Here is a 57671-nt window from a genome sequence, read left to right as displayed (position 1 = left end):
CATCCAAAGACCCGGGCCTGGATCGCCAACTGCAAAAAGGCCAAAACGCAGCACCCATGCTACCATGCTCATCAGCATCACATTTTTTATCCCAAAACGCTTAAGGAAGAAGGGAATGGTAAGAATAAACAGTGTTTCGGAGATCTGTGAAATGGACATGATAATGGCAGGGTATTTTACGGCAACCAAATCAGCAAACTGGGGTAGTTTGGCAAAATCGTGAAGGAAGGTGTCGCCGTAGGCGTTTGTCAGCTGCAGCGATGCACCAAGCAACATGGCAAAAATAAAGAAAATGGCCATCTTGGTGCTCTTGAAAAGTTTAAACGCATTTAGTCCAAGCTCATCAACCAACGACTTCTTATGCCCACGACCCAAGGGCGGACATTGAGGTAAGGTAAAGGCGTATAGGCCTAAAATGAACGATGCCATGGAAGCAACGTAAAACTGGGTTGATGACGTTTCAAAGCCCATTAAGCTGATAAACCATAATGCCACAATAAAACCAATTGTTCCCCACACCCTTATTGGCGGATACTCTTTTATTATATCCATTCCCCTGCTTTTCATTGAGGAGTAGGCAACCGTGATGGAAAGAGCAATGGTTGGCATGTAAAACATCATGTTAACCAGCATAACCCAAAACATTGTTGTGGGGTTATTGACCATTGGGACTATAAATAGCATTACTCCACCAAGTATGTGGAAAATTCCGTAAAGCCTTTCGGCATTTATCCAACGGTCGGCAATGATACCTGCTATGGCAGGCATGAACAGCGATGCCAATCCCATTGTGGAAAAAATAGCGCCAAATTCTGTTCCGCTCCACTGCTTGGTTTGAAACCAGTAAGCCCCTATGGTAAGTAACCATGAACCCCAAATGAAAAACTGAAGGAAATTCATTAGGGTAAGTCGTAGTTTCAAATTCATAATGTTCAATTTAGTTGTTGATTTGGTCGGTAAAAATAGTATCGTTTTTTTGGTTATACTATATAGTCAACAATTTTTTAGATACTTAACCTAAACATTTGAGCTTTCCAAAGCATATTTTCTACCATTTTACAGAAATTAGGGAAATGTTGACTTGCTGAAACCAAAACATAGAGGTTCTGCAGAAACCATTTATTATCCTACTCTATAAACCCTAATGATGTTTTATTTACAGCCCTGAACCTACTTATTAACCCGGAGACATATTTCAGGACAGGCCATCCATTACCCTTTTTCTTTATCCTTTAACCTTTATCCTTTCCCCTTAACAATTGCCTCAATGGCACTTGCCACCTCCTGCATAAGCCAAAGTGGGGTTGAGGTTGCCCCGCTAATACCTACACTCTGGTAACCACTTAACCACTCAGGATTTAATTCAGCCGAATTAACAATCAAATGGCTATTGGGGTTTGCTTCCAGGCAGGCCTCAAAAAGCATCTTTCCGTTTGAGCTGTTGGTGCCACTAACAAAAATCATCACATCGTGTTTTTGTGCAAAAGCCTTAATGTGAGGCTTCCGGTTCGACACCTGTCCGCAAATGGTATTGTTAACCTTAAGTAGGGTTTCGGGCTGTGTGTTGTATATAGCTACCCGGCGCTTTATCTCCTCAACAATCTCCCTATAGTGCTCGGGTTCCTTTGTGGTTTGCGAGAAAATTTCGACAGGTTTACTGAAATCGATCCCGTCAAGATCGTTCAAATCCTGAACTACTACAGCCTGGTTGTTAGTTTGTCCGCATAGGCCGATAACCTCGGCGTGCCCCTTTTTACCAAAAATAATTACAGTTCCGCCAAGGGGTTGAAGGCGTTCCCAGGCCTTGCGGACACGTTCCTGTAGCTTAAGAACCACCGGACAGGTAGCATCAACCAGGTTGATGTTGTACTTTTTTGCTAACTCATAGGTTGATGGTGGTTCACCGTGAGCACGGATTAGTACACTCCTCCCTGCCAGTTCGGGCAGTTGATCGTGCTTTACGGTTTTCATGCCAATCCCTTTAAGACGATTATTCTCCATCTCGTTATGGACTATCTCGCCCAGACAGTTGATTTCAATTCCTTTGCTCAAATTCTCTTCGGCTGTCTTGATTGCATTTACTACACCAAAACAGAAACCAGCATTAGGATCAATCTCAATTCTCATTCAAATTCAGTATTATACTGCTAAACAGATAAGGTATAATTTGGTTTAAACGGTAAGGCGCTTAACCATTTCCTCCACCCACTCCATTTGCTCCTCAACTGTCATGTTAGTATTATCGAGAACCACGGCATCATCGGCTTTGCGGAGTGGAGCCACATCGCGATTCTGGTCAATGTAATCGCGCTCCTCAATATTTTTAAGTACCTCGTCTAAGGTAACATTCAAACCCTTTTCCTGCAACTCCTTTAACCTGCGCCGGGCACGAACAATAGGGTCGGCCGTCATGAATATTTTCAGCTCTGCATTGGGGAATACCACTGTACCAATATCGCGGCCATCCATTACAATTCCTTTTTTTTTGCCAAGTTCCCTTTGCAGCTCCACTAGTCGGGTTCGCACTGCCGGTATGGCGGCAACAAGGCTCACATGGTTAGCAACCTGCGGACTCCGAATTTCGTCCTCAACCACCTCGCCATTCAGGGTTGTAAGGTAAACCATTTTAACAGGATCGTATGAGAAGCCAATGTTTATCTCCTTTAAAATACTTTGAAGCATTGATGTATCCACCACGCCATCCTTAATAAGCCCCCGGCGGAGCAGTTCCAGCGTAACCACGCGATACATGGCTCCACTATCAATATATAGGTATCCTAAACGTTTTGCAATGGCCTTAGCAAATGTGCTTTTCCCACACGACGAGAATCCATCAATAGCAATAACTATTTTTTTATCCATTGGTTGTAAGATCATTTTTTGAACCCGCTAAGGTAATAAAAACTCCACTTGATGGGTGGCCTCTAAAGCCAGTTTTGAAGATTGGTGGTAATTGAAAAATGGTTGGTAGAGCCAGTTAAATGGTATGTTGCCCTACTATAGCTAACATCAAACTTCTTTATTCTAAGGCTTACTCCCCAGCTAAACCCAACAGTTGAAACTCGCTCCTGCACCTTAAGCTCATTCCGGCGCTGGTAGTTATACCCCAGACGTAAGGCAAAGCCTTTCACGGGTACAAACTCCACCCCTGCAATCAAATGGCTAATCAGCTCACGGCCTACCCGCTCAACCACATTGGGCGACGGTTTGTCATCTTCGCCAAGAATATCGGTGTTGTTAATGGGGGAACTGTAATACAAATCGTAACGTTCCAGGTGCTGCATGGTTACAACAAACCTGAAAGGTGCATGCGCCAGCTTCTTACTGAAACCGGCAACAGCCTCAAAAGGTAAGTTCTCGTAAGTATTGGCAGTGTAAGGTTTTACCATCACACCAACATTCCTAAGCGCAATACCCGCAGCAAAGAGTTTATTGCCCGAAAGGTAATGTACACCAAAATCGGTAGAAATCCCCAGGGAGTAATAACGCTCCAGGTGCGAGTAGATGGGCTTAACGCTTACCCCTACATTAAAACAGGAATCGATACGGTAGCTGTAGGTTACCGCCAAAGCAAAATCGTTGCCGCCAAAGGTGCCCGATATTGCTCCCGATTCATCGGCTTGGTCGAAACGGCCATAGTTAATTCCGAAAACTGAAAAGCCAAGCGTACTTCTGGAGTTCAATCGCTGGGCGTACGACACCGCTGCAAAATTAATGCTGGCGTAGTAGCTTGTGTAGAACAAGCTAACGGCATTATGCAGGGATGAATCGAGCATAGCCGGGTTTTGGTTCGTCAGGGAGATATCGGCCAAATCCGATGCTGCCATCTTACCACCAAATGCAGCAACGCGCGAAGAGTAAGGTAAATTCAGAAACTGGTAGGTAGATAAGCCCCCATTCTGACCATTAACCGAAATGGCCAAAATGAAACAAAGAATGATTGTTGGTACAACCCGCATGGTGGTTTTATGGGCTTAAATCTAATTGAATATCATTTTAAACGGATAGTATATGCCAAATATTGCTTAGCTGGCCGCTGGTTCAAGTAGTTGGGGCTGTTTCTTTGCGGTTAGCTTGGACTGGTTAAACTGCTCACCAACTATTACGGAGAGCGCCTGCTGCATAATAGAGAATTTAAGGGGAGTTTCACCAAGCGATTCGCCATCAACCTCAAGACCAACAGCTGGGATACTCATTATCTCAATGCTTTTCCCCCTCACGCCTAAAACACGTGAATGCTTTAGGATGGTTCCGTTGTAAAGCCTTGGCAGGTTGGCAACCACATTAAGCTTACTTATCTTTTTAATAATGGTAACATCAAACAGCCCATCGTCCGAAAGGGCAAAAGGAACCTGCATCATACCAGCGCCGTTAAAGCGGCAAATTCCAATGGTGAGGCTGAAAACTGTATCCTGAAAGTGCTTACCATCAACCTTAACGTTAATTCGGGTTGAGCGGTACCGGATAAGCGCCTTAATAAGGCTAAAAATGTATAGCAACGCGCCACGTTTCCCCAAATCCTTTAAACGGTTAGTCCGGCGAGCTACCTCGGCATCGAAACCCACGCCGGCGGCGTTAATGAAGTAACGGGTATGCCTAACACTCGATTCGTAGTACTCGGCCACACCTACATCCTGCTTGAATACCCTTTTATTCTTTATTGCCCTAACGCATTCCTCGTAGTTGTGTGGTATCTCATACATCCGAAACCAATCGTTTCCGGTACCAACACCTATTACCCCAACAGTAATTTCGCTGGGGCTTACGGTCTTTTGAATAAAAATCCCGTTAACCACCTCATTCAGGGTGCCATCGCCACCAACTGCAATAATATTTCGGTAACCCTTTACTATTGCCTGCACGGTGAGCTCAACCGCATGGTACTTATACTCCGTAAAGGCATGGGAATAGTGAATATCGTACTTGTTGAGCAAACGACTAATGATAGGCCAATCGACAACCGATTTACCCCCTCCAGCCCGCGGGTTTACCACTACAAACCAACTTGTTTCCAACGTATAGAAATTTAGTCATCGAATCCGATGCAAATATAACCATTCTGTTAAAATTCATTCACTTATCCGGAAAATGGTTTTTGTTTGATAAAAGAATTTCTATTTTTGCAGTTACCGTTTGCACAAACCGATTGTTAATAACTTGTTAATAACATCGGGGCAAATGTTCATATTCACATCCATGAGGGTGTGGAATGAAAAGGAAAGGAAACTTATTTTTGACCCTTGTAAAAAAACATAGTAATGGCAAAAGTAATTGCATTAGCTAACCAGAAAGGTGGTGTAGGTAAAACCACCACAGCTATTAACCTTGCAGCCAGCTTGGCGGTTCTTGAGAAAAAGGTACTCCTGATTGATGCCGACCCTCAGGCCAACGCCACATCGGGTACCGGTTTTGATTTGCGCAACATAAAGACCAGTATCTACGAGTGCCTTATAGATGATATCAACCCTAAGGATATCGTTCTCAACTCTGAAATTAAGGGGTTAGACCTTATCCCCTCGCACATCGACCTGGTTGGTGCCGAAATTGAAATGCTCAACATGCCCAATAGGGAAAAGATACTTAAAGGGGTAATTGAAAAGGTTAAGGATGATTACGACTTTGTTTTCATTGATTGCTCGCCCTCGTTGGGACTAATAACTGTAAACGCACTCACTGCTGCCGATTCGGTAATTATTCCTGTGCAGTGCGAGTACTTTGCACTCGAGGGGTTGGGCAAGCTGCTTAATACCGTAAAAATCATTCAAACCCGTTTGAACACCGAACTGCAAATTGAAGGATTCCTGCTAACCATGTACGATCCTAGGCTTCGCCTTTCGAACCAAGTAGTTGATGAGGTACGCAAGCACTTCCAGCAAATGGTGTTCGAGACTATCATCCAGCGCAACATTAAGCTGAGCGAAGCACCTAGCTACGGCAAACCAGTAATTCTGTACGATGCCGCATCTACCGGATCGTTAAACTACATGAACCTGGCCCGGGAGCTGCTGCAGAAAAACAACATGACCAGCATTGACAATAGTAGCAAGATAGAGGAATAAGAAGGAGGAAATATTTACCATGTCAAAAAAGATGGCTTTAGGCAAAGGGTTAGGTGCTCTTATTGACGATGCGGTTGACCCAACACGCAACCAGGATACTAAAACCGAAAAACAGGTTGTGAGCGAGCTGGTTAACGAGATTGAAATTGAAAAAATCGACGTTAACCCCTACCAACCCCGTACCCAGTTCGATGAGGAAGCGCTAAAGGAACTTGCGGAATCAATATCCAAGCTTGGTGTTATACAACCCCTCACAGTTCGTGCGGTTGATGGTCGCTTTCAGCTTATTTCGGGTGAGCGCCGCCTAAGGGCAGCAAAGCTTGCCGGGCTAAAAACAATCCCAGTATTCATTCGCACTGCCGACGACCAGGGTATGCTTGAAATGGCCCTGGTTGAAAATATCCAGCGTGAGGACCTTAACGCCATTGAGGTAGCCATTAGCTACCAGCGCCTGATTGAGGAGTGTAACCTTACCCAGGAGACCCTATCCGAGAGGGTTGGCAAGAAAAGGGCTACCATATCCAACTACTTGCGCCTGCTTAAACTCCCAGCCGAGATCCAACTTGGCATAAGCCAGGACCTAATTAGTATGGGGCATGCTCGCGCACTTATTACCATTGAAGATCCTAAGGTACAGCTCGATATTTACCACCAAACCATTGCCGAAGGGCTATCGGTTCGTAGGGTTGAAGAGTTAGCCCGCATGGCTAACGATCCAACTCCCGTAAGTCCTGCTAAAACTAAGGATGGAAAGGAAAAGTTAAGCCTTGGTGAACAGGAAATAGTCCTGAAGGATCATCTTACCAACCGCTTGGGACTCCGCGCCGATGTTAAGCCAGGTCCCAAGGGCGATGGCAAAATTGTTATTGCTTACAATAACCAGGCTGAACTGGAAGCCATTCTTGAAAAGTTTATCAAGATTGAGGAGTAGATACTAGTGTTGGAATCCATGCATGGCACTTGCTTTTTACTAAATGGCCGACAAGTCAATAAATGCCTGTCGGCCTTTGCAATTTTTTTTCTTTTATTTATCGCACCAAGGGTTTACTCGCAAACAAGCGATACCAAAACGCTAAAAAAGCGCGATTTAACCACCCAAATCTGGCTAGGATCGCATGTACTACCGGGTTACGGCCAAGCATACAATAAGCAGTACTGGAAAATTCCAATTTTTTACACCGGCATGGGAGCCATGGCTTACCAGGGTTACCAAATGAACTCTGACTATAAGAAATGGCGAAAGGAATACCTGGCACTGCCCGCCGATGACCCAAATCGCGAAACATTTAACATCAATGCCACGGAGTACCGACAGAAGAGGAATTTATTCTACGCAGCAGCCACTGCCTTTTACCTGGCCAGTGTTTCCGATGCAGTGCTGGTATATAACCGTGGCAAACACTCTCCTGCTGCTGCATCAATCCTATCAACTTTGGTGCCCGGCATGGGGCAGGCATACAATGGCGCATACTGGAAAATACCGGTTATTTATGGTGGGTTATCCACCTTCTACTTCATGATTGACTGGAATAACCGCGGTTACAAGCGCTTCAAAACCGCCCTATTCAACCTGATAGATGACGACCCCGACACACAGGATGAGTTCAACGGAACCCGGACTAAGGAAGAGCTAAGGTACTACATGGACAGCTACCGCCGCAATCGCGACCTGTCGGCACTGGGTTTTGCTGTGGTATATGTACTGAACATCATTGACGCCAACGTTGACGGCTACCTGTACGACTGGAACGTGGACGACAACTTAACGTTCCGGGTTGAGCCAGCCGTTTTTAACCCATCCCAGAATTTAACATACAGCACACCCGCCTTTGGGGTTTCGTGCAGGGTTACGTTCTAAGAATAAGCCAATACCTAAATACTTTTTAATTTAATATTTGCAAAATTTTATTAATTTTGTTTTACAAATAAATGCATGTTCGCATTAATATTTTGCAATCTCTAATTATACCAGATATAAAACAACTAAAATTATATACATATAAATAGGATGAAGAAATTTTTATTTTTATTTCTAATACCATTTGTGAGTAGCAATTTCGTAAATGCACAAATTGAAAATGAGATAAAATCATTTGTAGATAGCACAGAATTTGTGGTGAATAATGGAAGAAAACTTATTATTCAAAAATTAAACACTAAAGATTATGCAAAAATTAAGGAAATATACTATTTCCTAATCAATGAAACTTTAAATTCAAAATATAAAGCTTTTACATATACTGAAAAATTGTATATCAATACATTAACAAAGGATTGGAATGCCTTAGTTGATTTATTTATAAACTATAAGTCAGAAATTAGTTATTATGTTTACCCAAACTTATACCCAATATGGACCATTCTTTATGAGAATATAGCATCGCAAGCAGATTCCTTAACGATTTCGTTAAACAGTAGTACATTAAACACCGAAGATAAAGGACTAATCGAAATATATTTATATCTATTAAAATCAAGGGAAGTTGACGAAGAGTATAGTATGAAATTAAAAAAGTATTTGGAATCATTTAAAAATTCTAAATATGAAATGTTCATAAAAAACTATTTACCTAGGGCAAGAGTAAAAGGAGCAATGGCATTTTCATTTGGTTCAGGAATAATCCTCCCGACTGGAAAAATAAAATCAGACTATCGCACGAATGCAATGTTTAATATGTCCCTTGATTTTAATGTTGAAAGAATTTTTACCTCGCTATTTTTTGATGGAGGAGCCCTATTTTTAAAAAATCCCTTTCAAACCAAGTTAAATGGAGATTCTATTTATTTTAGTAAAAATGATAGGTTTAGCTATTTTAATGGAGGTTTAAAGGGTGGGTATTTTCTAATAAGAAACAAGCGTTTAAATATTTCACCATTTATTAGTATTTCAGGTCTTAAAATTGAAAGCACCTTATATAAAACTGAAAGAGAGGGAGATGAATATCAGGTTGTAAATTCATTTTGTTTTGGGGTAGGACTCCATTCAGAGCTTAAAATTAAAGAATTTAAGTATCCCAGTTTATATGGCCCGCCTATGAATTCATATATTAGTTTAAAATTAGAGGGTGGTTACAATATAATAGCAAAACATAGAAATAATTATAGCGGTAATGTTCCATACATAAATTTAGCATTAGTTTGGGGTCTGGGTGATTTCTAAAATTAATTGCAAATAATGGCTTTAAATACATTTAAACTTTAACCATTTAAATTACAAATAGTATGAAACGGATTCTCCTATTTATTTTGATTTGTATTTCAACAAATCTTTTTTCACAGGAACAACAGGCAGGTGAACAGGCAGAAAAACGAAACAGTGTTACAATTGGCATACTTCAAGGGGGAGGATCGCTGGTTGGTGCTGATTTTGAATTTCTACTTTCTGACCGATTTGGGTTTCAGCTTGGAGCTGGTCTAATTGGATTTGGAGGAGGATTGAACTATCATTTTAAACCTTCAATTAGGAGTTCATTTATTTCATTACAGTACTGGAACCAAGGGATTGGTAGTTCCTTTGCTCAAAATGCCATAGGGTCGACTTTCGTTTATAGGGGTAAAAAATGGTTTACCTTTCAGATTGGTTTAGGAGCACCCTTACAGAAAGGCCCCGCTATGCCTGACGATTACGAACTCCCTCCTGTTATGCTACTTTACTCTATTGGCGTTTATATTCCATTTTAATAATTAGCAAAACATTTATTTTAATCGCACGCGTCAGGTGATCGCGTGCGATTTTTCTTTAACTCCACTGGTGCATAGTTCCAACTTTCTTACGAATTACAAGTTAATGAGCTCCCAATAGTTTTTTATTTAATCCTCATTATAAAGCAAAAACATTAAAAGTTCATAGCATCTCAGGTAACATAACTAAATTTGTAGTACAAAATAAATAAGACATGAAGGGAGGGTTGAACTCAACAGTTTTTATTCTATTGCTGTCATCAACTATTCAAGCACAAAATTCACTACCGCAAGTAGCGAGTGGAACGATTGAGCGAGTTGAGAATTTCCCATCAAGGTTTATTAGTTCAAGAAATATCGATATTTGGCTACCCGTCAACTACTCTTCCTCAAAAAAGTATGCCGTACTTTACATGCATGATGGGCAAATGCTTTACGACTCAACCACTACCTGGAACAAGCAGGCTTGGGAAATTGATGATGTTGCATCGGTTTTGATGGCAGAATACAGAGTCAAAAATTTATCGTGGTAGGCATTTGGAATGGGGGCAAAACCCGACACCAGGACTATTTCCCACAAAAACCATTCGAAAAACTTTCGCAAGCTGAAAAAGACACCATTAATGCTCAGCTGAAAAGGGTAGGCAGAACAGAAGGATGTTTTCAGCCCCAATCCGATAATTACCTGAAATTTATTGTAAAAGAACTTAAACCCTACATTGATAAAAGATATTCTGTTTACACCAACAGGGAAAATACCTTTATTGCTGGAAGCAGTATGGGTGGACTAATTTCAATTTATGCCCTTTGCGAATACCCAAAAATTTTTGGGGGTGCAGCCTGCCTTTCTACCCATTGGGTTGGTTCTTTTACCACTGAAAATAATCCTTTCCCAAACTCAATGATCAGGTACCTGAACAAAAAATTACCTAATCCCAAAAACCATAAAGTTTATTTTGACTGTGGCAATCAAACCCTTGACGCCATGTACCCAGAGATTCAGAAAAGGATTGATAGTATTATGGTTAAAAAAGGGTTCAATAGTCATAGCTGGATTACCAAGTATTTTCCCGGTGAAAACCACAGCGAAAAGGCATGGAGTAAGCGTTTAGGTATCCCGTTGGAGTTTTTACTTAGCTCAACACCTCAACCTTAACTGCCGAAATCTTAAACGGAGCTATCCGGCTGTATGGGTCAAGCTCATCACGGGTTAAACGGTTGACCTGAGCCTCCGTGTAATGCCAGGGCATAAAAAGTTCTCCCTCAAGCACCTCATCGGCTATATGTACTTGGGTCTCTAGGGTTCCACGCGACGAGGTTATTCTTACCCTTTCTCCAGTTTTTACACCAAGTTTCGATGCATCGTTGGGGTGTATTATCACATAGGGGTGGTTAGTAAAGTTGGTAAGTGTCTTGTTCCTGCGGCTCATGGTTCCGGTATGGTAGTGGTAAAGTATTCTGCCCGAATTGAGAATAAATGGGTACTCAGGGGTAGCCCTTTCGGTTTGGTCAACATGCTCAACTGGGAAAAGTTTTGCCTTACCGGTAGGGGTGTTAAACCTGTCGGTATAGAGAGTTGAAGTCCCCGGATGTTCGGGTGTTGGACATGGCCACTGAATTCCATGCTCCTCGAGCCTTGCATGTGATATACCCGCAATAATAGGGGTTACCATTGCCAGCTCGTCGAATATCTCGGCCTCGTTGCGGTAGTTAGGCATGGGCTTGCCCATGCGGGCAGCTAGTTCGTGGATAATACGCCAATCCTCACGGGCATCGCCTGGACAATCGACCGCTTTGCGAACCCGCAACACACGTCTATCGCTGTTAACAAATGTTCCGTTCTTTTCCGCCCACGATGAAGCGGGCAGCACAACATGTGCAAAACGGGTAGTCTCAGTATGGAAAATATCCTGTACCACCAAAAAATCAAGCTTTTGAAGTGCCTCCTCGGTATGGTTAAGGTTGGGATCGCTAATCATGGGGTTTTCGCCCATAATGTAAAGCCCTTTTATCTTGCCATGGTAGGCGGCCTGAATGATTTCAACGGTTGTAAGGCCTGGCCTATCGGAAAGCCTTTCGAAAGGCACACCCCAAACCTGAGCCACCTTACGTCTATTTTCAACATCCGAAACCGGAATATACCCAGGATACATGGCAGGATGACATCCCACATCGGTAGCGCCCTGAACATTATTTTGCCCACGGGGTGGGTCAATCCCACATCGCTCCTTCCCAATCTTCCCGGTTACGAGTATCATGTTAAGCAAACTAAACACGTTATGAGTGCCTGTAACCTGCTGGCTCATGCCCATTCCCGTAGCAACCATTGCAGTTTTGGCAGTTGCGTATATTCGGGCGGCATCTTTGATTTTTTGAGCTGGAACGCCCGTAATTTTTTCGGTGACTTCAGGGGTATACTTTTCAACTAGCTCCTTTAGCTCAAGGAAGGCCTGCATCCCCCCTTCCACCCTGCTCTCAATAAAGCTGTGGTCAACCCAGTTGTTAGCAATAATCTCCCTGACCATTCCGTTGAGCAGAGCCACATCGGTTCCCAAACGGGGTTGTAGCCAGATGGTGGCATAGGCAACCAAGGGCGTCCATTTAGGGTCAATCACAATGATTTTCATCCCTTTTGCTGCTCCTCGTTTAACATAGGTTGCAGTAATGGGATGGGTTTCAATGATATTGTTGCCGGTTACAATCAGGCAATCGGTGGTTTCAAAATCTTCAATGGAATTGCTACCAGCGCCATCGCCAATGGACTTTAGCATTGCCGTTACTGTTGAAGCGTGGCAAAGCCTGGTACAGTAATCGATGTTGTTGGTTCCAAATACCGTTCTAATAAACTTTTGGAAGATATAGTTATCCTCATTGGTGCACTTGGCCGATGCATAGCCTGCCAGCGAATCGGGGCCATACTTTTCCTTTAACTCACTAAACTTTGTGGCAATCAGGGTTAGAGCTTCGTCCCAGGTTGCCTCAACAAGCTCACCGTTTTTACGGATAAGGGGTTTTGTGAGACGTTCGGGACTGTGAACAAACTCATACCCAAATCGGCCCTTTACGCAAAGCCGCCCATCGTTTGGTAGAACTCCCTCTACGCCATTGCTGCGAACTATCTTGCCATCCTGCACCAGCAGCTCAATTTGGCATCCAACACCGCAATATGGACAAGTGGTTCGAACCCTTTTCTCAACCTTTTCCAAATTTATGGTTTCCCTGTTGGGTTTTTCCACTATAGCTCCGGTAGGGCAAAGCTGGATACACTCACCACAGCCATCGCACTCGCTATCGCCCCAAACTCCGGTACCTGCAACTATAAAGGAATTCAACCCCCGCTCATAGAACGACAGCACATTTTTCCCCTGCACCTCGTCACAAGCCTTTATGCACCTAAAGCACTTTATGCACTTTGAAGGGTCATAGGTAAGCACGGGCGAGGAACTATCAACCCTAAACTCAACATGAGGTTTAACCGGTTTAAAGAATCGGTTTTCTGGCTTATCGAGCCCATACCTTAGCATTAGCTCCCTGAGCTCATCGGGATAGGTGCCATCGTATTGGGTGTTTTGCTCGCTTACCAAATAGTCCAAAAGGAAACGACGGGTTTCCTCCAGTTCCTGGTCAAAGGCAACAATATTCATTCCCTCTTTTACGGCAAGGGTGCACGATGCAACCATGCCCCGTTGTCCCTCAACCTTAACCAGACATAAACGGCAGGCCCCAGTAGGTGTTAATTTATGGTGATAGCATAGGCCGGGTATGTTGAAACCGTTAAGCCGTGCTTGGTGTAACAAGTTGGCACCCTCGGTTGCCAGCACCTCCTTACCATCAATATGTATCTTTACTTTAGCCATAGCTACTTATTTGCAGTTTGTTTTACCAGTATGTGTTCCCATAAACTTTTTAGGGGGAGAATTGGTGATTGGCCAAGCGGACAAAGCGATGTACGCGCAATCAGCTCGGCTTGCCTTATAAGTTCAGGGTAAACTTGGTTGTTGTTGAAGCTTTGCTGCGCCAAACTATCTTTAAGCGTGTTGTGGAGTTGAGTCGTTCCCACCCTACATGGAATACACTTGCCGCAGCTTTCATGCTTAAAGAATTTAAGTATTGATAGCATGGTTTGGTTTAGGTTGCGAGTGCCATCCATAACTATTACAGCACCCGAGCCAAGGGTTAGTCCAACCTCGCGAAGCTTATCGTAGCCCATGGGCACATCTAAGTGTTGCTCCGAAGCGAACGTGCCAGCAGCGCCGCCTATTAGCGCAGCCCCAAAAGGTTTTCCATTCCTAATGCCACCTGCCACATCGTAGATTAACTCCCTTAAAGTGATTCCCATTGGAAACTCATAGAATCCGGGCTTATTTACATCGCCGCTAATGGTAAAAATTTTAGTACCGGGCGAATTTTCGGTTCCAAGGGAGCGGTACCACTTTGCCCCATTCAGAATAATTGCTGGGAAGTTTGCAAGTGTTTCAACGTTGTTGATTAGGGTAGGTGAGCCCCAAAGCCCCTTCTCGGCAGGGTAAGGGGGCTTAATACGCGGGTAACCCCTTTTCCCCTCAACTGACTCAATCAGGGTTAGCTCCTCACCGCAAAGGTAGGAGCCTGCACCACGCCGAACTTCTAGGTCGAAATCGAATCCGCTGCCCAAAATATTCTTACCCAGAAACCCACGGCCATAGGCCTGCTCAATAGCATTCTGAACCCTTTGGATACTTAGCTCATACTCACCCCTGATATAAACGAACCCCTTGTGCGCGCCAATGCTGTAAGCAGCAATAACCAACCCTTCGATTAGCGAATGCGGGTCGGTTTCCATGATAATCCTATCCTTAAAGGTGCCAGGCTCGCCCTCATCGGCGTTGCAAATCACATACTTTTCGCAATCGGAGCAGATTACGGCAGCAGCTTTTTCCTTTGCCCCGGTAGGAAAACCCGCACCACCACGGCCACGCAACCCGGAATCGTAAATCTCCTCGTAAATTCCAAGGGGTTCACTTTTCAGGGCCTTACGTAAAGCCTGGTAGCCATCGGCTGCAATGAACTCATCGATACTTTCAGGGTTAATAAGCCCCGAATTCCGTAAGGCTATTCGGTATTCTTTGAGCATAACATTCGGTTTTATTTGGTTTGCCGGGAGTAGTGTTCCAGCAGGCTATCGATCATTTCCGGCGTAAGTTTACCGTACATTTCCTGATTTACCATCATGGCCGGTGCCGCAGCGCAGTTGCCTAAGCACTCCGATGTTTCAAGGGTAAAAAGTCCATCGGCTGAGGTTTCGCCCAGCTCAACACCAAGTTTTTGTTTAAGGTAATCCAAAAGGCTACAGCTACCCATCATGTTGCAGATTGGCGAGGCACATACACGAATAACATACCTTCCGCGCGGTTTAATGCTTAACATGGAGTAGTACCCAATAACCCCATAAACCTGTGCCTTTTTGATATTTAAATGCTCTGCAACCCTTTGAACAGCCTCCTCAGGAATGAAATTTTTGGTGCTATGGTTCTGGATATCGTGCAGGATTTCCAGTAGGTAATCCTTTCGTCTTGGATATTTGCTGAGTATCTTTTCAACCTCCATACTCAAGATTTTTGCCTTAAGTTAAGCCAAAAAGAAACTACAAGCAACAGCAAGGTGTAATTTAGAATTAGACTACTTGGCGGGAAGTGAATGAAGGGATGAAAAAAAATTAGGGAATCAATTTAACGAATTCGTGTTTTTGAATGAATTAGCGTGTTGTTTCTGCTTATTTCTGGCCCTGCGAAAATCGAAAAAAAGTCATAGTCTTTTAGTTAGGGAGATTTTTCATGTTGAGTCCCTATATATCCTGATAGATTCCACCGAAACATTATTAAACGATATATAAATAGATATCCTTTGCTACGCTCAGGATTACAGGTTAAGTTTATGCATGATTGTTGTTAGCTGACAGCAAATACAAACACAGATTTGTTTTAAATCAACCAAATACTAAAAGCCAAAACTACTGCTTACTGAATACCATAAAGGTAAACCTGCTTTCCGCTGGTTTAAAGGGTAAACGAAAAAAGGGTTGCTACGCAACCCTTTCTGTTTATGTATTTAATGGTTAGAGTTTTCGTTTAACCTCAACCTCCTGGAATCCCTCAACAATATCGCCAACCTTGATGTCGTTAAAGTTCTTGATATTTAATCCACACTCAAAGCCCGATGAAACCTCACGAACATCGTCCTTGAAGCGCTTGAGCGATTCAAGTTCGCCGGTGTAGATTACAATACCATCGCGGATAAGACGAACCTTATTGCTGCGCGAGATTTTTCCTTCACGAACAATACATCCGGCCACTGTTCCAACCTTGGTAATCTTGAATGTTTCAAGCACCTCGGCCGATCCGGTAATCTCCTCCTTAATCTCAGGGGCAAGCATACCCTCAATGGCATCCTTAATCTCGTTAATGGCATCGTAGATGATGGAGTACAGACGTATATCAATTTCCTCCTTCTCGGCTAGCTTACGGGCACCGGCCGATGGGCGAACCTGGAAGCCAATTACAATGGCGTTTGATGCTGCTGCAAGCAGGATATCCGATTCGGAAATCTGACCTACTGCCTTATGTATTACGTTAACCTGTACCTGCTCGGTTGAGAGCTTGATCAGGGAGTCGGATAGCGCTTCTATTGAACCGTCCACATCGCCCTTCACAACCAGGTTAAGTTCCTTGAAGTTACCAATGGCAATACGGCGACCAATCTCGTCGAGGGTGATGTGCTTCTTAGTTTTCATGCTTTGCATGCGCACCAGCTGCTCGCGCTTGTTTGCAATTTCGCGAGCCTCACGGTCGGAGTCGAGAATGTTAAAGTAATCGCCAGCCTGTGGGGCGCCGTTTAAACCAATCACCTGAACGGGAGTAGCTGGACCTGCTTCCTGTATTCGCTGACCGCGTTCGTTGAACATGGCTTTTACGTGACCATAGTATATTCCGGCCAGCATGATATCGCCCTGGTGTAGGGTTCCGTTCTGAACAAGAACGGTAGCAACATACCCCCTACCCTTATCGAGAGCTGACTCAATAACGGTTCCGGAAGCACGCCTGTTAGGGTTAGCCTTCAGGTCCTTAAGCTCCGCTTCAAGCAGCACCTTTTCCAGCAGTTTATCGACATTTAAGCCTTGTTTTGCCGAAATTTCCTGGCACTGGTATTTACCTCCCCAGTCCTCAACCAGGTAGTTCATGTTTGCCAGTTCCCCTTTAATACGCTCGGGGTCGGCAGTTGGCTTATCAATCTTGTTGATGGCAAAAACAATGGGAACACCGGCAGCACTGGCATGGTTTATTGCCTCAACGGTTTGGGGCATCACCGCATCGTCGGCGGCAACCACAATAATAGCAACGTCGGTAAGCTTTGCTCCACGGGCGCGCATGGCGGTGAATGCCTCGTGACCGGGAGTATCGAGGAATGTAATCTTACGTCCATCCTCAAGCTCAACGCTGTATGCACCAATATGCTGGGTAATACCACCAGCCTCACCGGCAATTACGTTTGTGTGTCTTATATAGTCGAGCAGCGATGTTTTACCATGGTCAACGTGACCCATTACGGTTACAATGGGTGGGCGTGGTTTCAAATCTTCAGGTTTGTCCTCTTCCTCCTCCTTGATAACCTCCTGAACATCAACGCTTACAAACTCAACCTTATAGCCAAATTCATCGGCAACCAGAGCCATGGTCTCGGCATCGAGGCGTTGGTTAATGGAAACCATCAGGCCCAGGTTCATGCACACATCAATAACATCGGTTACGGGAACGTTCATCATGGCAGATAGCTCATTGGCCGAAACAAACTCTGAAACCTTGAGCACCTGCTTTTCCTGCTCCTGGCGTTCAAGTTCCTCGCGCTGACGGGCGCTAAGTATCTCACGTTTCTCACGGCGATACTTGGAACTTTTGGTCTTCCCTTTGGTGGTTAACCTTGCAAGGGTTTCCTTAATTTGACGCTGAACCTCTTCCTCGTCAACCTCAGGTCTAATTATTTTCTTTTTATTCTTCTTTTTGAGCTTTTTGGCTTTAAAGTCGTCCTTGTTGGCTTCCTTATCAACCTTTACCTCCTGGGGTTGGTCAATGCCTACCTTATCGCCCTTTTTGATACGTTTCCGTTTTTTCTTCTTTCCCTCCTTATCGAAATCGGACGATGAGGCAACAGGTTTTTTCTTTACCTCAAAGCGGCTGAGGTCAATTTTACCCTTGATGGTTGGTCCTGAGAGTTTTTCAACCTCGGCCCTGTAAACCTCAGGCTCTGTTTCCTGAGTTCTGGCAGTAACCTCGGGTTCAGCTGGGGTTCCCTTTTCAGCCTCAACGGCAGGTTTCTTAATAACCTCCTTGGTGGGTTGTGGCTTTTCGTCCTTTTGATGAGGGCGATGCGCCTCCTTTGTATGGGTTTTTCCAGCCTTTTCGATATCAATTTTGCCAACTACCTTAGGGGCTTCAACCTTAACATTGGGTTTAATAACCTCATCCTGCTTTGGCTTAGCTTCTTTTTCCTCTTTTGGGGTCGAAGGTTGCTCCTTTACGGGCGTAGGCTTTTCCTCAGGCTTAGGCTCGGGTTTAGGCTCTTTAGGCTTTTTGCCTAAAGTATCGAGGTCAATCTTACCCTTTACCTTAAGGTCGATTTTAGGTTTTTCGACCTCTATGGTTGGGGTAGCCGTTTCAATTGTGTTTGTTTTAATGATTATCTCATCGTCCGATGGCTCATCGGAGAAATCATCCTCGTCCTTTTCAATATCGTCGATAGATATTGTTTTCTTTTTATCCCTTAAAGCCTTAAGGTTTTCCTTTTGTTGCTCAGTTTTTTTCTTAAGGTCTAGCTCGCTACCAAACTCTTTCTCAAGAATGGTGACAACATCCTGGTCAACCTTAGCGTTGGGATTGTTTTCCACATCGTAACCACGCTTGTGGAGAAACTCTACCAGTGTTCCCACGCCAACGTTAAACTCTTTTGCCAGCTTACTGAGCCTGATTTTTTTATCGCTTGTCATAAAGGCTTCTTCCCCTGATTTATTTATTACTTTGCAAAACTAAACTAATGGCAAAACTATTCAAACTCTGACTTCAAAATTCTTATGATTTCCTTAACGGTTTCCTCCTCGAGGTCAGTACGTTTTACAAGCTCATCGAATGGAATCTCAAGTACGCTCTTGGCTGTATCACAACCAATACCTTTCAGAACATCAATTATCCACTCGTCAATCTCGTCAACAAATTCATCGATGCTAACATCTTCCTCGTCCTCAGCAGCCGATTCGCGGTAAACATCAATCTCGTAACCGGTAAGCTGGCTTGCCAGCTTGATGTTGTATCCACCCTTACCAATGGCCAGCGATACTTCCGATGGTTTTAGGTAAACCTCGGCACGTTTGTTTTCCTCATCAATCTTAATGGACGTAATTTTAGCAGGGCTTAAGGCACGCTGTATAAACAGCTGGGTGTTTGTGGTGTAGTTTATTACATCGATGCTTTCGTTCCTTAGCTCACGAACAATTCCGTGTATTCGGCTACCCTTCATACCCACACAGGCACCAACGGGGTCGACACGCTCATCGTACGATTCTACGGCAACCTTTGCCCTTTCGCCCGGTATACGAACAATCTTTTTAATGGTGATCAAGCCATCGAAAATCTCGGGCACCTCAAGCTCAAATAGTCGTTCCAGAAAAGCATTAGCCGTTCTTGAAAGTATGATTTGAGGGGTGTTATTACGCATCTCTACCTTGTAAACCACTGCACGGATGCTATCGCCTTTGCGGTAGAAATCGGAAGGGATCTGCTCACTTTTAGGTAGAATTAGCTCGTTGCCCTCATCGTCAAGTACCAGGATTTCCTTTTTCCAAACCTGGTAAACCTCGCCGGTAATTATTTCGCCAATTCTATCCTTGTACTTACTGTAAAGGTTGTTGCGCTCCAGCTCCATGATTCGCGATGTAAGGTTTTGGCGAAGCGCCAGAATGGCCCTGCGTCCAAACTCTGAGAGCGAAACCTCCGAAGTAACCTCCTCGCCAACCTCGTAATCCTCGTCAATCTTGCGGGCGTCGGAAAGTGAAATCTGACGATTTGGGTCTTCTACCGCACCATCCTCAACCACCTCGCGGTTACGGTAAATCACAAAATCGCCCTTATCAATGTTGATAATTATATCAAAGTTATCGTCGGAACCGTAAAGCTTAACCAACATGCTGCGGAAAACATCCTCAAGCACACTCATCATGGTTGGCCTGTCAATATTCTTGAGTTCCTTAAACTCCAGAAACGAATCAATTAAGTTCAGATTCTCCATTGCTTTAAATATTTTTCCCTATTATATCACTTAAACTTAAGAACTACTTTCGCGCTTTTAACTTGCTGGTAAGTCAGCTGGATGGGCTCTACCACTTCCTGTTTTTTCTTAGAACCCGGAATGTTTACCTTTTTGCTTACACCGAGTACAAATCCGGTGTTATCGGCACTGTTAAGTACACCCTTTATCTTTTCACCCGTCTTAAGCACAACATCCAGTTCCTGGCCAATATTTTTTATGTACTGGCGAGGAATTTTTAAGGGTTGGCCTAATCCTGCTGAGGTTACCTCCAGCTCAAAATCCTCCCTATCCCTGTCGAGGGAGTTTTCAATCCCCCTGCTAATACTAACACAGGAGTCAATTGAAACACCCTTGTCGCCATCTACGGTTACAATAATCTTATTATCGGCACCAACCGAAACATCGACAAGGAAAAGGTTTTCCTTTTCCAGCAAAGGGGTTACTATTTCAAGTATGGCTTCCTTACTAATCATCCTTACGCATTTTTTAAGCAAAACAGGGGACAAAGTCCCCTGCCACTTCCAGCAAAACTTTTGCAAATATAGCAATATTTTCAACAAATTGCAAATTATTTGTTTGAAAACCAGTAGCTGTCATATAGATGGTAGCTGAAAACACGCTTTTGGGTTGCTAATATTTAAAAAAATGTTGTAATTAGCTCAAATTATTTTGCTTTGAGAATTGCAGTTAACACAAGGCTTTTGCTTAAGGATAAGCTGGAAGGGATAGGCTGGTTTACCTATGAAACACTCATACGGATTACACGGAACCACCCGGAACACCAGTTTTTTTTCATATTTGACAGGCCCTACCACAACTCGTTTATTTTTAGCAACAACATAACACCACTGGTAGTGCCACCCCCTGCACGTCATCCGTTCTTATGGTACTACTGGTTTGAGTTTAAAATTCCAAAAACACTCAAAGCCATTAATGCTGATGTTCTGGTATCGCCCGACGGATACATTTCGTTGAAATCCGATACTCCCCAGGTAGCAGTTATACACGATATTAATTTTTACCATGCGCCCCAGGGTTTACCTTTCTTCACATCGCACTACATGAACTACTTTTCCCCACGTTTTGCCCAAAAGGCAAAGCGGGTTGTTACCGTAAGCCAATTTTCACGTACCGATATTGCCAATAATTTTAATATCAACCCGAATAAAATTGATGTAGCATACAACGGTGCAAGCGACAGTTACAAGCCTCTTTCCGAAAGTGAAATTCAGCGGGTACGGGAGAGTATCTCCGAGGGTAAACCCTACTTTCTTTTTGTGGGAGCATTTAATCCACGCAAGAATGTTGCCCGTTTAATTGAAGCCTACGACATATTCCGCAAAAGGACTGGTTCAGCAATAAACCTCCTGCTTGTAGGTGAACCCATGTTTAAAACCAACGATATCGACAAAGCCTATAAAAACTGTAACCACAAAAACGATATCAAATTCCTTGGCAGGAAAGGCCTTGATGAGCTCACTAAAATTACTGGGGCTGCACATGCTGTAATTTACCCTTCGACCTTTGAGGGCTTTGGGATTCCCTTACTGGAGGCCATGAAATGTGGCATACCCATAGCAGCTTCAAACGTCACGGCTATTCCTGAGGTTACGGGTAATTCAGCCATCTACTTCGACCCCTATTCAGTGGATGAGATTGCTAATGCTATGCAGCGTGTAGCCTACGATACTGAACTGCGAGAAACACTTAGCGCCAACGCGCTGAACCGCCAACAACAATTCAGCTGGGATAATACTGCACAGGTGTTATACAGTAGCATCGAAAAATGTTTTTAACCATGCTTAAGCAGTACCTAAATGTCAATGTGATTGAAGCCGGATGCGATGAAGCCGGAAGGGGATGCCTGGCAGGCCCTGTTTTTGCAGCCGCTGTTATTCTTCCACCCGACTTCAACGACCCGCTCATTAACGACTCCAAGCAGCTAAACCACAAACAGCGCATGCAGCTCCGCAAGGTTATTGAGCACTACGCATTGGATTGGGCAGTAGCAAGTGTATCGAACCAAGAGATTGACAAAATAAACATACTGAACGCAGCCATACATGCAATGCACATCGCTATTGGAAAACTTAGCAAGCTGAAACCAGAACATTTGCTGATTGACGGTAACCGTTTTAAACCTTATCCCGGAATCCCCCATACATGCATTATCAAGGGCGACTCTAAATTTCTTTCCATAGCCGCAGCATCGATACTTGCAAAAACTTACCGCGATGAGTTCATGGTGAACATTAGCAAAGAGTACCCGCTTTATAGCTGGGATATCAACAAGGGCTATCCTACAAAAAAGCATAGGGTGAGTATTGCCAAACATGGGACTACTCCTTACCACCGGCTAAGCTTTAGGCTATTGTAGCTATATTGTGTGAAGTTGAATTAAACTAATACCATATTTAGTTGTCCAAAAAAACAAACCTAAAAAATAAATGCCATGATTAAACGATTAACAACACTTTTACTGGGATTTTTGCTCCTGGTTAGTTCAGCCATTAAAGCCGACGAGGGGATGTGGCTTCTCCCTCTACTGCAAAAGTATAACATCCAAGCCATGCAGCAGAAAGGCTTTAAGCTTACTGCCGACGATATCTATAACCTCAACCAGGCAAGTATAAAGGATGCTGTTATTATTTTTGGGCGCGGTTGCACCGGCGAGGTGGTTTCCGACCAGGGTCTGGTTCTCACTAACCACCACTGTGGTTACGGCGCCATTCAACAGCACAGCACCCCGGAACACGATTACCTTGAGGATGGTTTCTGGGCTAAGTCGTTTGAGGAGGAAATACCTACACCCGGCTTAACAGCAACTTTCCTTATTCGTATTGAGGATGTTACCGACCAGGTTAACGCTGCCTTTAAACCTGAAATGTCCGAATCTGATCGCGACAAGGCTGCCATGGAGATTGGCCGTAAAATTGCAAAGCAAGCAACCGATGGCACCCACTACACCGCAAGTGTACGCAGTTTCTTTGGGGGAAACCAGTATTTCCTTCTGGTTTATGAGGTATTCAACGATGTTCGACTGGTTGGAGCACCCCCATCATCAATAGGTAAGTTTGGTCACGACACCGATAACTGGATGTGGCCCCGCCACACCGGCGATTTCTCAGTATTCCGCATTTATGCCAGTAAGGATAACAAACCTGCCGACTACTCGCGCGAAAATGTTCCCTACAAACCCAAGCATTTCCTACCAATATCGCTGAAGGGGGTAAACAATGGCGATTTCACCATGATAATGGGGTACCCGGGCAGCACACAACGCTACATGACCTCTGTAGAGGTTCAAGAACGAATTAATATACTCAACGCCAACAGGATATACGTTAGAGGTATTAAGCAGGAAATCTGGCTAAAGGATATGCAAGCCGACAAGGCCGTTAACATTAAGTACGCCTCAAAGTACGCCGGATCCAGCAACTACTGGAAAAACTCTATTGGCATGAACAAAGCGCTAAAGCGCCTTAAAGTTTACGATTTCAAGAAACAGCAGGAAGAGGAGTTTACCAAGTGGGTTCTTGCCTCGCCAGAACGTCAACAGAAGTATGGCGAAGCACTTAACTTGATTAATGAGGGTGTAACAGGCCGAAAGGAGTATCTACACGCCAGCCAGTACATTAGCGAAGCACTATTCAGCGGAACTGAAATAATTGGAATGGCAGCCATGACCCGTTCATTGGTTGATGCCCTAAAGGGCAACAAAACCGAAGAGGTTACCAAAATCAGTAAGTCGCTCAAGGCTCGCTCCGAGAACTTCTACAAGAACTACAACTCACCAACCGACCAAAAAACGGCCAAGGCCATGTTCCGCATTTTCATGGAAAATGTTCCGCTAACCTATCAACCCGATATTTTCAACACCATCAGAGCAAAGTACAAGGGCGATGTTGACAAGTTCGTTGACCAGATGTTTGCCAAAACCATGTTTACTGATCCAGCTAATTTCAACGCTTTCCTTGACAAGCCAAGCTTAAAGGTTCTTGAAAAAGACCCTGTGTACGTTGCAGCGGCTTCCATCTCAAACAAATACGAAGAAATTAGCAAAGCAATGGCACCATTCAACGAAAAGTTGAAACGCGGACAGCGCCTTTACATAGCTGGAGTGCTTGAAATGAACGAAGGCAAAGCCATGTACCCCGATGCCAATTTCACCATGCGCCTCACCTACGGTGAAATAAAAGACTATTACCCCATGGATGCAGTTCACTACGACTACCTAACCACCCTTGATGGAGTTATGGAGAAAGAAGATCCGGACAACTGGGAATTTGTTGTTCCTGCCAAACTCAAGGAACTATATAACTCAAAGGATTACGGCCGTTACGGGAAAGATGGTAAAATGCCAGTGGCATTTATATCAACCAATGATATCACTGGAGGTAACTCAGGAAGCCCCGTAATGAACGGCAATGGAGAACTTATTGGCATTGCTTTCGATGGGAATTGGGAAGCTATGAGCGGCGACATTGTTTTTGAAAACAAGCTGCAGCGCACCATATCGGTTGATATCCGCTACGTGCTATTTGTAATTGATAAGTATGCAGGAGCAACCCGTCTGATTGACGAAATGAAAATTATTGAGTAATGTACTTAACAAACATAAAAAAAGCCGAGTTAATACTCGGCTTTTTTTATTAAACTGAGATTATTCAATAGAAACACAAAAAACTTTCAATTTTCCCCTAAATTCCTCTAACTACGTTTAACGGTTCACGTTTAACGGACTAAAACTTCCTCTAACTCCTTCTTACTCCATAATATTCCGAATCATTCCGACCTATTCCGATTCATTCCGATTCATTCCAATTCATTCCGACCCATTCCTCAAAATCCATGGTACTTGGGTTAAAATGAAACGTAGTATATCCTCTATTTTCTTATTTTTACCACGACTCAGTTTTTTTTCATCAATTCAATATATACTATTCGTCAAAATGTATTACCTTTAGTCGGCTAATTAGTGAAACTTTGCGTTAAATATTGTAGTAATTAATTATACAAACACCTCAAACTATCGTGGAAAAAGGCGAAGTTTTAATAAATCATTACGGTCCACTCTCCTATGAGGAGATAGGTTTTTTGCTCAACAAGATGACATCGTTGCTGGAGCGGTACAACTTTGGAATTACCATTCGCAAAAAGGTTTACTCGGCAATGGTCGAGAGCCTGGAAAACATTTATAAGCATCAGGATGTTATTAAGGGGAGCAATAACTATCAACCAAAATTTTCGCTAGTACTGGAAAAAGACAAGGTAGACTTAACCTGCTCAAACTCATTACTAAAAGTAAAAATTGGACCGTTAAAAGAACGTTTGGAAAAAGTTAATCAACTCGATAAAGCTGGCTTAAAGGAGTTTTACAAGGAGGTTATCCTCAGTGGAAATGTCACCCAGAAAGGTGGTGCTGGTCTGGGCATTATTAATATCGCCAAGGTTACTGAAAACAAGCTGGAGTTTACTTTTGACGATATTGATGAACAGTACACATACTTTACTCTGAGAATTAAGGTGTCGCTTCAAAACCAAAACAACTAGTGACCATGGAACCATTATACATAGAGCCCAGCGAGTTTACACCCCGCGTGTTTTTCGATCCGGAAAATTCGGTTTTCGAGATCTCAGGTTTTTCAAGGCCCGAAAATACCGTTGGATTCTACAAGCCACTCATCAAATGGCTGGAAGACTACGAGGATAATGTTTTGGCAAAAAACACTAACTTTAACAAAAGCAACCTTGTACTGAATCTTAAACTTACCTACTTCAACTCAGCCTCATCAAAATTCCTTATGGATATACTTATGGTTTTCATGAAGTTTCACTCCAAAGGCAATGCCGTTGAAATTAACTGGTACTACGATGAGGATGACGACGAAATTTTTGAGTCAGGCGAGGAAATTTCAGAGATGATTAATTTCCCATTCAACTTTATTCCTATCACACCTAACTCGTAAATTGATTAGAATGAACCCATTAGTTTTACAGGCTAGCAACACAACACCATATATAGATTTTAACCCAAGCGAGAATAGACTGACCATTTCAGGCTACTCACGCCCTGAGAATGTTAGAGACTTTTATATGCCCGTTTTGGATTGGTTGGAATCGTTTAGCAACGAGCTAAAGAGCAAGATGTTAAAGGAAGCACAAATCCAACCCATTGAATTTCAGTTTAAGCTGGTTTACTTTAACTCATCATCCGCAAAATTCCTATACGACATTATCATCATACTTAACCAGATACAAAAAGCTAAGGTACCGTTAAACATCAACTGGTATTACGACAAGGATGATTCCGAACTTCGTGAGGCCGGTGAGGATTTATCGGAACTGGCTCAGGTTCCATTCAACTTCGTTACCTACTAGTAATTCAACATTTCCATAATTGCCAAGATACTGAATTGGAACTGTATCCAATTCCATTCAACTTTTTTGGTGAACTTTCATGAAACCTGTTATAAATCAACACCTTTAGCGGGTTTGCTGAAGGAAAGTGAAATACCCTTTAAAAAAAGTGTGCTTTAAAAAATCTATTTGTTAACAAAATTCTATTTTTGTTGGTTCTGATAAAACACTAAAAGCAATGACCGAACACGAATTAACCCTAGGGGACAGCGGCGAAAGGCCAAAAAATTTTTTAGAGGAGATTATTGAGGAAGATATTCGAACAGGCAAACATGGAGGCCGAGTGCTTACCCGTTTCCCGCCCGAACCTAACGGATATCTGCACATTGGTCATGCAAAATCGATATGCCTTAACTTTGGTTTGGCTCAAAAGTACGGTGGCAAAACCAACCTGCGTTTCGACGATACCAATCCTGTAAAGGAGGACGTAGAGTATGTAAACTCCATAAAGGAGGATATACGTTGGCTTGGTTTTGAATGGGCAAATGAGTTTTACGCCTCCGACTACTTTGAGCAGCTATACGAGTGGGCCGAGCTGCTAATCAAAAAGGGGTTAGCCTACGTTGATGACCAGTCGCAGGAAGAGATACGCATAAACCGTGGTACTGTAACCCAACCCGGAAAGGAAAGTCCTTGGCGCAACCGATCGGTTGAGGAGAACCTCGACCTTTTCCGCCGCATGCGCGCCGGTGAGTTTAAGGATGGCGAAAAGGTGCTACGCGCTAAAATTGACATGGCGCACCCCAATATGCTACTACGCGACCCCATTATGTACCGCATTATACATGCTGAGCATCACCGAACTGGCGACAAGTGGTGCATTTACCCCATGTACGATTACGCACATGGCCAATCCGATTCCATTGAGCAAATTACTCACTCCATTTGTACGCTAGAGTTCGATGTGCATCGCCCCCTATACGATTGGTTTATTGAGAAGCTGGAGATTTTCCCATCCAAGCAGTACGAGTTTGCCCGCCTAAACCTTTCCTATACAGTTATGAGCAAGCGTAAGCTTTTACAGCTGGTACAGGAAAAGGTAGTAATGGGCTGGGACGATCCCCGTATGCCTACCATTTGCGGTTTACGTCGCAGGGGTTATACCCCAGAAGCTATACGTTACTTTGCCGATAAGGTGGGTGTGGCCAAACGCGATAACGTAATCGATTTATCGTTACTGGAATTTTGTATCCGCGAGGATTTGAACAAGCGTGCTGAGCGCCGCATGGCTGTTCTTAACCCCCTTAAGGTGGTTATTACCAACTACCCCGAAGGGCAGGTTGAAGAGCTTGAAGCCGTCAATAACCCCGAGGACGAAACAGCTGGTAAGCGCCTTATACCATTTAGCCGTGAAATATACATTGAGCGCGACGACTTCATGGAGAACCCACCCAAGAAGTTTTTCCGTCTGGCTCCCGGACAGGAAGTACGCTTGCGCTATGCCTACTTCATAAAGTGCGAGGAGGTAATTAAGGATTCCCAAGGCAATGTTGTTGAGTTACGTTGCACCTACGACCCAGCCTCACGCGGCGGCAATTCGCCCGATGGACGTAAGGTTCAGGGCACAATACATTGGGTTTCCATTCCGCATGCCGTAAAAGCCGAAATCAGGCTATTCGATAGGCTATTCTCCAAACCCGACCCCGACGATGTTCCCGAAGGGCAGGATTGGAAATCGTCACTTAACCCCGAATCGCTTACCGTTATTGAAGGATACCTTGAACCATCGTTGCTGGATGTAAAGCCACTCGATAAGTTCCAGTTTGAGCGCTTGGGCTACTTTTGTGTAGATTACGATTCAAACCCTAATCGTTTGGTTTTCAACAGAACAGTAACACTTAAAGATACCTGGGCAAAAATAGCCGGCAAGTAGCCGGCTATTGCTCCACAAAAAAGCCACTTGCCAAAAAAATGTAAAAAATTTTGCAAATCAACTCTTAAAAACATTATCTTTGCAGCGTTATAAGTGCATTGTCCTGTGGTGTAATTGGCAACACGTCTGACTCTGGATCAGAAGAGTCCAGGTTCGACCCCTGGCAGGACAACCAGAAACCGCTCAGCTGAGCGGTTTTTTTATTTCATAAATATGTTTTTCCATTTTTCCCTAGTTTTCATTACATTTATCCAAAAATATTGGCATGAATAACGTATTGCCTATTTATCACATAGGTCTTATTCAGGCATGGTTTGCCGCACTGTTGGTTTACCGTAAGCCAAACAAGGGGGCTGCCGATAAATTGCTTGTAATTTGGTTAATTGTTATAGGTATTGAAATGCTTTACTCCCTGCTTAATGCAAAATACCTAACATGGCTCCCCGATCTGATCATTATTCCGTTAAGCTACGGGCCTTTTCTTTTCTTTTACACCAAGCTCTTAACATCAAAAAAAACTGTAACCATCAGGAATATCCACAGGCACCTAATCCCTGTATATCTCTTTATATTGATTGCTGTTTTTTGGGGCAAGCCCATTGATATTAACTCGGTAAATTTTTTTAGTAAGGGGCCAATAACCTGGTTGGCGATTCTAAACTTCACACTTTTCCTGTTAGTAATTGTTTATTACTGGCGCGCCTCGCTTAAGCTGATTCGCAAACACAACCATACCCTCGGCGATCATTTCTCGTATCGATCTGAAACCATCATGCTTAACTGGCTAAAAACTACAGCCATTTGGATTCTATCAGGCTTTTTTGCATCGGGGATAACCTTTATAATCTTTTCGACCCAAAACATTTTCCCTTTCAATCCCATTGAACTTTTTCATCTGGGCTTGCTGGTTTTTACCTTTTCAATAAGTTACTACGGCATACATCAACCCGTATTGTATCAGCACCAAAAGCCCAAACAGCTCCAGGTTAGCGACGAGGCTCAAGAAAAAAAGTCGCAAAAGTTTGGCGATTTGCTTTACGAGCACATGGTTAAAAACAAACCATACCTAAACAATGAGTTAACCATTCAGGATTTAGCTGACCAGCTAAAGGTAAGCACCCAGGAAATATCGAACTACCTGAACAAGGAGCTTGGGGTAAACTTTTTCAACTACATCAACAGTTTTAGGATTGAGGAGGCCAAGCAGAGGTTAACTAATCCGGCCTTCGATTACGAAACACTTCTGGGAATTGCATACGATTCGGGTTTCAACTCAAAAACATCATTCAACACCCTTTTCAAGAAGGAAACCGGCATGACCCCATCAGAATACAAAAAGGCGTTCAGGAGTTCAACTAAAAAAAGTACTTAACGGACAACGGCTCTTGTTACTAATTTCATATTACTGTATATCAAATACTTAATACTGCAAATCTACCTTAAAATTGTTCAAACTTTTTATTTGAACGACCAGTTTACTACACTTTTCTAAATAGCTAACCAAAACCTAAACCAAAAACCAAATTAAAGCTATGAGAAAAGTTATTTCTGCATTACTGGTATGTGTAGTTGCAACATCGTTGTTTGCACAGGAAAATCAAGAAAAAAAAGCCAAAGAAGAAGTAAAAACCGGTTGGACAGTTGGCGTTTTACCGGCATTAGGCTATGACTCAAACCTTGGGCTGCTGTACGGAGCAATTGTAAACTCGTTCGACTTTGGCGACGGCTCCAGGTATCCCGACTTCAACCACAACCTTTACCTTCAGCTATCGGCCTATACAAAGGGTAGCATGGATGCCATTGCCTACTTCGATTCCTACACACTTATTCCAAACAAACACTTTATTGGTCGCCTAAGCTTTAACCGTAACAGGACATACCCTTTCTACGGTTTTAACGGCACACAAACCGTTTACAACGCCGATTTTGAGAATATCGATGCCACCGGCGATTTCATTTCTCAAGTATTCTACAAATACGACCGTAAGCTTGCAAAAGCCGATTTCCTACTTGAGGACAGAATAGCCGACAGCAAATTTAAGTGGATTGCAGGTTTTGACCTTGGCTGGTACGATGTTGCAACAGTAGATATTGACCACCTAAACAAAGGGCGCGACGACGATGAGCTTATCCCTGATGTTCCCATTCTATACGATCAGCTTGTTAGCTGGGGAATCATCTCAGCCGACGAAAAAGATGGTGGATTTGATAATAGTGTTAAGTTTGGGCTGGTTTTTGATACCCGCGACCGCTTAACTAACCCGATGAAAGGGGTATGGACAGAACTACTTTTTAGGGCATCGCCCAAGTTCATTGGCAACAACGATAACTACGGACGAGTATCGTTAATCCATCGCCAATACCTAACGCTTGTAAAGGAAAAACTATCGTTTGCATATAGACTCTGGTACGAAGGGAACCTTGGCGAAGTGCCTTTTTACGCCCGTCAGCACCTAACCACCAGCAACTACTACGAAGGTTTTGGTGGCGCTCAAACCGTTAGGGGTGTTTTGATGAACAGGGTTGTTGGTCAGCACACGGCTATCGGTAATTTTGAGTTTCGTTGGAAGGCATACCGCTTCCATGCCATTGGGCAAAACTTTTACTTAGGCTTTAACCTTTTTGCCGATGCCGGCAAGGTATTGAAAGGTTACGATATGGACCTAACAAATGTTCCTGTTGCCCAACGCAACCAGCTATTTTCAAACAGCTATAAAGATTTATATACCACATTTGGTGCTGGCTTGAAAATCGTAATGAACGAAAACTTTGTTGTATCGGCCGATTATGGCATGGCCATGAACAAAAATTACGGTTCATCGGGATTGTACGTTTTGGTTGGTTATCTGTTCTAGATTCAATAGAAAAACTGCTAAATGATGATGCGAAAAGCACTTTTCATAATACTCTGCGTTTGCAGCACTATGCTGCAAGCGCAGAACTGGCAGGACCCAAAGGTTTTTGCCATAAACAGGCTGCCCTCACACACTCTACTGGTTCCATTTCCTGAAAAGCCAAGCAGTATTTCCTACATTTTCAATTCTGAGTTTGTGCAATCCCTGAATGGGGATTGGAAATTTATGCTGATAAACAATCCGTTGAATACTCCCGAAAACTTTTCAAATGTAGAATTTCCCGATAGCGAATGGAGCACCATTCCTGTTCCATCGAACTGGCAAGCCAAGGGGTATGGTACTCCAATTTACTCAAACCAAATACACCCATTCCCAGCTAATCCACCCTTTGTTCCAAACGAAGGAAACGAGACCGGGCTTTACCGCCACACCTTCCGGATCCCTGAGAATTGGAATGGAAGTAGGGTAATAATTCACTTTGCTGGGGTACAATCGGCAATTGACCTATGGATAAATGGCCATTACGTGGGCTACTCACAAGGAAGCATGACCCCCGCCGAGTTCGACATTACACCTTATATTACCGCTGGCCAGAATCTTTTGGCAGCAAGGGTAATCAACTGGTCCGATGGAAGTTACCTGGAAGATCAGGATTTCTGGCGATTAGGCGGAATTTTTCGCGATGTATTTGTTTACGCTCACCCTCAAAATGCACTCTGGGATATTGAGGTTAACACTTCATTCAGTAAAAGCTATACTGAGGCCATCCTTTCAGTTAGCGGGGTACTAACAAATACAACGAGCCAACTACCCAACATCAGCCTTTCACTTTTTGATAGTAATGGTATTGCAGTGTTTGAAAAAACGGTTCAACCCAAAATGAGCAGTGGGATAGCCACTTTTAAAGTTGATGAGATAGTGAAAAACCCACAGCTTTGGAGTGCCGAGACACCTAAACTTTATCAACTTATTGTTGAGATTGAGGGTAGATACTACCAGCAGCTGGTTGGGTTCAGGGATGTTAAAGTAGAAAACGGACAGCTACTAGTTAACGGACAACCAATAAAAATAAAGGGAGTAAACCGTCACGAGTTCGACCCCTACAACGCTCGTACGGTTTCGTATGAGCTCATGGAAAAGGATGTTGTCCTGATGAAACAGAATAACTTCAATGCAGTTCGTACAGCTCACTATCCGCATCACCCATATTTTTATGAGCTATGCGACAGGTATGGGCTCTACGTAATGGACGAGGCCAATGTTGAATCGCACTACCTATGGCAGTACCGTAATCAATCGCCAGTGCTTTACCCCGAATGGAAGGATGCTATTGTTGACCGGGGTGTTAGCATGGTAATGCGTGACCGCAACCATCCATCGGTAATAATATGGTCGCTAGGTAACGAGTCGGGCGACGGACCAAATATGGTTGCCATGGCCGATACCATCAGAAAAATTGATGCTGCAAAAAGGCCTATTCATTATGAAAGCAAAGCTCTTAAACGCCCCCTTAGCTTCGATGGTGTGGGTGCCTTTGAAAAGTTAAGGCGAATGTTATCGGCCTTACAATGGTCAAAAGCCCTTACAGAGTACGACTTTAATGCTGGTATGTACCCCACCCTGGATAGGCTGAAGGAGATGGCTAAACTCGACAAAAAGGAACGCCCTATACTTATATGTGAGTACTCGCACGCCATGGGCAACAGCAATGGCCATTTCAAGGAGTACTGGGACTTATTCGAGAGCCACCCACGAATGGTTGGGGGCTATATATGGGACTGGACTGACCAAGGTCTGATTAAACATACACCTAACGGCAAACCATTCTTCGCCTACGGAGGCGATTTTGGCGACAAACCCAACGATAAGGACTTTTGCCTGAACGGCGTTACTTTTCCCGACCGTTCACTTAAACCTGCCATGGCCGAAATTAAAAAGGTACAACAGTACATCAAATTTACAGGGATTGATTTTGAACGCAAAACCGTTAACCTTAAGAATACATATGCCTTCCTGAACCTAAAAAGCTTTAACCTAACATGGAGCATTTCTGAAGACGGCATTACCGTTCAAAAAGGGGAACTGCCGTTACCCGATGTTAAGCCAAATGGAGAGGGCTCAGTAACAATTCCATACATGCTCCCTCAAATCAACCCAGGCAAACGTTACCATCTTAACCTATCGGTTCAACTGGCAAACGATGAGCCATGGGCTAAAAAGGGCTTTGAGGTGGCAATATACCAATACGAAATGCCCTGGCTGGTTCAAAAACCCACCACTATTGCTGCCACTAGCGGTAATTTGAATGTAACCGAAAATGCAGATACGTGGACTGTTAGTGGCGAGGCTTTTAGCATTGAATTCGACAAAACTACCGGAACAATTTCACAATGGAAATCGAATGGCGAAATGGTTGCCCAGAACGGTCCAAGGGTTAACCTTTGGCGAGCCCCTACAAGTAACGATATTGGCACGGAATTCAACCCCGACCCTCGTTTCTGGTTCCACGGAAAACTTTGGCAAAAGTATGGGTTAGACAACTTGATTATTAAGAAATCGAAGGTTACAATTTCCAGAACCGGCAAGGGAGTTGTAGTGCTAACCCGCCAGACCCTTGAGGGTAATAAATCGAGATTTAATGCTGTGATTACCCATGTTATTAACCCTGACGGAGTTGTAGATATCAACTATAAATTGACCTGTAGCAAAAAATTCAACCTGCCCCGTGTTGGCCTTATGCTTGAGTTGCCTAAAGAGTTCTCGCAGGTTGAGTGGCTTGGCCGAGGGCCTCAGGAAAACTACCGCGACCGCAGCTACGCTGCACATTGGGGATTATACCGCAAAACCATTGATAGTATGGTTACCCCATACATAAAGCCTCAGGAAAACGGTAACCGCTACGATGTGGACAGAGTAAGCATATTAAACCCCAACGGTACAAGCGGGATTGAGGTAACCGGAAAATCGTTCTGCTTTAGCATACACCCCTACTCGTTAGAAACACTCACCAAGGCAACACATACACCCGACCTAGTTGAAAGTCCCGTCAACCATCTTTATATCGACCTGGCGCAAAATGCACTTGGTAGCGAAAGCTTCTTCTACAACTACCTGCAAGAATATGTTTTAAAGGGCAAGAAGTTTGAGTTTCAGGTAAGCCTCAAACCGGTTACCAAAAACTAGTTAAAATGCATAACTGCAACACAATGAAAAGAATATCAATACTAACAGCTCTGATATTTACTACAAAATTGATGTTTGGGCAAAGTTACACCTTAAAATCGCCCAATGGCATTTTAGTGGCAAATATCGATTTAAAGGATAGGTTAACCTACTCGCTATCCTGTAATGGCAATGCAATTGTTGAACCCTCGGGCATAGCAATGAGAACAAGTGCTTTTGCTGAGAGCGATTTTTTTGGGGAGCATACCGCAACATTCAATAGCAAAAACCAAGCTGTGAAATTACTTTGGGGAACTACAAAGGAGATTGATGAAAATTTCAACCAGCTAAAGCTGAATTATAGTAATGGCCTTTCGGTTGAGTTCCGTTGCTATAACGAGGGTTTTGCATGGCGTGTTGTTTCAGCTTTTGACAGGGAGGTTATAGTTTATAATGAAACAAGTGAATTCAACATTCCATACAGTTCAACTGTTTACTTCCCCGAGGTGAAGGGTTTCCTTACCCCATTTGAGGTTAATTACTTGCCAAAATCGATGCAAACCATAGCCGATGGCACTCTAGGTTTAACCCCCTTCATGTATAAAACACCAAGCGGCGAACTGGTTGTGATATCGGAATCGAATCTCTTCGAATATCCGGGCATGTTCATCCGCAAGGATGCAGGGAACTCAGTAAAAGCGGTATTCCCTCTTTATCCTAAGAAGGAAAAACAGGAATTGCCAGGCAGACTTCATCTGGTCAAGTGGCCTCAAATTTCAAGGATGGTGGTAAAGAAAACCGAAAACTATATTGCCAAAAGTAATGGTAATCGTTCATACCCCTGGCGTGTGGTAATGGTGGCACAAAACGATGCCGAAATTCTACAAAATAGTTTGGTTTACCTGTTGGCCGATGAGCCCAAAATGGACTTTGGTTGGGTAAAACCAGGTAAGGTGGTTTGGGACTGGTACCATAACTGGAACCTACAAGGCGTTGAATTTAAACCGGGGATAAATACCCAGACCTACAAGTATATGGTTGACTTTGCCGCCAATAACGGCATTGAGTACATCAATATTGACGATGGGTGGGCTAAGCTTTGGAATTTTAAAAAGGTTAACCCAAACCTAGACCTCAAGGAGATAATTGACTATGCCAACAGTAAGGGTGTTAAGGTATTTATTTGGGCAATGTGGAACACCATTGAAAAAGACTTTACGGCTAACCTCGACATGTTTAGCCAATTGGGAGTAGCGGGAATCAAGGTCGACTTTTTCGACCGCGCTGACCAGCGAATAGTTGATTTTGTGAATAAGTTAGCCGATGAATGTGCCAAGCGCAACCTTTTACTAAACCTACACGGTATGTATAAGCCTACTGGAATAAATCGCACTTTCCCAAACATTGTTAATATTGAGGGAGTGCTTGGGCTTGAGTACAACAAATTTTCCGACAAGTGCACACCGGTTCATAACCTCACCATTCCTTTCGTAAGGAACGTGGTTGGCCCCATGGATTACACACCCGGCTCAATGCGACATGTAACCCCTGAACAATTCGTAAAATCATGGGAGAACCCCCACTCCATGACTAACAGGGCCCAGCAAATGGCAATGTATATAGTTTACCACGGCGGGGTTCAAATGCTAGCCGACTCGCCAACGCTCTACCAAAAAGATAGCATTGCTCTGAACTTTTTATCAGGAGTTCCCGTTACATGGGAAAAAACCATTGCCCTTGAAGGCAAAGTTGGCGAAAGCATTGCAGTTGCCCGTAAACATGGCGATAAGTGGTATATTGGATGTATGACTGCAAACCATGAGCATGACTTTAACTTAAACCTCAACCTCCTCGATGACAGGGAGTATAAAATGACAATTATTGCTGAAGGTAATTCCGATGACGAATTAGTACTAAGCTCAAAACGTATTGGTAAAAACGATAAACAAAGCTTTAAGGTAAAACCCCGTAGTGGATTGGTAATAATTCTAGAGTAAACCAATGGTAGAAAGGATTGTTTCAACTTTTAAGGATCGTTTTGGCTCCGATCCCTTAGTTTTTAGAGCTCCCGGCAGGGTGAATCTGATAGGCGAACACACCGACTACAATAATGGTTTTGTGATGCCTGCGGCCATAAACCGTTACGCATACTTTGCCATAAAACCAAATGGACTTGGCTTATACAGGTTCCACGCTGCCGATTTTAGGCGCGATTACACAACCCCCGTTTACAAGATTGAGCCATCAAATACGCACTGGGCAAACTACCTTTTAGGAGTAATTGCCCAAATGGTAGCCGAGGGTAAAGATATCCCAGGTTTTGACTGTGTTTTTGGTGGCGATGTTCCAATTGGAGCGGGAATGTCATCGTCAGCAGCAATTGAGAGCGGATTGGCCTTTGCGCTGAACCATATCTATGGGCTTGGTTTTACGCGCATGCAACTTGCCCAAATAGCCCAAAGGGCTGAGCATGAGTATGCCGGGGTAAAATGCGGTATAATGGATCAGTTTGCATCGCTGCATGGCAAGCAAAACCATGTACTTCAGCTCGACTGCCGTAGCCTTGAGTTTGAGCCCTTTGAACTCAATATGGATAACCATTCCATCATTTTGGTTAATACCGGGGTAAAGCACTCGCTAGCTTCGTCGGAGTACAATAAACGGAGGCAGGAGTGCCAAGCCGGAGTCGATATCCTTAAAAAGTACAATAATTCAATACAATCGCTACGCGATGTAACAATCAATGATTTAAACAACCATAAAAGAGAGTTTAGCAGTAAGGTGTGGGAAAGATGTTTGTATGTGGTTGAGGAAAATCAACGCGTGGTTAATGCTGGTAGAGCACTAACCCAAAAGGACTTTGAATCGTTCGGAAAGTTAATGTACCAGTCGCATTACGGGCTCCGTGACATGTATGAGGTTAGCTGTCCAGAGCTTGACAAGCTCGTTGAGTTAACTGAAAAACTCGATTATGTGGTTGGCTCACGAATGATGGGAGGGGGTTTTGGGGGTTGCACAATAAATGTGGTTGAAAACTCCCATATTGATGAGTTTACAAAATGTGTAAAAGAAAACTACAAAACACCCGATGGTAAAATTCCTCAGATTATTACCTGTGTGATTAGTAACGGAGCAGAGCTTTTGGTATACTAAAGGTTAGGTTAGCTTTACTCCCGCTTAAAGGCTATCCTTTTACGGATAGCCTTTTTGATTTTGATCATTCAATGTTAATTCTCTCTTTAATGATATAAATAGGACGTTGCTTGGTTTCTTCAAATATTCTTGCTATGTAAAGCCCAACTATTCCAAGACTTAACATCTGAGCGCCACCTAGCATGAGTATAAGAATTATAGTAGAAGCCCATCCTGGTATAGTCATGCCATTAATAAATTGAACTAAAACATACATTGAGTAACCCAATCCAAAAATGAATGATAAAATCCCTAATATAAAGGGTATTTTTAAAGGTTTAGATGAGAAAGAAAGTATACCAGCAATTGCAAACTTTATCATCCGAATAAATGTATATTTAGATTTTCCAGAAATGCGCCTGGGTGAATGATACTCAACAAAAGCTGTTTTAAAACCCATCCAATTGATTAAACCCCGATTAAAACGTACTTTTTCAGGCAAACCTAAGAAAACATTGGCGGCATTTCGTGTCATCAAGCGAAAATCGGCACTCCCTTCTTTTAATGGAATATCAGACAGATAATTAAAAAAACGATAGAATAAATGCGATGTTATTCTTTTAATAAATTTTGCATCAACAGTACTTTTTCTAATTGTAAGTACAATATCATAACCTTCATTTGCTTTGTTAATTAATGTTGGGATTAAAGTTGGCGGGTGCTGCATATCTGCATCCATAGTAATTATATAATCGCCCGATGCACTATTCATTCCAGCAATAATTGCAGATTGGTGCCCAAAGTTTCTTGAAAGAGATATACCTTTTACCTTTCTATCATCCATTGCAATTTCTTTAATTGTTGAAAGAGTGCCATCCACACTCCCATCATCAACAAAAATGATTTCAAACTCATACTTATTTGTAAGTACGCGCCTCAATTCATTATATAATAGTTTTATATTACCTTCCTCGTTATAACAAGGCAGCACTACACTTATTTTCATTGTATTTGCTTATAGGGTTTAAGATCAAAAATATAAATTCTTTCGTATTGGTAAGCAACATAATCTGAATAAGGTATTTTAGCCCGCTCCTCCTCATTACCCAAAAACACAACATATCGTGCTCCCCTTTTATATGCATCAACAATAGCTTCCCTATCGGAATATCCATTATATAGAAATTTTGAATATCCAATTCTTCCAAGGGTATACAAATGTACATTAGGAGAATAATCACGTAGGCATAAAATGGTATCAGATGGTTGAATAATTTTTTTTATCTCATCAGATTTGTTTTGAAGTTTTTTTAGATTAATCCCATAGTCATAATTAAACCAGCGCCATGTATCAATATCTCTTTTTTTAAGAAAAATATTATTTACAATCAACTTTGGATTAGCTGAAAAGCGAACCCAACTGCATGTGTATGCATGGAGAACTACAAAAATTATAAAAATATATAATGCTAGATTAATCTTTTTTAAATCTAGGAAACTAAAAAACGAATTAATTTTATAAAGAAAGATAAAAAACAAAACATTAAATACAAAAAGTATCTCTATCAAATAGTAGTCATGAACATCAAAAACCCAATACCAAAGAATAAAGTATGAAAATAAGGCACCTATAGACATAACTATTAACCATTTAAGAAAAGCGTTAATTGAGCCAGAAAATAGTGCAAAAACACCAAAAATTATAAGCGCAAAAACAATAACTCTGTGATACGCATAATTTATCATTGTATTTATTATATGCCAAAAAATTTCATTTCGCTTTTCAGCAGGTATTTCCCATATTGGACGAATTGTTGTTGAAAACAAGTGAGAATCATACTTAGTATTATAATAAATTGCATAATAATACCATGCAGCTACTAATGCTAAAGTAAGAATAAATGAGCCTGAAAGTAATGATATTTTTATTTTATATTTTCTCCAAAAGTAGTAATTATTAAAAAGTTCATAAAAAATAAATGCTCCAATAAAGGACATAAAAACCAATATGCTTGTTATCTTGATAAGTATTGCTAAAGTACTAAAAACAAAGAAGCCAATTAATCCATATAATTTATTATTTTGTAAAAATTGAAATACAAAAAAGCCAGCAATCAAAGTTAAAGCAAATGAAATTGGATTAGGGATAAAATTGTGGGCATATCCAATAAGAATTGGCGATGAAAACATAAAAACGCTAAATATAATTGTATATTTTTGTGATTTTAGATAATACTGTATTACTGTTGCAAATAAAATTATTCCTAAAAAAAGAAGAGAAAAGCCTAATAAACGATACAAAAACTCATTTTGTCCTATTACAGACCATAGTTTGCCCATCAGAAAATATATAATTGGAAATTCAGACACTGCATTCCTGTTACCGTTTTCTAGAATAAGATTTGTTTTCGGTTCAAAAAAAGGCTCGCCCTTCATGTAATTGTAAGTAATTGACAAACAATCTGCTTTGCGCCACTCATGTATAGGCTTAGGCCCTTCAAAAAAATCAATATAGAAACCATACAAAAAGGTTAAAACCACCAATACTGACAATAATTTTAACCTCAAATTAATATCCTTTATGAATCTAATCATATATTACTATTAGAGCGTTCTCCTTTTATCCAAAATTATTAAACTTTATCAAGAATAAAGACCTTTTTGGTTATTTTTTATATTTCGCTAATTTATTACATTCTAACTGGAAATTAAACCTATGATATGCTTAACCCAAAAAACGCTTTTTATAACTTAAATCTACCATAGTAATCCTTACGCTTGCAAAAAATGTTTATATTTGGTGACAATAAGCCAAACTCCTCAAAATGATTGACGTAAAGTTAAGCATAGTAAACTCAAAGCCCGAGATATTCAGAATTATTAGGGTTGATGAAAATATCAACCTACAACTATTTCATGAGGTAATACAAGCAGCCTTTGAGTGGAGTAATATACACTCACATTTTTACAATGCCGATAAGTCAATACTCAAGAATGAGGAAGAGATTTTGTTGGGTAATGCATTGAACAAATGGGAGAGCCTTATCTATGTTTATGATCTGGCCGATTTTTGGACAATATTAATTTCGCTTCTTGCTACAAATTCAGGTGAGCTAAGCAAAAAACCCGTTTGCCTTCAAGGGCAAGGCAAATCGCCACCCGAGGATTCTGGGGGTATAATTAATTACTGTGAAGTACTTGAACTCCTTGCAAAGCATAATAAGGGCGATAGACAATACCCTCTAATTGCCGACTGGCTTGGAGAAAATTACAACCCTAACGAGTTCAATTGCGAACAGGTAAACCTTAACTTTAAAAATCTAGTACTTTAGCCATATGGAGTACCGTGGCGACCCCTTGGTTTACCAAACGCTAAACGAATTAAATATACCGTTTGAATACTACGAGCATCCTGAGGCTCCCACTGTTGAAATTGCCTCTAAATACTGGGAAGGGATAAACTCATCGCACTGCAAAAATCTCTTTTTCAGGAACCACAAAGGGAACAGGCACTACCTGGTAATTCTGGAACACCGTAAGATGCTGAACATTCATCAGCTCGAAAAACTACTAAAACAGGGCAAGTTAACGTTTGCCTCGTCCGAGCGTATGAAACGCTACCTGGGGTTAACGCCAGGTTCGGTATCGCCTTTCGGATTACTTCACGACACCTCTCGCCATGTGCATCTGTTTATCGACAGTGAACTAAAAAACACCCAACGACTTAGCTTTCACCCAAACCTGAATACTGCATCGCTGGTAATTCCAACCATCGATTTTTTCAGGTATCTCAACTGGGTTGGAAATACGTATGAGTTTATTGATTACGTAAATGAGCTGTAGCTTTATTTGCCCAAATATATCATGATAGACTATTCTTTGTCATGCTGTGCGCTGCCCAAGCTTCTCTTTGTACCTATATCACTTTTTTAATGTGATACCTCGACTAGCTCGGAATGACAACACCATTAGCTCCCACACTAACATTTTCATGCTGAGTCCCGATTTATCGGGATAGACTTTGCCGAAGCATCTTTTGGTACATTAAGCCCTTTTTATTGTTTTACGGCTATCACTCTTCGCCATGCTTTTCTGTTGCGATGCAACGCTTCACCCTTGCTCTATGGAAAAAGTATTGCGTGCATCGCTAAACAGATGGGAGCAGTCGTAGATTTACAAATATTTAGCCCCTACAGGGCTTTTCGCTGTACAACTGAATAAGATTCCTCGACTGGCTCGGAATGACAATACCCCTAGTATCCTTACTCCCATTGTCATGCTGAGCTCGTCGAAGCATCTCTATGTCCCTTCAACTTTTAATTAATAAATTCCTTATCCAACAGATATTGCCATAGGCAATGGCATAAAAGCCTGATCCGACAATGGGTCGGGGGTGGAACGTTGTGGTGGGCTTAGTATGCGATACCACATGGGTCACGCCGTAAGCGTGGCGAATTGTATCGCATGGCAGTTCCACCCACGGGGCACCCATCGGGTCGGGCTTTTCAGCCTTGATTTTCTTTAGTTCTTTCTTGTATCAAGACAAGAAAGAACATTTAAAATGCTCTTTGCCATGCTTATCTGTTGCGATGCAATGTATCACCCTTGCTCTTTGGAAAAAGTATTGCGTGCATCGCCATACTGGTGGAGGTAGCTCTTTGGTTACAAATATTACGCCCCTCCGGGGCTTGAGTCGTTGCTTGTTGTTCGTGTATCGTTGTTCGTGAATGCCACGCCATATGCTCTGTGTTACATCGTGTTACACCGTGTAACTCTGTGATAACTATTTATTTGATGGTTGTTGGCTTAAGAAACCACCTTCAGTCATGAATCTGAAATCTGAAATCTGAAATTTTATCCTTTATCCTTAAACATCACCCCCACTGTACACTGCATACTGAACAGGGTACACTAATAATGAGTTCCTTCGTTTCGCTCAGGATTACAAAGGGAGTTTTTCAACTAAGCGACACTAATCCCTAAATATCCAACATCCATTATTGTATAGTACATGATTGAATCAGCTCACCCCACATAATTCCAGAAAGAGTATATACGGTAAACTTATATTTGAATATCATTAATGAGCTTTAATCCAAACATTTCCCCATAAAAAAACCGCCTATACAGGCGGTTTTTTTATAGTTCTAAAAAATACTATCCGCATTTTGAGTGTCCACAGTTCTTACATGTCAAACAACCCTCCTGGTAAATCAGCGACTCTGAACCACACTCCGGACACTTCTTGCCGGGTTTTGCCTTTGTTCCATCGGGTATATAACGGCGCAAGGAACGTTCAACACCAGCAATCCATGAGTTAATACTTTCGTTATCGAGCCTTAACGATGAAACCAGGTTAACCACATCGGGTATGGGCATTCCGTTTCGGAGTACGCCCGATATTAGCTTGGCATAGTTCCAGTACTCCTTGTTGAACATGTGCGAAAGACCACCAATGGTATTAGTATAGCCATACTTATCAACATACTGGAAATCGTAGCGGCTACCATTTTCATCCTTTATCTTGATAATCCTACCCTTTGTAACTGCTTTGGGGATAGGCAGCACATCATCCTCGGTTCTACCAGTAAAAATCTCATACGGACGGCCATCGTAAAGTCCCACGAATGCAACCCAATCCTCATGGCTATTTTTAAACCTGATAACATCGCACTCCAGTACTGGCGGACGCTTGCTTGGGAATGCCGATGATGTAGCTTGTTCCTTTTCCTTTTTGTTGGTAACCAGAACCCCATCGCGTGATCCCTCGCGGTAAACAGTGCACCCTTTGCATCCGCTCTCCCAAGCTGTTTGGTAAACCTTTGCAACCATCTCCTCGGTAATATCTTCGGGGAGATTAACTGTAACGCTAATGGAGTGGTCAACCCACTTTTGAATCATCCCTTGCATACGAACCTTGCTAAGCCAGTCAACATCGTTGGATGTTGCTTTATAGTAGGGCGATTTCTGAACCAGTTCGCTTAGTTGCTCGTCGGTGTAATTCTTTACCTCTTCGGGGTTGTATCCATTCACTTCCATCCAAACCAGGAATTTATGGTGGAATACATTAAACTCCTCCCATGAATCGCCTACCTTATCAACAAACGACACCTTAACATTCTTATCGTTGGGGTTAACCTTACGGCGACGCTTATAGTAGGGCATAAAAACAGGCTCAATTCCCGATGTGGTTTGAGTCATAAGGCTTGTGGTTCCAGTAGGAGCAATGGTTAGCAAGGCAATGTTTCTACGTCCATAAGTAGTCATCTCCTTGTATAATTCCTCATCTTCCGCTTTAATGCGATTAATGAATGGATTATCCTTCTCGCGCTGTGCATTGAAAATTGGGAATGCACCACGTTCCTTTGCGGTGTAAACCGATGAACGATATGCTTCCACCGCTAGCGATTTGTGAACCTCAACCGCAAAATCGATTGCATCGTCAGAGCCATAGCGTAAGTTTAAAGCGGCCAACATATCGCCCTCAGCGGTTATACCAATGCCAGTTCTTCGTCCCTCAATGGTTTTCCTGCGGATCTTTAGCCATAGGTTCCGCTCAACCGATTTAATTTCATCATCCTCAGGGTCATTGGCTATCTTTTCAAGTATAGCATCAATTTTTTCGAGCTCAAGGTCGATTATATCGTCCATCATGCGCTGGGCTGCATGCACATGCTTCTTGAAAAGTTCGAAGTTGAAAGTTGCCTGGGGGGAGAATGGATTATCAACATAGCTGTAGAGGTTGAGCGCCAGTAGGCGGCAACTATCGTAGGGGCAAAGGGGAATCTCACCGCATGGATTGGTCGATACGGTTTTGTAGCCCAAATCGGCATAGCAATCGGGAACCGATTCCCTGATAATGGTATCCCAGAAAAGTATACCGGGCTCAGCCGATTTCCAAGCGTTGTGTACAATCTTTTTCCAAAGCTCGCTAGCATTAATTTCCTGACGGAATTTTGGATTTGATGAGTCAATTGGATATTGCTGCACGTAAGGTTTCCCCTCAATGGCCGCGCGCATGAACTCATCGTCAATCTTTACTGAAACATTGGCACCAGTTATCTTTCCCTGCTCCATTTTGGCATCAATAAACTTTTCGGCATCGGGATGCTTGATGGAGATTGACAGCATAAGTGCGCCACGGCGACCGTCCTGAGCCACCTCGCGGGTTGAGTTGGAGTAACGTTCCATAAAAGGAACTACTCCGGTTGATGTAAGTGCACTATTAAGCACCGGACTGCCCTTGGGGCGAATATGGGAAAGGTCGTGTCCCACGCCGCCACGGCGCTTCATGAGTTGAACCTGCTCCTCGTCAACCTTCATTATTCCACCGTACGAGTCGGCATTGTTATTACCAATTACAAAACAGTTTGATAGCGATGCAATCTGAAACTTGTTTCCAATACCTGTCATTGGCCCACCCTGGGGAACTATGTACTTAAAATCCTTAAGCAAGTGGTAAACCTCCTCTTCGCTCATGGGGTTTGGGTACTTCCGCTCAATGCGTGCAATTTCGCGAGCCAGCCGCCAATGCATATCATCGGGGGTTAACTCATAAATTGTTCCGAACGAGTCCTTAAGGGCGTACTTGCTCACCCAAACCTTTGCGGCCATCTCGTCGCCTTTGAAATACTTAATGCTTGCCTCATAGGCCTCCTCAAAGGTGTAAGTCTTTACCTTTTGCTTTGCTTGTTGTTCCATCAGGGAAATGTCTTTACTCATGGTTATATATTTTTTACTTTATTGACAAAAATTCCATATCACAGCTTTGGCTGTGAGTTGATTAAGCAATTTTTTGTTTTTGAAATTGTAATTACGAATTTATCGAATTGGCTTTACCCAAACCAAAAAAAAACGGTTGTAAATATTAACAACCGTTCATAGTTATTAACAGGATAAAATATTGAATCACTTGAAATTACTAGGGTTTCTGAGACTCAACACATTAAACCGAAGAGCCTGATAAATTGCGGAAAAGAAAAGAGGGCGAAGTTACCTTCGCCCTCAATTTGGAAGCCTCAATTAAAATTAATTACCTCTATTCCAGTTTACCTGATCCTGAGTAAGCTTTCCCTGTGAAACTGCTGCATCTTCCGCAGTCTTGACACGTTTGAATTCACCCGATTGTAATTGGAAAACACCAACATAGGTAACTGTTTTTAGGTCGTTCTGATAAACCTTTAAATAAATCCAGTAGTATACTGGGAATCCAGAAATTTCAGAAACTGCATCAGGGAATTTTAAAGAAAGTAGTTTTGCTGCACCCTCCTCTAGTCGCTGCCAAGTTAGTGCAATCTTTTCACTTTCTGTACCAGTATCAAATCCTGGGATATTATATTGTGTACGTTTAGATAAACGTAAATCCCAGTTTGAATAGTAAGCGCTGGCTCCGTAGTAAAATTCATCATTGCCATAGCTACTACCATAACTACGATCTAAATTTTGATAAACCCAGTCAACTAGGAGTTGATAATCGGCCGATACGGGTGTAAAATAAACAGTTGGATCATAAAACCATTTTGTGCCATCGTTTAGGAACTGATCATTTCTGGTTTCACGATATGAATTTTTTGTCCAATTACCATTGGAGTACTTATATTCAAAAGCAAGAGCTTTGGTTTGGTTACTTTCCGAACGGAACGATACTACCTTGGCATCACCTTCAAGAGCAAACGGATACTTTAACTTGAGGAAAGGAATAATGTAAGCATCGGACTCGCTCGATGTTATATAGGTTTTACCCATTAGTGCGTAATCGTCAGCTTGGATGGCAACGTATTTATTCTCAGCTGCGGCCCAACTTGTACCGTTAAACTTATAGACTTTCCAATACTTCTTAATATTTTCTTCACTCAACACATAGGAAGTCTTGCTCTCAGAAACCTTAACATTATCAATCTGGTAAGTAGTGGTAATTTTTGGACTAGTTGTTGAACGGCTGTCACCTTCATATAAAAAGGCAATACGTACTTTTTGGCCTTTAAAGCCACTCAGATTTGCCTGTCCGGCATTTTGTAAAGTTCCGTAACCGCTGGTTGGGGTTTCCGGTAGAGTAAAATTTGAAGTTAAATCGGTCCACGCTGCATTTCCAATTTCATCAAGGTTACCTGAGTAGTTCGATGAAATTAAAACTTTTAGGCATGTTGCATTCCAGTAACCTACATTAACGTCAAAGGTAAGAATAGGGCTATTAGCATCAGTCAAATCAATTTCTTTGGTAATCAAAAATACATCATTTTTCTCACCGGTATTATTTGAGGTAATCTGGGCATACTGGTTATTGTTATATTTTCTGCAATAGTATATGCCTTTAACACTTCCGGCAACAGTATCCTTTTGTGTCCAACCATTCTCACCTATAGGTGTGTAAGGTGCTGATGTAGCACAAGTATGAGTTTCAAAATTATCATCAAAATACTTAAATTCTGCAACATCAATAACTGGCTCAACTTCGGAGTAATTATATTCAACAAGTCTGTATGCATTGGTCGAGGCTCCCTCAAATTTTTTTAGTAAAACTTGAGGCATTCTTCCAATTGTAGATGGGGTGAAAGATTTAACAAATAAGGTGGAACTTTTCCATACAGAATCCTTATACTCCTGTTCGCTAATAATATTGTTTGAATACAAATCAAGTAAGTTAGCAGGAGTATTGTATTGAACATCATATTGAATGTTTGCTGAAGACCCCTTGCTTAGAGCAGGGAAATTTTTTGTCAATATGTCAGGTATATAATCCTTACCTGCAAAACGCTCATTAAATGCTAGTTGTGTTTTAATTGCTTTAGCTAAAGTGCTATCGTCATAGGTTTTTGCATCTTTTAATGCCAAATTACTTGCATTAGTATAATCTGCACTAACAAGTGTGTAGGTAATTACATCTTTGTATGGTTGCTTAGCATCGTCTAGTTTCTGATAGGTATCCTCCATAGGATCACAAGCCCACAGCAACGAGACACCAAGTAAAATTGCTATTATCTTTTTCATTATAAATCCTCCCAATTTTAAAAGTTAATTCTTAAACCAGTTGACCAGGTTCTTCCAAAACCAAAGAATACATAAGAAGTAAATTCATCGTGATTAGCGCCATCAGTAGCATCGGCAATATACTCAGTATTAAGCAAATTATTAACATTGCCATAAAGAGTAGCATTCAGATTTCCAATTTTGAAACGATAGTTAGCATCTAGATCTATGGTGTAATAATTTGGCATGCGCCAAGCATCTTGCTTTGAATCGGGAGTTGTTCTAGTAGTAGGGTCAAAATCGGCGTAGTTCTTAGCATACCAATTTACATCAGCTCCAATCTTTAACTTTGGAAGAACTTCATAGTTACATGAAACAGCGGCAGAAACCTGAGCAGAGTTTCCTACATGTACGTTTTTAATGTATGCATTATAAGTGCCAATAAGTTCTTGGTTGTCATTATAAAGTTTGAAATTAACATCATCGGACCAGCGGTAATCGCCCCAAGAGAACATACCCCTAATATCAAGCTTGGAAATTGGTTTAACAACGCCTTCAACTTCAACACCTTGATGCAATGCGTTAATACCTAGGATATTTGCAGTTTGCCCACTAAGACTTTTTACTAACCCTTTATCGAGCCACTGGGTATGGAATAGATTTACTTTTACATTGAAAATTCTTGAAGCATAGTTATACCCCAACTCGGCAGTAATAATACGTTCATACTTTACACCATCGTTAAATGTATTGGTATTATTCAAGAAGGAATTGCTAAAAATAGGTGCTCTCTTGATATAACCACCGTTTACAAAAACATTGTGCTCCCCATATACCTTGTAATTGAAACCAACTTTAACATTCCAAGGCAAGAAGTCATGCCATGCCGATGCGCGATTACCGGGTTCATACTGGAAATAATCTACTCGCCTATAGTTGTTACTTGCAATGGCCATCGATAGGAAACCAGAGTAGTTATCTTTGATATACTCACCTTGAGCAAATAGCCCTAACCAAAGTACCTGTCCTAGGTAATGGTAGTTTACATAATCTCCTTTGTAAAGCGGTTGACTTGCAGGACGATTAATATTCTTATTATCCAGGAAATATTTGCCCCCAAGCAAATCATCAATCTTATAGGCATGTACACCATTATAAAAACGTCCATCGAAACCAGCAGTTAACTTAAGGCTCTCAATGTTAGTAGTAAAGGTTGATAAAGCTCCATACCACTGATGGTCATTTACAGCATTAGCTATAATACATGTTGAACCATTCATTGCTGCAGCATTTTGCTGTATTACCCAATCATAGTCATAATATCCCTCTTTGGTAAGAGCAGTTACATCATACGGCAATCCACTGGGGAACTGACGACTTAGCCATGTTGAATTTTGCCCATAAACCCTACGACCACCACCAGTAGCTAACGATGCATAAATTTGTGTTGTAAGCATTGAGTTATCGTTTAGCTTCCAGTAGTGATTTAATGACATTTGGGGTTTATGGTAAAAATTGTAAGCATATCCTGTAGTATAGATTTGCCCGTTGCGATAGCCAAAGTCAGAATTCCACTTAATTCCATTTGGATTGTCACGGAACTCTTGGATAGTATGCTTATTATTTCGTTGGTTGTGCCACTGAGGGGCTCCAAATGCATTAAAGGTTATTGTATGTTTCTCATTAATTTTTTTCGAAATGTTTGCAAAATATGAGTAACCCTCAAAATTGGTAGCTTGTACATATCCATTTCCAGTAGTATAACCACCCGATACGGTAACAGCCCAACCATTTTCCATTAAACCAGTTGAAACAGTGAAATTCTGTTTTCTATAGCCATCGTTACCAAAACCATAGTAGTATGAGCCTCCTTTTTGAGCATCAGTTGACTTTGTAACAATATTAATGGTACCCCCAACTGATGACAAAGCCAATTTGGAAGCACCTAAACCTCGCTGAACCTGCTGATTTGCGGTTACATCGGATAGTCCTGCCCAGTTGCTCCAGTATACCTTACCATTTTCCATGTCGTTTACTGGAATTCCATTTATTAAAACCCCGATGTTATTTGAATCAAATCCACGAAGGTAAATTCTTGAATCTCCAAAACCACCTCCGGTTCTTGTAGCATATACCGATGGTGTTATTTTGAGTATCTCAGGGAATTCCTTGTTTCCTAACTTTTCAACAATTACCTTTGGCTCAATTGTTGAAACAGCTACTGGGGTTGTCCTATCCCGAACAAACGATGCTGTAACAAGAACTTCCTCAATATCAACCAAACTAGGGCTTAACTTAATGGTACCAAAGTCAACATCGCCAGTTACCTCAACATTTTTTTCAAAGTCTAGGTAGCCCACATAAGAAAACTTAATCACATGCTTTCCAATTGGAACTTTAAAGTTAAATGAGCCGTCAACGCTTGTTGAAGTTCCAATAGTTGTGCCCTCAACTACTACAGCAGCACCAATTAAAGGGTTTCCATTGTTTGAGTCAACAATTATCCCTTTTATTACTCCCTGCCCTAAAGTCCACATTGGAGCAAGGAATAAAAGCATTAACAATGTACGCCAAATCGTTCTTTTCATAGGTTTTTGATTTTAGAGTTAATTAAGGCTAATATTCATTTATGCAAATTTAATTTCATATAATACCGAAAAATCACAAAGTAACATTAACAAATTGTTAAACCCCCGCAAACGTTTGAAACAAATAGTTTCATGGAGCAGTAATAACCTCAAGGATTTTTTGAGTGGCCCCAACGCCTGAATTTACCATTTGTTTTGCTTCACTTGCCGATAGCTGGTAGAAATTTTTGTCGAAGAGCAGTAAGTTTAGTAAATCCACTAGCTCATCGTAAGTTTTGATAGAAAATCCTGCTTTACGGGTAATCAAATCTTTTGCCTCTTGGAATTTTTGAAAGTTGGGCCCGAATATTACGGGAATACCGTAAACAGCAGCCTCAAGGGTATTGTGGATACCCACTCCAAACCCTCCTCCTATGTAGGCAACATGACCATACCTGTAAATTGACGATAGCAAGCCGATTGTATCAACAATGAGTATCTTTGCTTGCTTAACCTCTTCGGGGTTGGATTTGGTAAATCGAACAGCTGGAACTGGCGACTTACCCATTATATCCTTTATATGCACCTCCGTTACCTCATGCGGAACAACAACTAACTTCAAATCGGGGAACTTTGTTACTAAGGGTAAAATAATATCCTCATCTTTGGGCCACGTGCTACCAGCTACAAGCACCTTATGGTTTGATGCAAAGTTTTCAACAATAGGGATACTCTTTGCATCGGAGGCTATTCTGGAAACCCTATCGAATCGGGTATCGCCAGTAATCATAACATTGGTATAACCTATGCTGGCAAGCAGATCCTTTGATTGTTGGTTTTGTACAAAAAAGTATGTGAATGCTTTGAGAAACTTGCGATACCATCCACCATAGGGTTTAAAGAACACCTGGTCGGGTCGGAAAATCCCTGACACAAGGTAGGTTGGGATACTCTTTTTCCTAAGCTCATTGAGGTAGTGATACCAAAACTCATACTTAATGAAAATGGCCATTGCCGGATTTACCATTTTTATGAACCTGCTTGCATTGGAGTAGGTGTCCAGTGGTAAGTAGAAGATATAATCGGCTCTGGAATAGTTTTTCCGAACCTCGTACCCCGATGGGGAAAAGAAAGTAAGCAATATTTTAGCATTAGGTTTCTTCTGCTCTATGGCCTCAATAACAGGTCTTCCCTGCTCAAACTCGCCTAACGACGAACAGTGTACCCAAATAATTTCAGAATTAGGCTCTATTTGACTTTTAAGTTTTTCCCATATCCCAACTCTGCCCCTATAAAAATGCCTTGCCTTGGTGTTGAATGCCGATGCGATAAAGACCAGCAGTTGATAAAATCGAATTGACAGGTTGTAAAGAAATACCATATAAGATTGGTTCTATAAGTTCAGTCAAATATAGCTAAAGGTAAAACCTATACCAAAAAAAGTGCCGGCAAAAGCCGGCATGATATTCCTAAAGTTCTACACCCTCATCGGGATTGGAACCAGTATACTCCCTCACAATTCCTCGTTTTGAGTTCTTAATAAAGGATGTTACTATTTCGCGCTCAGGAGTGGCTTCCATATTCTCCTCAATGTAAACTAATGCCTGGCTTACGTTCATACCTTTATTATAGATATTCCGGTATAGTTCCTGTATTGTTCCAATTTGCTGAGGGGTAAACCCTCTACGGCGAAGACCTACCAGATTAATACCAGCAAAAGTTAAAGGCTCCCGTGCTGCTATTATAAATGGAGGAATGTCCTTATTAACCTTTGATCCACCCTGAACCATAACATGAGCGCCAATACGCTCAAACTGATGTACTAGCACGTGTGCGCTTAAAATGGCATGGTCGTCAATCTCAACCTCACCGGCAATCTGGGTGCCATTGCCAATTATGATATTATTCTTTAGGATACAATCATGTGCAATATGGGAGTATGCCATTAGGAGACAGTTACTACCCACCACTGTTTTCCCCCTTGATGCTGTACCCCGGTTCACCGTTGCGCATTCACGGATGGTGGTGTTATCGCCAATTTCGGCAGTGGTAATCTCACCTTTGAATTTTAAATCCTGTGGTATTGCAGAGATTACTGCTCCCGGAAATATTCGGCAGTTCTTGCCAATGCGTGCACCATCCATGATGGTAACATTTGGTCCAATCCATGTACCATCGCCAATTACAACGTCGCCTGCAATGTATGTGAATGGTCCAATGGTTACATCCTTGCCAATTTTGGCATCGGGATGAATAAATGCGTTGCTATGCTGTGTCATTATTCTTTAACTTTAGTTATTTGAGCCATAAGAATTCCTTCCATAACCAATTGATCGCCCACAAATGCCTGTCCGGTCATGTTGGCAATTCCCCTGCGAATGGGTTCGTTGAGGAAGCATTTAAAAAGAATTGTATCGCCCGGAACAACTTTTCGTTTGAAACGAACCTGGTCAATCTTTAAGAAGTAAGTTAAATAGTTCTCCGGATCGGGAACAGTATTAAGAACAAGAATGCCACCGGTTTGTGCCATTGCTTCAACCTGAAGTACACCTGGCATTACCGGTTCATCGGGGAAATGTCCCACAAAAAAGGCCTCGTTCATGGTAACATTCTTCATGCCCACCACGGTGGTACCATCCATGTAAAGAATCTTGTCAATTAATAGGAATGGAGGACGATGTGGAAGAATTTTCATGATCTGATTCACATCCATCAAGGGAACCCTATTGGGATCGTAATCGGGGGCAACAGGTTTTAGGCGCTCCTGCTTGTAGTGCTTCCGAAGAATCTTAGCAAATTCGGTGTTAGCCTTGTGGCCTGGACGCATGGCAATAATTTTTCCCTTAATGCGAGCACCAACAAGGGCAAAGTCGCCAACCATATCGAGCAGCTTATGGCGTGCCGGTTCATTATCGAAATGTAGGTCGAGGTTATTAAGAATACCTTCGGGTTTAACGGCAATGTGTGGCTTATTAAATAGATCGGCAATCCGGTCAAGTTCCTCCTGTGGAACCTTGTGCTCCATAACAACAATGGCATTCTCCAGGTCGCCACCTTTAATTAGGTTGTGTTTAAGCAACACCTCTAACTCATGGAAGAACACAAAAGTACGGCAGGGTGATATTTGTTCAGGGAACTCATCAATTGAGTTCATCTTGGCATACTGGTGGCCAAGCACTCTTGAGTTGTAATCGACCATCACATCGATACTCAGCTTATCGTCGGGGTAAATGATTATTTCGATGTTGTTTTTTTCATCGGTATAAACCATTTTCTCCTTAATGCAAAGGTAGTTCCGCTCAGCACCCTGCTCAACTGTTCCTACCTTGGCAATAGCCTCCACAAAATACTTGGAGCTACCATCCATTATCGGCATTTCAGGTCCGTTAACCTGCACCAATGCGTTATCAATCCCCATACCGTAAAGGGCAGCCATCATGTGTTCAATGGTGCTAACCTTTGCATTTTTAACCGCAATGGTGGTTCCCCTTGAAGTGTCAATAACATTATCGGCAACCGCTTCAATTCTAGGCTGACCCTCCATATCGGTTCGCTGGAATATGATACCGGTGTTAACCTCGGCCGGTAGTATTGATACTTCTACCTCGGCGCCAGTATGTAACCCCTTACCTGTCAAGGTAACCGCCTGTGCTATAGTTCTTTGTTTATCTGCCATTTTGATTAAAATTTCAGTTAAACTACAAAAAGGCGCATTTGAGCGCCTTTGCATACTGCTATTTATTAAGTTTTGATCGCAACTCTTCCACTACCTGCTCCAGCTCATGAATTTTATTCATCAGCTCAGGCAAATTCTTATACACAGCCATTGATCGGCGTTGTTTGCCAATTTCATTGGCTGGGCTTCCTAAAACTATTACTCCGGGTTTTCGGATATCGCCTGAGATACCGGCCTGTGCGCCAGCTTTAACCCCATCGGCAATTTTAACATGGGGGCTCACTCCAACCTGACCGCCAAACATACAATTTTTTCCAATCTTGGTTGATCCTGCAACACCTGTTTGGGCAGCCATAACCGTATTTTCGCCAACCTCAACATTGTGTGCAATGTGAACATGATCGTCAATCTTAACCCCTTTGCGAAGTATTGTTGACCCCATGGTTGCCCTATCAACCGTAGCATTAGCGCCTATCTCCACGTAATCTTCAATTATCACATTCCCAATCTGTGGAATTTTCTTGTAGTTGGTTTCCTCGCTCGATGCAAATCCGAAACCATCGGCACCAATAATAGCACCACTGTGGATGATACAGTTGCTACCAATAACACACTCCTCGTAGATCACCACACCCGGGTATAGAATAGTATTATCGCCAACTTTTACTTTGGGGCCAATGTAAACCTGAGGGTATACCTTCACATTGTTACCCAAAACAGCCCCTTCCGAAATATAGCTGAAAGCTCCTATGTAGGGGTCTTTCCCAATTTGCGCCGACTTGTGAATGAATGATGGCTCCTCAATTCCGCTCTTGGGTTGCTTTGACTGAGCATACAAGTTCAGAAGCGACGCAAAAGCCTCGTAGGCATTGTTTACCCTTACAAGCGTTGCCTCAACCGGTTGATCAGGAACAAAATCGTTATTTACCAGAACTATTGATGCCTTAGTAGTGTATATGTAAGGAATATATTTTGGATTGGCCAGGAATGCAAGCGACCCAGGAAATCCCTCCTCAATTTTTGCCACTGTATGCACCTTAACGTTGGGATCGCCATCAACAGAGCCTCCCAAAAAGTCAGCTATAAGTTTTGCTGTAAATTCCATATTAAGTTATTGTAAACAATTTGCAAAACTAATTAATTTAATCTAAATGCCCCTAAGCTGTTTAGGATAACAAAGAAAAAATTTTTTGGTTTTGTCGGAAAGAGCTTTAGCGTTGAGCATGTCAGAGGCTATGGCAATATCAACTAGTTTTCCGTTGTTGTAAAGAATTTGAATTGCTTCCTCGCCAGGTTTATAGGCGTTAATGCTAATGGTGTCAGTAAAAACAAAGTAATCAGAGAAATCAGCCAGATCAATATACTGCTTTCTAAATTCTGCCATCAACCGGTTTAGCCTTTGGCTATCAAAGCCTGTGCTATTCAACTCAACACTAGGCAAACGGCGGTTAACAATCATGTTGGCAAGCTGTGAAAGAGTCTTATCGCCATGGCGTATCCACTGCTTTGCAGCAACCATAACATCATTGTCATCAATGTGGGCAAAGTGCTGAAGTGGAAGCGGAGCCTCTGGCATTTTGGGGTTTGGGAAAAAATCGGCCTTGGTTAGCTTGTTCGTGAGCAAGAAAAGTAAAGGCTCGCTACAGTAAATATCTTGGCCCTGAAGCACTAGTTCCTTAGCCCTTTCCAACAGTTTTATTAGCACCTGCTCAGCAGCAACAACCGTTTTATGAAGGTATACCTGCCAGTACATAAGCCTACGGGCAATCAGGAATTTTTCAATTGAGTATATACCCTTTGCTTCCACTACCAAGGTGTCGTCAACCACATTTAACATTTTTATGATACGTTCCGTGCCAATTATCCCCTCGGATACACCTGTGTAAAAGCTATCGCGCTTGAGGTAATCCATACGATCCATATCCAGCTGTCCTGAAATAAGTTGGTGAAGGAAGTGGCGAGGGTACTTATCCTCGAATATTTCAATGGCAAGTGAAAGTTTCCCATCAAACTCCTTGTTGAGCTGGTACAAAAAGCATCGGCTTAAGTGTTCATGGCTGATATCGTTAGCAATTACATGCTCCAGGGCATGTGAGAAAGGCCCGTGACCAACGTCGTGGAGCAGAATTGCTACGGCAGCAGCTTCGGCCTCGGTATCGGAAATATCGAGCCCCTTGCTTCGGAGTGTTTCAATAGCGAGGTCGAGTAGGTGCATTGCACCAATGCAGTGCTGAAATCGGGAATGAACGGCGCCAGGATATACCAGGTAACTCAGTCCGAGCTGCTTGATGTTTCGCAAACGCTGGAAGTAGGGATGTTCAATAAGGTCAAAAATTAATGGGTGGCTTATGCTGATAAAGCCATGAACCGGATCGTTTACAATTTTTTTCTTATTAGTCCCATTCATAAAAAACTATCACCCCGGAGGGGTGATATATTGCTATACCAACTCAATAAGGATTAGCCTTTAATTTCAACCAAATTAAAATCCACCTTGTTTATTAAAGCTTTATAGTCATTCCCAGCAAAGTAGATATCCTCATCGTCCTCCTCAAAATACCAGTTAATGGTAACCTTTTTCCCAGTGTCAACTGCAAGCTTCTCAAACTTTTTCATGATATCAAAAATACGTTTTGAGGAGCTGGTGTTAAAGTACTCAAACTTCAGGTGTACAATTGTTTCGGGTTGAGGATTTGTTGCATATTCATCAATCCATCGCAGAATGGGTTGGTAAAAGTCGATTACATTTTCAGGAATCGATCGTCCCTCCATGCGAATAACACCAGTATCGGGATCGAAGTTCACGTATGGTGTTGTTGCCGTTTCTCTCAACTCGTACTTTTGCATAACCAAAAGTTTTATTACTAAAAAAACAAATATGCAAAAAAATTAGATACTATGAAAATTCCTGTAAAATTTGGTACTCATCGCCATGGCCATTTCTAACTATTGCATCCCAGTACCTATATGAAATTATGGCCTCAGTGCCCGTTTTCTTACTCCGGATTTTGACCTTTTTGAAGCGTTCCTTTTCTACATCAACGCCAATAAACTCAAAAGGCAGTTCGAATATTGACGCAAAATCGTGACCGAGCTGAAGAATGGCATCGTCTTCAATTTCGTGTCGCCATTTTACTGATACCTGTGTTTTGACGCCATGAATCTCTTCGAGTTTACGAAAAATCTCACTTATGTACTTATTTGAGCTACTGTTGGAATACTCTAAAAAGATAATCACTTGGGTATTTGGCGAAGGTTTTTGGCAATAACCTTCAACCCACTCCAAAAGGGGTTGCCAAAAGGTAAAAGGATCTTCGGTAATTGAACGACCTTCTATTTCGAGAATTCCCTCATCGGAAAAATTTACGTACGGACAATCCTGTGTTTTTTCAATAAGTATTCCCATTCCTATGGTTTTTTACCATGCCAATTAAGGACTATTGTCAAAAGTATTAAAAAAAAAGATCTAAAGCAAATGCATTTTTATGAACATCAGCTTTTCTCAGGTTAAATACCCCTAGCAAAATTAACAATAGCCCTAAAGGAAAATATCCTTAACCCAAAAACTACAAGTAAACTTGATGCAAGAGTTGCTATGAATCCCGTTAGGTTATTACCAACGGTGTGTTGAATTATCAAACCCAAGGCTGTGTAAATTACTATGTATAATGATAATTTTAGCACCGATGTTTTGCTAATTGCACTCCCTTGACTACGAATAAAGAAAAAAGCTTGCAGTAAAGATGCTATTGCATTAGCTAAAAGGTTAGCCATGGCTGCACCAATCACACCAAAACGCGGTATAAGGATTAGCATGGAAACAAGGCTTACAATTACTGCGCCGAGCGATACTCTACAAAGCAACCAAATTTTCCCCTTGGCTGTTAGAGCAGTTCCGAAAAGATATGATAATGCTACAAAAACAAAAGAGCCCATTAGTAAAACCAA

At 42.1% G+C, this 57671-nt stretch carries 46 protein-coding genes and 1 tRNA gene (2 of these 47 running past the window's edge); 22 read left to right on the top strand and 25 right to left on the bottom strand.

Annotation, left to right across the window (positions count from 1 at the left end):
• From AB6811_RS06180 to AB6811_RS06160, 5 genes are all read right to left on the bottom strand, one after another.
• On the bottom strand, window positions 1-927 hold the 5' portion of the coding sequence (locus AB6811_RS06180) for a nucleoside permease (RefSeq protein WP_369489570.1). The gene continues 342 nt to the left of window position 1, outside the view; 927 of the gene's 1269 nt are visible here — the first part of the coding sequence; the start codon lies at window positions 925-927; its stop codon lies off the left edge, out of view.
• Window positions 928-1239: 312 nt separating this feature from the next.
• Complete coding sequence (locus AB6811_RS06175; protein WP_369489569.1) at window positions 1240-2127, bottom strand: 4-hydroxy-3-methylbut-2-enyl diphosphate reductase; 888 nt, start codon at window positions 2125-2127, stop codon at window positions 1240-1242.
• A gap of 45 nt (window positions 2128-2172) precedes the next feature.
• Window positions 2173-2862, bottom strand: a complete 690-nt coding sequence (gene cmk / locus AB6811_RS06170; RefSeq protein ID WP_369489568.1) for a (d)CMP kinase — start codon at window positions 2860-2862, stop codon at window positions 2173-2175.
• A gap of 62 nt (window positions 2863-2924) precedes the next feature.
• Window positions 2925-3959, bottom strand: coding sequence for a type IX secretion system protein PorQ (gene porQ, locus AB6811_RS06165; protein ID WP_369489567.1), 1035 nt, complete (start codon window positions 3957-3959; stop codon window positions 2925-2927).
• Window positions 3960-4025: 66 nt separating this feature from the next.
• Window positions 4026-4994 carry a diacylglycerol/lipid kinase family protein gene (locus tag AB6811_RS06160; RefSeq protein ID WP_369489566.1) on the bottom strand — a complete coding sequence of 323 codons (969 nt, stop codon included), beginning with the start codon at window positions 4992-4994 and terminating at the stop codon, window positions 4026-4028.
• A gap of 264 nt (window positions 4995-5258) precedes the next feature.
• Here AB6811_RS06160 and AB6811_RS06155 point away from each other — a divergent pair, with 264 nt between their 5' ends.
• The 7 genes from AB6811_RS06155 to AB6811_RS06125 all read left to right on the top strand — a co-directional run bounded on the left by AB6811_RS06155 (window position 5259) and on the right by AB6811_RS06125 (window position 10896).
• Complete coding sequence (locus AB6811_RS06155; RefSeq protein ID WP_369489565.1) at window positions 5259-6059, top strand: ParA family protein; 801 nt, start codon at window positions 5259-5261, stop codon at window positions 6057-6059.
• Window positions 6060-6078: 19 nt separating this feature from the next.
• Complete coding sequence (locus AB6811_RS06150; protein ID WP_369489564.1) at window positions 6079-6990, top strand: ParB/RepB/Spo0J family partition protein; 912 nt, start codon at window positions 6079-6081, stop codon at window positions 6988-6990.
• Between the two features lie 18 nt (window positions 6991-7008).
• On the top strand, window positions 7009-7917 hold the full coding sequence (locus AB6811_RS06145) for a DUF5683 domain-containing protein (protein WP_369489563.1): 909 nt from the start codon (window positions 7009-7011) through the stop codon (window positions 7915-7917).
• A 150-nt stretch (window positions 7918-8067) separates the two neighbouring features.
• Window positions 8068-9219: a hypothetical protein gene (locus AB6811_RS06140; RefSeq protein ID WP_369489562.1), complete on the top strand. Its 1152-nt coding sequence runs from the start codon at window positions 8068-8070 to the stop codon at window positions 9217-9219.
• A gap of 62 nt (window positions 9220-9281) precedes the next feature.
• The gene (locus AB6811_RS06135) at window positions 9282-9740 is read left to right on the top strand and encodes a hypothetical protein (protein WP_369489561.1); all 459 of its coding nucleotides are present in this window, start codon (window positions 9282-9284) and stop codon (window positions 9738-9740) included.
• Window positions 9741-9955: 215 nt separating this feature from the next.
• The gene (locus tag AB6811_RS06130; protein WP_369489560.1) at window positions 9956-10273 is read left to right on the top strand and encodes an alpha/beta hydrolase; all 318 of its coding nucleotides are present in this window, start codon (window positions 9956-9958) and stop codon (window positions 10271-10273) included.
• On the top strand, window positions 10267-10896 hold the full coding sequence (locus AB6811_RS06125; protein WP_369489559.1) for an alpha/beta hydrolase: 630 nt from the start codon (window positions 10267-10269) through the stop codon (window positions 10894-10896). Before AB6811_RS06130 ends, AB6811_RS06125 begins: the two co-directional genes overlap by 7 nt.
• On the opposite strand, the gene fdhF is transcribed toward AB6811_RS06125, so the two are convergent.
• The 6 genes from fdhF to rimP all read right to left on the bottom strand — a co-directional run bounded on the left by fdhF (window position 10874) and on the right by rimP (window position 20545).
• A complete protein-coding gene (gene fdhF, locus AB6811_RS06120; protein WP_369489558.1) occupies window positions 10874-13597 on the bottom strand; it encodes a formate dehydrogenase subunit alpha in 2724 nt (907 codons plus the stop codon). The two genes, AB6811_RS06125 and fdhF, sit on opposite strands and share 23 nt — an antisense overlap.
• Before the next feature lie 2 nt (window positions 13598-13599).
• Entirely contained in the window at window positions 13600-14853 is a 1254-nt protein-coding gene (locus tag AB6811_RS06115; RefSeq protein ID WP_369489557.1) for a complex I 51 kDa subunit family protein, read from the bottom strand.
• Window positions 14854-14864: 11 nt separating this feature from the next.
• The gene (nuoE, locus tag AB6811_RS06110; protein ID WP_369489556.1) at window positions 14865-15326 is read right to left on the bottom strand and encodes an NADH-quinone oxidoreductase subunit NuoE; all 462 of its coding nucleotides are present in this window, start codon (window positions 15324-15326) and stop codon (window positions 14865-14867) included.
• A gap of 508 nt (window positions 15327-15834) precedes the next feature.
• Window positions 15835-18756 (bottom strand): translation initiation factor IF-2, encoded by a 2922-nt coding sequence (infB, locus tag AB6811_RS06105; protein WP_369489555.1) that lies wholly within the window; start codon window positions 18754-18756, stop codon window positions 15835-15837.
• Window positions 18757-18812: 56 nt separating this feature from the next.
• Window positions 18813-20051, bottom strand: a complete 1239-nt coding sequence (gene nusA, locus AB6811_RS06100) for a transcription termination factor NusA (protein ID WP_369489554.1) — start codon at window positions 20049-20051, stop codon at window positions 18813-18815.
• Window positions 20052-20077: 26 nt separating this feature from the next.
• Window positions 20078-20545, bottom strand: coding sequence for a ribosome assembly cofactor RimP (gene rimP, locus AB6811_RS06095; protein WP_369489553.1), 468 nt, complete (start codon window positions 20543-20545; stop codon window positions 20078-20080).
• Window positions 20546-20746: 201 nt separating this feature from the next.
• On the opposite strand from rimP, the gene AB6811_RS06090 reads away from it, so the two are divergent.
• From AB6811_RS06090 to galK, 13 genes are all read left to right on the top strand, one after another.
• Window positions 20747-21868: a glycosyltransferase family 4 protein gene (locus AB6811_RS06090; protein WP_369489552.1), complete on the top strand. Its 1122-nt coding sequence runs from the start codon at window positions 20747-20749 to the stop codon at window positions 21866-21868.
• A 2-nt stretch (window positions 21869-21870) separates the two neighbouring features.
• On the top strand, window positions 21871-22449 hold the full coding sequence (gene rnhB, locus AB6811_RS06085) for a ribonuclease HII (RefSeq protein WP_369489551.1): 579 nt from the start codon (window positions 21871-21873) through the stop codon (window positions 22447-22449).
• A 75-nt stretch (window positions 22450-22524) separates the two neighbouring features.
• On the top strand, window positions 22525-24675 hold the full coding sequence (locus AB6811_RS06080) for a S46 family peptidase (protein ID WP_369489550.1): 2151 nt from the start codon (window positions 22525-22527) through the stop codon (window positions 24673-24675).
• A gap of 431 nt (window positions 24676-25106) precedes the next feature.
• Complete coding sequence (locus AB6811_RS06075) at window positions 25107-25625, top strand: SiaB family protein kinase (protein ID WP_369489549.1); 519 nt, start codon at window positions 25107-25109, stop codon at window positions 25623-25625.
• Between the two features lie 5 nt (window positions 25626-25630).
• Window positions 25631-26041 carry a DUF1987 domain-containing protein gene (locus AB6811_RS06070; RefSeq protein ID WP_369489548.1) on the top strand — a complete coding sequence of 137 codons (411 nt, stop codon included), beginning with the start codon at window positions 25631-25633 and terminating at the stop codon, window positions 26039-26041.
• A 10-nt stretch (window positions 26042-26051) separates the two neighbouring features.
• Window positions 26052-26453, top strand: coding sequence for a DUF1987 domain-containing protein (locus AB6811_RS06065; RefSeq protein WP_369489547.1), 402 nt, complete (start codon window positions 26052-26054; stop codon window positions 26451-26453).
• Between the two features lie 217 nt (window positions 26454-26670).
• Complete coding sequence (locus AB6811_RS06060; protein ID WP_369489546.1) at window positions 26671-28365, top strand: glutamine--tRNA ligase/YqeY domain fusion protein; 1695 nt, start codon at window positions 26671-26673, stop codon at window positions 28363-28365.
• Window positions 28366-28464: 99 nt separating this feature from the next.
• A tRNA-Gln gene (locus tag AB6811_RS06055) sits at window positions 28465-28540 on the top strand.
• A gap of 90 nt (window positions 28541-28630) precedes the next feature.
• Window positions 28631-29737 carry a helix-turn-helix domain-containing protein gene (locus AB6811_RS06050; protein ID WP_369489545.1) on the top strand — a complete coding sequence of 369 codons (1107 nt, stop codon included), beginning with the start codon at window positions 28631-28633 and terminating at the stop codon, window positions 29735-29737.
• 160 nt (window positions 29738-29897) lie between these two features.
• Window positions 29898-31220: an Omp85 family outer membrane protein gene (gene omp85, locus AB6811_RS06045; RefSeq protein ID WP_369489544.1), complete on the top strand. Its 1323-nt coding sequence runs from the start codon at window positions 29898-29900 to the stop codon at window positions 31218-31220.
• Window positions 31221-31244: 24 nt separating this feature from the next.
• Entirely contained in the window at window positions 31245-34403 is a 3159-nt protein-coding gene (locus AB6811_RS06040; protein WP_369489543.1) for a glycoside hydrolase family 2 TIM barrel-domain containing protein, read from the top strand.
• Between the two features lie 23 nt (window positions 34404-34426).
• The gene (locus tag AB6811_RS06035) at window positions 34427-36379 is read left to right on the top strand and encodes a glycoside hydrolase family 97 protein (RefSeq protein WP_369489542.1); all 1953 of its coding nucleotides are present in this window, start codon (window positions 34427-34429) and stop codon (window positions 36377-36379) included.
• Window positions 36380-36383: 4 nt separating this feature from the next.
• Window positions 36384-37535: a galactokinase gene (gene galK / locus AB6811_RS06030; protein WP_369489541.1), complete on the top strand. Its 1152-nt coding sequence runs from the start codon at window positions 36384-36386 to the stop codon at window positions 37533-37535.
• Between the two features lie 64 nt (window positions 37536-37599).
• Here the strand turns inward: galK and AB6811_RS06025 are convergent, their stop codons facing one another.
• Together AB6811_RS06025 and AB6811_RS06020 are read right to left on the bottom strand one after the other, a co-directional pair.
• Window positions 37600-38520 carry a glycosyltransferase family 2 protein gene (locus AB6811_RS06025; protein ID WP_369489540.1) on the bottom strand — a complete coding sequence of 307 codons (921 nt, stop codon included), beginning with the start codon at window positions 38518-38520 and terminating at the stop codon, window positions 37600-37602.
• Complete coding sequence (locus AB6811_RS06020) at window positions 38517-40109, bottom strand: glycosyltransferase family protein (RefSeq protein ID WP_369489539.1); 1593 nt, start codon at window positions 40107-40109, stop codon at window positions 38517-38519. The genes AB6811_RS06025 and AB6811_RS06020 overlap by 4 nt, the downstream gene beginning before the upstream one ends.
• Before the next feature lie 230 nt (window positions 40110-40339).
• Between AB6811_RS06020 and AB6811_RS06015 the strand changes: the two genes are divergently transcribed.
• Both AB6811_RS06015 and AB6811_RS06010 read left to right on the top strand, forming a co-directional pair.
• Entirely contained in the window at window positions 40340-40846 is a 507-nt protein-coding gene (locus AB6811_RS06015) for a plasmid pRiA4b ORF-3 family protein (RefSeq protein WP_369489538.1), read from the top strand.
• A gap of 4 nt (window positions 40847-40850) precedes the next feature.
• Entirely contained in the window at window positions 40851-41357 is a 507-nt protein-coding gene (locus AB6811_RS06010; RefSeq protein WP_369489537.1) for a prolyl-tRNA synthetase associated domain-containing protein, read from the top strand.
• 466 nt (window positions 41358-41823) lie between these two features.
• On the opposite strand, the gene AB6811_RS06005 is transcribed toward AB6811_RS06010, so the two are convergent.
• The 12 genes from AB6811_RS06005 to AB6811_RS05950 all read right to left on the bottom strand — a co-directional run.
• Window positions 41824-42006 (bottom strand): hypothetical protein, encoded by a 183-nt coding sequence (locus AB6811_RS06005; protein ID WP_369489536.1) that lies wholly within the window; start codon window positions 42004-42006, stop codon window positions 41824-41826.
• 665 nt (window positions 42007-42671) lie between these two features.
• Window positions 42672-45236 carry an adenosylcobalamin-dependent ribonucleoside-diphosphate reductase gene (locus AB6811_RS06000; RefSeq protein ID WP_369489535.1) on the bottom strand — a complete coding sequence of 855 codons (2565 nt, stop codon included), beginning with the start codon at window positions 45234-45236 and terminating at the stop codon, window positions 42672-42674.
• Window positions 45237-45542: 306 nt separating this feature from the next.
• On the bottom strand, window positions 45543-47501 hold the full coding sequence (locus AB6811_RS05995; protein WP_369489534.1) for a DUF5017 domain-containing protein: 1959 nt from the start codon (window positions 47499-47501) through the stop codon (window positions 45543-45545).
• Window positions 47502-47518: 17 nt separating this feature from the next.
• Entirely contained in the window at window positions 47519-50068 is a 2550-nt protein-coding gene (locus AB6811_RS05990; RefSeq protein ID WP_369489533.1) for a TonB-dependent receptor, read from the bottom strand.
• Window positions 50069-50198: 130 nt separating this feature from the next.
• Window positions 50199-51428, bottom strand: coding sequence for a 3-deoxy-D-manno-octulosonic acid transferase (locus AB6811_RS05985; protein ID WP_369489532.1), 1230 nt, complete (start codon window positions 51426-51428; stop codon window positions 50199-50201).
• 88 nt (window positions 51429-51516) lie between these two features.
• Window positions 51517-52326, bottom strand: a complete 810-nt coding sequence (lpxA, locus tag AB6811_RS05980) for an acyl-ACP--UDP-N-acetylglucosamine O-acyltransferase (RefSeq protein WP_369489531.1) — start codon at window positions 52324-52326, stop codon at window positions 51517-51519.
• On the bottom strand, window positions 52326-53723 hold the full coding sequence (locus AB6811_RS05975; RefSeq protein ID WP_369489530.1) for a bifunctional UDP-3-O-[3-hydroxymyristoyl] N-acetylglucosamine deacetylase/3-hydroxyacyl-ACP dehydratase: 1398 nt from the start codon (window positions 53721-53723) through the stop codon (window positions 52326-52328). Before AB6811_RS05975 ends, lpxA begins: the two co-directional genes overlap by 1 nt.
• A 58-nt stretch (window positions 53724-53781) precedes the next feature.
• Window positions 53782-54828: a UDP-3-O-(3-hydroxymyristoyl)glucosamine N-acyltransferase gene (gene lpxD, locus AB6811_RS05970; RefSeq protein ID WP_369489529.1), complete on the bottom strand. Its 1047-nt coding sequence runs from the start codon at window positions 54826-54828 to the stop codon at window positions 53782-53784.
• A 42-nt stretch (window positions 54829-54870) separates the two neighbouring features.
• Window positions 54871-56130 carry an HD domain-containing protein gene (locus AB6811_RS05965; RefSeq protein WP_369489528.1) on the bottom strand — a complete coding sequence of 420 codons (1260 nt, stop codon included), beginning with the start codon at window positions 56128-56130 and terminating at the stop codon, window positions 54871-54873.
• A gap of 53 nt (window positions 56131-56183) precedes the next feature.
• Complete coding sequence (locus AB6811_RS05960) at window positions 56184-56570, bottom strand: DUF1987 domain-containing protein (protein ID WP_369489527.1); 387 nt, start codon at window positions 56568-56570, stop codon at window positions 56184-56186.
• A 49-nt stretch (window positions 56571-56619) separates the two neighbouring features.
• On the bottom strand, window positions 56620-57129 hold the full coding sequence (locus tag AB6811_RS05955; RefSeq protein WP_369489526.1) for a DUF1987 domain-containing protein: 510 nt from the start codon (window positions 57127-57129) through the stop codon (window positions 56620-56622).
• Between the two features lie 101 nt (window positions 57130-57230).
• On the bottom strand, window positions 57231-57671 hold the end of the coding sequence (locus AB6811_RS05950; protein ID WP_369489525.1) for an MATE family efflux transporter. Its footprint extends 999 nt past the window's final position; only the last 441 of its 1440 coding nucleotides appear in the window; the start codon falls outside the window, past its right edge; its stop codon occupies window positions 57231-57233.

It is taken from the genome of Tenuifilum sp. 4138str, assembly GCF_041102575.1.
In the GTDB taxonomy this organism is placed as follows: Bacteria; Bacteroidota; Bacteroidia; order Bacteroidales; family Tenuifilaceae; genus Tenuifilum; species Tenuifilum osseticum.
The sequence above is the reverse complement of the archived record's forward strand: the minus strand, read 5'-3'. Positions and strand labels throughout refer to the sequence as shown.

What these genes read in the sequence shown, in the direction of transcription:
- cmk (WP_369489568.1), bottom strand. Translation starts at nt 2,862, where the DNA reads ATGGATAAAAAAATAGTTATTGCTATTGATGGATTCTCGTCGTGTGGG.
- AB6811_RS05960 (WP_369489527.1), bottom strand. Translation starts at nt 56,570, where the DNA reads ATGCAAAAGTACGAGTTGAGAGAAACGGCAACAACACCATACGTGAAC.
- AB6811_RS05995 (WP_369489534.1), bottom strand. Translation starts at nt 47,501, where the DNA reads ATGAAAAAGATAATAGCAATTTTACTTGGTGTCTCGTTGCTGTGGGCT.
- AB6811_RS06115 (WP_369489557.1), bottom strand. Translation starts at nt 14,853, where the DNA reads ATGCTCAAAGAATACCGAATAGCCTTACGGAATTCGGGGCTTATTAAC.
- omp85 (WP_369489544.1), top strand. Translation starts at nt 29,898, where the DNA reads ATGAGAAAAGTTATTTCTGCATTACTGGTATGTGTAGTTGCAACATCG.
- AB6811_RS05990 (WP_369489533.1), bottom strand. Translation starts at nt 50,068, where the DNA reads ATGAAAAGAACGATTTGGCGTACATTGTTAATGCTTTTATTCCTTGCT.
- AB6811_RS06015 (WP_369489538.1), top strand. Translation starts at nt 40,340, where the DNA reads ATGATTGACGTAAAGTTAAGCATAGTAAACTCAAAGCCCGAGATATTC.
- nusA (WP_369489554.1), bottom strand. Translation starts at nt 20,051, where the DNA reads ATGGAGAATCTGAACTTAATTGATTCGTTTCTGGAGTTTAAGGAACTC.
- AB6811_RS06065 (WP_369489547.1), top strand. Translation starts at nt 26,052, where the DNA reads ATGAACCCATTAGTTTTACAGGCTAGCAACACAACACCATATATAGAT.
- lpxD (WP_369489529.1), bottom strand. Translation starts at nt 54,828, where the DNA reads ATGGAATTTACAGCAAAACTTATAGCTGACTTTTTGGGAGGCTCTGTT.
- AB6811_RS06005 (WP_369489536.1), bottom strand. Translation starts at nt 42,006, where the DNA reads ATGGGTGCCCCGTGGGTGGAACTGCCATGCGATACAATTCGCCACGCT.
- AB6811_RS06080 (WP_369489550.1), top strand. Translation starts at nt 22,525, where the DNA reads ATGATTAAACGATTAACAACACTTTTACTGGGATTTTTGCTCCTGGTT.
- AB6811_RS06000 (WP_369489535.1), bottom strand. Translation starts at nt 45,236, where the DNA reads ATGAGTAAAGACATTTCCCTGATGGAACAACAAGCAAAGCAAAAGGTA.
- nuoE (WP_369489556.1), bottom strand. Translation starts at nt 15,326, where the DNA reads ATGGAGGTTGAAAAGATACTCAGCAAATATCCAAGACGAAAGGATTAC.
- infB (WP_369489555.1), bottom strand. Translation starts at nt 18,756, where the DNA reads ATGACAAGCGATAAAAAAATCAGGCTCAGTAAGCTGGCAAAAGAGTTT.
- AB6811_RS06175 (WP_369489569.1), bottom strand. Translation starts at nt 2,127, where the DNA reads ATGAGAATTGAGATTGATCCTAATGCTGGTTTCTGTTTTGGTGTAGTA.
- AB6811_RS06145 (WP_369489563.1), top strand. Translation starts at nt 7,009, where the DNA reads ATGCATGGCACTTGCTTTTTACTAAATGGCCGACAAGTCAATAAATGC.
- AB6811_RS06025 (WP_369489540.1), bottom strand. Translation starts at nt 38,520, where the DNA reads ATGAAAATAAGTGTAGTGCTGCCTTGTTATAACGAGGAAGGTAATATA.
- AB6811_RS05955 (WP_369489526.1), bottom strand. Translation starts at nt 57,129, where the DNA reads ATGGGAATACTTATTGAAAAAACACAGGATTGTCCGTACGTAAATTTT.
- AB6811_RS06140 (WP_369489562.1), top strand. Translation starts at nt 8,068, where the DNA reads ATGAAGAAATTTTTATTTTTATTTCTAATACCATTTGTGAGTAGCAAT.
- lpxA (WP_369489531.1), bottom strand. Translation starts at nt 52,326, where the DNA reads ATGACACAGCATAGCAACGCATTTATTCATCCCGATGCCAAAATTGGC.
- AB6811_RS06130 (WP_369489560.1), top strand. Translation starts at nt 9,956, where the DNA reads ATGAAGGGAGGGTTGAACTCAACAGTTTTTATTCTATTGCTGTCATCA.
- fdhF (WP_369489558.1), bottom strand. Translation starts at nt 13,597, where the DNA reads ATGGCTAAAGTAAAGATACATATTGATGGTAAGGAGGTGCTGGCAACC.
- AB6811_RS06135 (WP_369489561.1), top strand. Translation starts at nt 9,282, where the DNA reads ATGAAACGGATTCTCCTATTTATTTTGATTTGTATTTCAACAAATCTT.
- galK (WP_369489541.1), top strand. Translation starts at nt 36,384, where the DNA reads ATGGTAGAAAGGATTGTTTCAACTTTTAAGGATCGTTTTGGCTCCGAT.
- rimP (WP_369489553.1), bottom strand. Translation starts at nt 20,545, where the DNA reads ATGATTAGTAAGGAAGCCATACTTGAAATAGTAACCCCTTTGCTGGAA.
- AB6811_RS05985 (WP_369489532.1), bottom strand. Translation starts at nt 51,428, where the DNA reads ATGGTATTTCTTTACAACCTGTCAATTCGATTTTATCAACTGCTGGTC.
- rnhB (WP_369489551.1), top strand. Translation starts at nt 21,871, where the DNA reads ATGCTTAAGCAGTACCTAAATGTCAATGTGATTGAAGCCGGATGCGAT.
- AB6811_RS06070 (WP_369489548.1), top strand. Translation starts at nt 25,631, where the DNA reads ATGGAACCATTATACATAGAGCCCAGCGAGTTTACACCCCGCGTGTTT.
- AB6811_RS06155 (WP_369489565.1), top strand. Translation starts at nt 5,259, where the DNA reads ATGGCAAAAGTAATTGCATTAGCTAACCAGAAAGGTGGTGTAGGTAAA.
- AB6811_RS05975 (WP_369489530.1), bottom strand. Translation starts at nt 53,723, where the DNA reads ATGGCAGATAAACAAAGAACTATAGCACAGGCGGTTACCTTGACAGGT.
- AB6811_RS06040 (WP_369489543.1), top strand. Translation starts at nt 31,245, where the DNA reads ATGATGCGAAAAGCACTTTTCATAATACTCTGCGTTTGCAGCACTATG.
- AB6811_RS06050 (WP_369489545.1), top strand. Translation starts at nt 28,631, where the DNA reads ATGAATAACGTATTGCCTATTTATCACATAGGTCTTATTCAGGCATGG.
- AB6811_RS06035 (WP_369489542.1), top strand. Translation starts at nt 34,427, where the DNA reads ATGAAAAGAATATCAATACTAACAGCTCTGATATTTACTACAAAATTG.
- AB6811_RS06060 (WP_369489546.1), top strand. Translation starts at nt 26,671, where the DNA reads ATGACCGAACACGAATTAACCCTAGGGGACAGCGGCGAAAGGCCAAAA.
- AB6811_RS06020 (WP_369489539.1), bottom strand. Translation starts at nt 40,109, where the DNA reads ATGATTAGATTCATAAAGGATATTAATTTGAGGTTAAAATTATTGTCA.
- AB6811_RS06150 (WP_369489564.1), top strand. Translation starts at nt 6,079, where the DNA reads ATGTCAAAAAAGATGGCTTTAGGCAAAGGGTTAGGTGCTCTTATTGAC.
- AB6811_RS06010 (WP_369489537.1), top strand. Translation starts at nt 40,851, where the DNA reads ATGGAGTACCGTGGCGACCCCTTGGTTTACCAAACGCTAAACGAATTA.
- AB6811_RS05965 (WP_369489528.1), bottom strand. Translation starts at nt 56,130, where the DNA reads ATGAATGGGACTAATAAGAAAAAAATTGTAAACGATCCGGTTCATGGC.
- porQ (WP_369489567.1), bottom strand. Translation starts at nt 3,959, where the DNA reads ATGCGGGTTGTACCAACAATCATTCTTTGTTTCATTTTGGCCATTTCG.